At 70.0% G+C, this 57,671-nt stretch carries 47 protein-coding genes and 1 tRNA gene (1 of these 48 cut by a window edge); 30 read left to right on the top strand and 18 right to left on the bottom strand.

The window, feature by feature from the left end:
• The 3 genes from AB0N66_RS06965 to AB0N66_RS06955 all read left to right on the top strand — a co-directional run.
• Positions 1–264, top strand: partial view of a RidA family protein gene (locus AB0N66_RS06965; protein WP_365429784.1) — the 3' portion only. Its footprint begins 225 nt before the window's first position; 264 of the gene's 489 nt are visible here — the last part of the coding sequence; its start codon lies beyond the left edge, outside the window; its stop codon occupies positions 262–264.
• Positions 265–449: 185 nt separating this feature from the next.
• Positions 450–1,319 (top strand): NUDIX hydrolase, encoded by an 870-nt coding sequence (locus AB0N66_RS06960; protein WP_365429782.1) that lies wholly within the window; start codon positions 450–452, stop codon positions 1,317–1,319.
• Positions 1,316–2,146, top strand: coding sequence for an MBL fold metallo-hydrolase (locus tag AB0N66_RS06955; protein ID WP_365429780.1), 831 nt, complete (start codon positions 1,316–1,318; stop codon positions 2,144–2,146). Before AB0N66_RS06960 ends, AB0N66_RS06955 begins: the two co-directional genes overlap by 4 nt.
• Before the next feature lie 4 nt (positions 2,147–2,150).
• Here the strand turns inward: AB0N66_RS06955 and AB0N66_RS06950 are convergent, their stop codons facing one another.
• The 4 genes from AB0N66_RS06950 to AB0N66_RS06935 form a co-directional block, all read right to left on the bottom strand.
• Positions 2,151–2,966 carry a nucleotidyltransferase domain-containing protein gene (locus tag AB0N66_RS06950; RefSeq protein ID WP_365429778.1) on the bottom strand — a complete coding sequence of 272 codons (816 nt, stop codon included), beginning with the start codon at positions 2,964–2,966 and terminating at the stop codon, positions 2,151–2,153.
• Positions 2,967–3,003: 37 nt separating this feature from the next.
• Positions 3,004–3,156, bottom strand: coding sequence for a hypothetical protein (locus AB0N66_RS06945; RefSeq protein ID WP_365429776.1), 153 nt, complete (start codon positions 3,154–3,156; stop codon positions 3,004–3,006).
• A gap of 23 nt (positions 3,157–3,179) precedes the next feature.
• Positions 3,180–4,004: a hypothetical protein gene (locus AB0N66_RS06940; protein ID WP_365429774.1), complete on the bottom strand. Its 825-nt coding sequence runs from the start codon at positions 4,002–4,004 to the stop codon at positions 3,180–3,182.
• Positions 4,005–4,258: 254 nt separating this feature from the next.
• Positions 4,259–4,933, bottom strand: a complete 675-nt coding sequence (locus AB0N66_RS06935) for a Crp/Fnr family transcriptional regulator (RefSeq protein WP_016642758.1) — start codon at positions 4,931–4,933, stop codon at positions 4,259–4,261.
• A 252-nt stretch (positions 4,934–5,185) separates the two neighbouring features.
• Between AB0N66_RS06935 and nth the strand changes: the two genes are divergently transcribed.
• The 3 genes from nth to AB0N66_RS06920 all read left to right on the top strand — a co-directional run bounded on the left by nth (position 5,186) and on the right by AB0N66_RS06920 (position 8,775).
• Complete coding sequence (gene nth, locus AB0N66_RS06930) at positions 5,186–6,373, top strand: endonuclease III (RefSeq protein ID WP_365429772.1); 1,188 nt, start codon at positions 5,186–5,188, stop codon at positions 6,371–6,373.
• Between the two features lie 356 nt (positions 6,374–6,729).
• Positions 6,730–7,455: a CoA pyrophosphatase gene (locus tag AB0N66_RS06925; protein ID WP_365429770.1), complete on the top strand. Its 726-nt coding sequence runs from the start codon at positions 6,730–6,732 to the stop codon at positions 7,453–7,455.
• A 120-nt stretch (positions 7,456–7,575) separates the two neighbouring features.
• Positions 7,576–8,775 carry a MarP family serine protease gene (locus AB0N66_RS06920; RefSeq protein WP_365429768.1) on the top strand — a complete coding sequence of 400 codons (1,200 nt, stop codon included), beginning with the start codon at positions 7,576–7,578 and terminating at the stop codon, positions 8,773–8,775.
• 173 nt (positions 8,776–8,948) lie between these two features.
• Here AB0N66_RS06920 and AB0N66_RS06915 read toward each other — a convergent pair whose 3' ends face one another.
• The 6 genes from AB0N66_RS06915 to AB0N66_RS06890 form a co-directional block, all read right to left on the bottom strand.
• The gene (locus AB0N66_RS06915) at positions 8,949–9,128 is read right to left on the bottom strand and encodes a hypothetical protein (protein ID WP_365429766.1); all 180 of its coding nucleotides are present in this window, start codon (positions 9,126–9,128) and stop codon (positions 8,949–8,951) included.
• A 140-nt stretch (positions 9,129–9,268) separates the two neighbouring features.
• Positions 9,269–10,219: an alpha/beta hydrolase gene (locus AB0N66_RS06910; RefSeq protein ID WP_365429764.1), complete on the bottom strand. Its 951-nt coding sequence runs from the start codon at positions 10,217–10,219 to the stop codon at positions 9,269–9,271.
• Positions 10,216–10,704: a phage holin family protein gene (locus AB0N66_RS06905; RefSeq protein WP_365429762.1), complete on the bottom strand. Its 489-nt coding sequence runs from the start codon at positions 10,702–10,704 to the stop codon at positions 10,216–10,218. The genes AB0N66_RS06910 and AB0N66_RS06905 overlap by 4 nt, the downstream gene beginning before the upstream one ends.
• 41 nt (positions 10,705–10,745) lie before the next feature.
• Positions 10,746–12,149, bottom strand: coding sequence for a Na+/H+ antiporter NhaA (gene nhaA, locus AB0N66_RS06900; protein ID WP_365429760.1), 1,404 nt, complete (start codon positions 12,147–12,149; stop codon positions 10,746–10,748).
• 234 nt (positions 12,150–12,383) lie between these two features.
• Positions 12,384–14,384: an acetate--CoA ligase gene (gene acs / locus AB0N66_RS06895; RefSeq protein WP_365429758.1), complete on the bottom strand. Its 2,001-nt coding sequence runs from the start codon at positions 14,382–14,384 to the stop codon at positions 12,384–12,386.
• 201 nt (positions 14,385–14,585) lie between these two features.
• On the bottom strand, positions 14,586–16,991 hold the full coding sequence (locus tag AB0N66_RS06890; protein ID WP_365429756.1) for a SulP family inorganic anion transporter: 2,406 nt from the start codon (positions 16,989–16,991) through the stop codon (positions 14,586–14,588).
• Positions 16,992–17,329: 338 nt separating this feature from the next.
• Here AB0N66_RS06890 and AB0N66_RS06885 point away from each other — a divergent pair, with 338 nt between their 5' ends.
• Positions 17,330–18,601 (top strand): hypothetical protein, encoded by a 1,272-nt coding sequence (locus AB0N66_RS06885; RefSeq protein WP_365429754.1) that lies wholly within the window; start codon positions 17,330–17,332, stop codon positions 18,599–18,601.
• Between the two features lie 30 nt (positions 18,602–18,631).
• Here AB0N66_RS06885 and AB0N66_RS06880 read toward each other — a convergent pair whose 3' ends face one another.
• Positions 18,632–19,612 (bottom strand): ATP-binding protein, encoded by a 981-nt coding sequence (locus AB0N66_RS06880; protein WP_365429752.1) that lies wholly within the window; start codon positions 19,610–19,612, stop codon positions 18,632–18,634.
• Between the two features lie 101 nt (positions 19,613–19,713).
• On the opposite strand from AB0N66_RS06880, the gene AB0N66_RS06875 reads away from it, so the two are divergent.
• Complete coding sequence (locus AB0N66_RS06875; RefSeq protein ID WP_365429750.1) at positions 19,714–20,538, top strand: oxidoreductase; 825 nt, start codon at positions 19,714–19,716, stop codon at positions 20,536–20,538.
• Positions 20,539–20,970: 432 nt separating this feature from the next.
• On the opposite strand, the gene AB0N66_RS06870 is transcribed toward AB0N66_RS06875, so the two are convergent.
• Positions 20,971–21,804 (bottom strand): HAD family hydrolase, encoded by an 834-nt coding sequence (locus AB0N66_RS06870; RefSeq protein WP_365429748.1) that lies wholly within the window; start codon positions 21,802–21,804, stop codon positions 20,971–20,973.
• Between the two features lie 577 nt (positions 21,805–22,381).
• Between AB0N66_RS06870 and ssd the strand changes: the two genes are divergently transcribed.
• From ssd to AB0N66_RS06835, 7 genes are all read left to right on the top strand, one after another.
• Complete coding sequence (gene ssd / locus AB0N66_RS06865) at positions 22,382–23,476, top strand: septum site-determining protein Ssd (RefSeq protein WP_365429746.1); 1,095 nt, start codon at positions 22,382–22,384, stop codon at positions 23,474–23,476.
• Entirely contained in the window at positions 23,473–24,681 is a 1,209-nt protein-coding gene (locus AB0N66_RS06860; protein ID WP_365429745.1) for a TadA family conjugal transfer-associated ATPase, read from the top strand. The genes ssd and AB0N66_RS06860 overlap by 4 nt, the downstream gene beginning before the upstream one ends.
• Positions 24,682–24,720: 39 nt before the next feature.
• Positions 24,721–25,596, top strand: coding sequence for a type II secretion system F family protein (locus tag AB0N66_RS06855; RefSeq protein ID WP_365429743.1), 876 nt, complete (start codon positions 24,721–24,723; stop codon positions 25,594–25,596).
• Positions 25,593–26,375, top strand: a complete 783-nt coding sequence (locus tag AB0N66_RS06850; protein ID WP_365429741.1) for a type II secretion system F family protein — start codon at positions 25,593–25,595, stop codon at positions 26,373–26,375. Before AB0N66_RS06855 ends, AB0N66_RS06850 begins: the two co-directional genes overlap by 4 nt.
• 89 nt (positions 26,376–26,464) lie before the next feature.
• The gene (locus AB0N66_RS06845; RefSeq protein ID WP_365429739.1) at positions 26,465–26,674 is read left to right on the top strand and encodes a DUF4244 domain-containing protein; all 210 of its coding nucleotides are present in this window, start codon (positions 26,465–26,467) and stop codon (positions 26,672–26,674) included.
• Positions 26,661–27,107: a TadE family type IV pilus minor pilin gene (locus tag AB0N66_RS06840; protein WP_365429737.1), complete on the top strand. Its 447-nt coding sequence runs from the start codon at positions 26,661–26,663 to the stop codon at positions 27,105–27,107. Before AB0N66_RS06845 ends, AB0N66_RS06840 begins: the two co-directional genes overlap by 14 nt.
• A 107-nt stretch (positions 27,108–27,214) precedes the next feature.
• Positions 27,215–27,655 (top strand): Rv3654c family TadE-like protein, encoded by a 441-nt coding sequence (locus AB0N66_RS06835; protein ID WP_365429735.1) that lies wholly within the window; start codon positions 27,215–27,217, stop codon positions 27,653–27,655.
• A 4-nt stretch (positions 27,656–27,659) separates the two neighbouring features.
• On the opposite strand, the gene AB0N66_RS06830 is transcribed toward AB0N66_RS06835, so the two are convergent.
• Positions 27,660–28,823 carry a 4-hydroxybenzoate 3-monooxygenase gene (locus AB0N66_RS06830; protein ID WP_365430230.1) on the bottom strand — a complete coding sequence of 388 codons (1,164 nt, stop codon included), beginning with the start codon at positions 28,821–28,823 and terminating at the stop codon, positions 27,660–27,662.
• A 198-nt stretch (positions 28,824–29,021) separates the two neighbouring features.
• Positions 29,022–31,475, bottom strand: a complete 2,454-nt coding sequence (locus AB0N66_RS06825) for a DEAD/DEAH box helicase (RefSeq protein WP_365429733.1) — start codon at positions 31,473–31,475, stop codon at positions 29,022–29,024.
• An 80-nt stretch (positions 31,476–31,555) separates the two neighbouring features.
• Between AB0N66_RS06825 and bldG the strand changes: the two genes are divergently transcribed.
• From bldG to AB0N66_RS06765, 12 genes are all read left to right on the top strand, one after another.
• Positions 31,556–31,909, top strand: coding sequence for an anti-sigma factor antagonist BldG (bldG, locus tag AB0N66_RS06820; RefSeq protein ID WP_266457251.1), 354 nt, complete (start codon positions 31,556–31,558; stop codon positions 31,907–31,909).
• A gap of 128 nt (positions 31,910–32,037) precedes the next feature.
• Positions 32,038–32,475 (top strand): ATP-binding protein, encoded by a 438-nt coding sequence (locus AB0N66_RS06815; RefSeq protein WP_365429731.1) that lies wholly within the window; start codon positions 32,038–32,040, stop codon positions 32,473–32,475.
• 319 nt (positions 32,476–32,794) lie between these two features.
• Positions 32,795–35,200, top strand: coding sequence for a sodium-translocating pyrophosphatase (locus AB0N66_RS06810; protein ID WP_365429729.1), 2,406 nt, complete (start codon positions 32,795–32,797; stop codon positions 35,198–35,200).
• 248 nt (positions 35,201–35,448) lie between these two features.
• Positions 35,449–36,045, top strand: coding sequence for a small secreted protein (locus AB0N66_RS06805; RefSeq protein ID WP_365429727.1), 597 nt, complete (start codon positions 35,449–35,451; stop codon positions 36,043–36,045).
• A gap of 317 nt (positions 36,046–36,362) precedes the next feature.
• Positions 36,363–37,880 carry a methyltransferase gene (locus AB0N66_RS06800; RefSeq protein ID WP_365429725.1) on the top strand — a complete coding sequence of 506 codons (1,518 nt, stop codon included), beginning with the start codon at positions 36,363–36,365 and terminating at the stop codon, positions 37,878–37,880.
• A 336-nt stretch (positions 37,881–38,216) separates the two neighbouring features.
• Positions 38,217–38,414 (top strand): hypothetical protein, encoded by a 198-nt coding sequence (locus AB0N66_RS06795; protein ID WP_365429723.1) that lies wholly within the window; start codon positions 38,217–38,219, stop codon positions 38,412–38,414.
• 236 nt (positions 38,415–38,650) lie between these two features.
• Positions 38,651–41,464 carry a type I DNA topoisomerase gene (topA, locus tag AB0N66_RS06790; protein WP_365429721.1) on the top strand — a complete coding sequence of 938 codons (2,814 nt, stop codon included), beginning with the start codon at positions 38,651–38,653 and terminating at the stop codon, positions 41,462–41,464.
• Positions 41,465–41,606: 142 nt separating this feature from the next.
• Positions 41,607–45,044, top strand: coding sequence for a dTMP kinase (gene tmk, locus AB0N66_RS06785; RefSeq protein WP_365429719.1), 3,438 nt, complete (start codon positions 41,607–41,609; stop codon positions 45,042–45,044).
• Between the two features lie 105 nt (positions 45,045–45,149).
• Positions 45,150–46,355 (top strand): DNA polymerase III subunit delta', encoded by a 1,206-nt coding sequence (locus tag AB0N66_RS06780; RefSeq protein WP_365429717.1) that lies wholly within the window; start codon positions 45,150–45,152, stop codon positions 46,353–46,355.
• 181 nt (positions 46,356–46,536) lie between these two features.
• Positions 46,537–48,165 (top strand): alpha/beta hydrolase, encoded by a 1,629-nt coding sequence (locus AB0N66_RS06775; RefSeq protein WP_365429715.1) that lies wholly within the window; start codon positions 46,537–46,539, stop codon positions 48,163–48,165.
• Positions 48,166–48,271: 106 nt separating this feature from the next.
• Positions 48,272–48,345, top strand: a tRNA-Thr gene (locus tag AB0N66_RS06770).
• A 976-nt stretch (positions 48,346–49,321) separates the two neighbouring features.
• Complete coding sequence (locus tag AB0N66_RS06765) at positions 49,322–50,044, top strand: NPP1 family protein (protein ID WP_365430228.1); 723 nt, start codon at positions 49,322–49,324, stop codon at positions 50,042–50,044.
• A gap of 546 nt (positions 50,045–50,590) precedes the next feature.
• Here the strand turns inward: AB0N66_RS06765 and AB0N66_RS06760 are convergent.
• Together AB0N66_RS06760 and AB0N66_RS06755 are read right to left on the bottom strand one after the other, a co-directional pair.
• Positions 50,591–50,953 (bottom strand): DoxX family protein, encoded by a 363-nt coding sequence (locus AB0N66_RS06760; RefSeq protein WP_365429713.1) that lies wholly within the window; start codon positions 50,951–50,953, stop codon positions 50,591–50,593.
• Between the two features lie 164 nt (positions 50,954–51,117).
• On the bottom strand, positions 51,118–51,612 hold the full coding sequence (locus tag AB0N66_RS06755; RefSeq protein WP_365429711.1) for a cupin domain-containing protein: 495 nt from the start codon (positions 51,610–51,612) through the stop codon (positions 51,118–51,120).
• A 95-nt stretch (positions 51,613–51,707) separates the two neighbouring features.
• Here AB0N66_RS06755 and AB0N66_RS06750 point away from each other — a divergent pair, with 95 nt between their 5' ends.
• Together AB0N66_RS06750 and AB0N66_RS06745 are read left to right on the top strand one after the other, a co-directional pair.
• The gene (locus AB0N66_RS06750) at positions 51,708–52,544 is read left to right on the top strand and encodes a LysR substrate-binding domain-containing protein (protein ID WP_365430226.1); all 837 of its coding nucleotides are present in this window, start codon (positions 51,708–51,710) and stop codon (positions 52,542–52,544) included.
• A 348-nt stretch (positions 52,545–52,892) separates the two neighbouring features.
• Complete coding sequence (locus tag AB0N66_RS06745; RefSeq protein ID WP_365429709.1) at positions 52,893–54,914, top strand: NB-ARC domain-containing protein; 2,022 nt, start codon at positions 52,893–52,895, stop codon at positions 54,912–54,914.
• Positions 54,915–54,936: 22 nt separating this feature from the next.
• On the opposite strand, the gene AB0N66_RS06740 is transcribed toward AB0N66_RS06745, so the two are convergent.
• Complete coding sequence (locus AB0N66_RS06740) at positions 54,937–56,778, bottom strand: translation initiation factor 2 (RefSeq protein WP_365429707.1); 1,842 nt, start codon at positions 56,776–56,778, stop codon at positions 54,937–54,939.
• A gap of 104 nt (positions 56,779–56,882) precedes the next feature.
• Here AB0N66_RS06740 and AB0N66_RS06735 point away from each other — a divergent pair, with 104 nt between their 5' ends.
• Complete coding sequence (locus AB0N66_RS06735) at positions 56,883–57,338, top strand: hypothetical protein (RefSeq protein WP_365429705.1); 456 nt, start codon at positions 56,883–56,885, stop codon at positions 57,336–57,338.
• Between the two features lie 106 nt (positions 57,339–57,444).
• Here AB0N66_RS06735 and AB0N66_RS06730 read toward each other — a convergent pair whose 3' ends face one another.
• On the bottom strand, positions 57,445–57,627 hold the full coding sequence (locus AB0N66_RS06730) for a helix-turn-helix transcriptional regulator (protein ID WP_365430224.1): 183 nt from the start codon (positions 57,625–57,627) through the stop codon (positions 57,445–57,447).
• Positions 57,628–57,671 lie beyond the last annotated feature (44 nt).

The raw sequence follows: 57,671 nt of genomic DNA, 5'->3' as shown, positions 1-57,671 counted from the left end.
CTCGCCGCGGTCAAGTCCGTCGCGGGAGACCTGGACCGCGTCGCGCGTGTCGTGAAGGTCGTCGGTTTCGTCGCCTCGGCCTCCGACTTCACGGGCCAGCCGGCCGTCCTCAACGGCGCCAGTGAACTCCTCGGCGCGGTTCTCGGCGACAAGGGCGTCCACGCCCGCAGCGCGGTCGGCGTGGCGGTCCTCCCGCTGGACGCGCCGGTCGAGGTCGAGATCCAGGTGGAGCTCGTCAGCGCGTCCGGAGCTGGAGGGTTCTAGCCCGTCCGGCGTTTGAGGACGAGCGCGTTCAGCGCGATGCGGGGGTCTGGGGGCGGAGCCCTCAGGTACGGGACGGGTAGGGGCGGAGGGGGCGAAAAACTCTTGGTCCCGCCCCTCACCGCCGGGCAGCGGATCCCAAGAGGCGGCCACTCGAACATCCGCCCGGCACGAGATAGCCTCCGCCCATGGCGAATGGGCAGTGGTTCCCACCGGAGTGGCCCGACCGGATCCGCGCGCTCGCTGAGGGCACGCTGACGCCGGTGACCCCCAGGCGCGCGGCCACCGTGATGCTGCTCAAGGACAACCCCCGCAGCCCTGTGGTGTACATGCTGCGCAGAAGCGCCTCCATGGCCTTCGCCGGAGGCGCGTACGCGTATCCGGGCGGCGGCGTCGACCCGCGCGACGACGAGCAGCACATCCGCTGGGCGGGCCCCACGCGCGCGTGGTGGGCGGAAAGGCTCGGCGGCGACGAGACCTTCGCCCAGGCAATCGTCTGCGCGGCGGTCCGTGAGACGTACGAGGAGGCGGGCGTCCTCCTTGCCGGCCCCACCCCGGACACGGTCATCAGCGACACCACAGGCGACGACTGGGAGGCTGACCGCGCGGCTCTGGTCGCCCGCGACTTCTCCTTCGCCGAGTTCCTGGACCGCAGGGGACTCGTCCTCAGGTCGGACCTCCTGGGCGCCTGGGCGCGTTGGATCACGCCGGAGTTCGAAACCCGCCGCTACGACACGTGGTTCTTCGTGGCCGCCCTCCCGGAGGGGCAGCGCACCCGCAACGCCTCCACGGAGGCCGACCGCACGGTATGGATCCACCCGGCGGACGCGGCAGCCTCGTACGACAAAGGCGAGCTGCTCATGATGCCGCCCACCGTCGCGACCCTGCGCCGGCTCACCGCCTACGACACCGCCGCCGAAGCCCTCGCCGCCGCACCCGACCGCGATCTGACCCCCGTCCTGGCCAAGGCCCGCCTGGAGAACGGCGACGTGGTCCTTTCCTGGCCCGGCCACGACGAGTTCACCAAGCACATCCCGACCGGTGGGGCCCCCGCATGACCGACGCAGCCGCCCTCCCCGGCCAGCCACGCGGCGGGGTGCTCTCCGGCCCCGCCACCACGCGAGCCGTCAACGTCCTGGCCCCCAACGCGTCCGCGATGACCCTGGACGGCACCAACACCTGGATCCTGTCCGAGCCGGACTCCGAACTTGCGGTGGTGATCGACCCGGGCCCCATGGACGACGTACATCTGCGCAATGTCATCGATACGGCGGAGAAGGCGGGCAAGCGGATCGCGCTGACCCTGCTCACGCACGGGCACCCCGACCATGCCGAGGGCGCCGTGCTGTTCGCCGGGCTGACGGGGACGAAGGTGCGGGCGCTGGATCCGGCGCTGCGGCTCGGGGACCAGGGTCTTGGCGCGGGGGACGTGATCACCACCGGCGGCCTGGAGCTGCGTGTCGTGTCCACCCCCGGTCACACGTCCGACTCGCTGTGCTTCCATCTCCCGGCCGATCAGGCGGTCCTGACCGGGGACACCGTCCTGGGCCGTGGTACGACCCTGGTGGCCCATCCTGACGGCCGTCTGGGCGACTATCTGGACTCTCTGCGACGCCTGAGGTCCCTGACGGTGGACGACGGCGTCCACACCGTCCTGCCGGGCCACGGGCCCGTCCTCGAAGACGCCCAGGGCGCAGTCGAGTTCTACCTCGCCCACCGGGCCCACCGTCTCGCCCAGATCGAGACGGCGGTCGAGAACGGCTACCGGTCGTCGTCCGAGGTCGTCGCGCACGTGTACGCGGACGTGGACCGCTCCCTGTGGCCCGCGGCCGAGCTGTCGGTACGCGCCCAGCTGGACTACCTGCGCGAGCACGGGCTCATCTAGGGACCTACTCCTGGTCGGGCCTCGTGGCTTTGACGCCGTGCACGCGCGCGTACTCCTCGGCCAGCCACGGCCCGAGGTCGTCGACGTAGGACCGCAGGACGGCGAGGTCACCGCGGGGCTCGTATCCGAGGACGGCCGCCTCCCGCATCCGGTCGGCCCGCTCCGGGTAGTACGCGGCGAACGCCTCGGCCATCTCCCTCAGGTCGCTGGTCCAGCCGTTCCAGCGCGGCATGACGAGTGTGAACCCGGTCCGTACGAGATGGCGCGACATGAACCGCACGAGCGGACGCCGGGCCTCCTCCGTATCGGCGGCGTCGGCGATCCGCTCGCGCCAGCGCGTCAGGAACAGCGTGAGGTCGCCGTTCGTCTCGCGGGCGAGGAGCGAGTCGGGACGGTAGCGCGGCAGGAACTCGGCCAGATCCTCGCCCAGGAGACGCGTACAGAGGCACGCGACGAACCAGCCCAGGTCGTACGTCTCCAGGTCGCTCAGCAGCCGCGTACGGCTGACCAGGAGCGTTCCGGAGCCGTCGATCTGCGCGAACTCCTTGTCCAGCGCACCGTCGAGCGAGCGGGCGTCCGCACGGTCCTCCTCGGTGGGCTCCTCGCGCAGGACGAGGAGCAGATCGAGATCGCTGCGCCCCACGCGCGCGGTGCCGCGCGGAATCGACCCGTAGAGGTACGCGCTGTTGAGCCTCGCCCCGAAGACGTCGAGGAGCCGGTCCCGTGCCGTGGCGACCACGGGCCGGAACTCCCTCGGGATCAGTCCGAGAGCGCCCTCGGGCGCGATGTAGCCCTGGGTATCGAGCCCCTTGTTCCGCATGGCACCACTGTGCAGCCGACCACGGCAGGGGGTCATGTCATTTCCAGCGGAACACGCGTACGCGCCGGGTGGTGCGCGGTGCTGTGCAGACCACGGCGAGGCAGTCACCGGAGGCGACGGGGCGCGCCCGGAAGCTGTAGCCGGGCAGGGAGCGCTCGGCCACGACCCGGCCGTCCGCGGGATCGAGCACCGTCGCCCGGTCGCCGTATCCGTTCAGGACCAGGAGGTAGCCCCGGTGGGCCAGCGGGAAAATCGTGCCGCCGTACGTACTGGACCACGACCAGCGGAAGTCGCCCGTGGCGATGGAGAGCGCGGGAGGCTGCTTCCCGTGTGCTCCTGGTCGTCCGGCTGGGGCGAGAGGAGTTCGACGGCGAGCGTGTCGCCGACGATCACCGGGTGCCCACCGAAAGCCTCGTACAACGGGGGTACGTCGAACGGCGGCGGCCCCTTGTGCGGCAGCCGGGGCAGATCGATGGCCTGCTCCGTGTCCGCCGTCATCAGGTGGAGCCGGCGGGAAGCGGGATCTTCCGGCCCGACGATGGAGACGATGGACACGACGACTGGATCGGCCGCCAGGACGGAGGCGTCCCGCCGACCCTCGGGGAGCGGTCGCTCCCACTGGAGGGCTCCGGTGCGCGCGTCGACCAGCCGGATCGTGGTCTCCAAGTCCCCGACACGGGTATGGGCGGTCGCGATACGGCCGCCGCCGAGCGCCACCTCGCGCGCGTCCGCGGAGGCGGATCCCAGTTCGTCGGCGCGCTGCGCACGCGTCCGGACCGCCGAGCCCGTGCGGAGATCAAGGCCGGTGAGGTGGACGTGCCACGCGTCGCCGAGCCCATCGGTGACGGCTCCGTCGTGACTGCTGTCCCTGCCGTCGTGGCTGTCCCCGTCGTCGTGGTGCAGTACGACGGCCACGCCGTCCGCCGTGTCCTGCGAGATGTAGGCAATCACCTGGTCGCCGTCGCCGGGCGGCTGCCAGGTCCACAGGGGTTCACCGGTCGTCAACCCGTACGCCCGCACCCCGTCGACGCGAGCCATCGCGAGGATCCCGTCCACCGCCCAGGTGCCCAGCGGTGCGCCCGGGTCGTCCTTCTCCCGCCAGCTTCTCCACGGCTGCTGCGCCGCCGCCGGGTTTCGCCGACTGCCCCGCCCAGACCGACTCCGGCGCCCTGTCCTCGTACATACCCGCCCCTTGCCGCTTGGGTCCCCACCCGGCGATACAAGAAGGGCCCCACCATGCGGCAGGGCCCTTCAGTAAGAAGTCGTACGGCAGACGTATTGGAGACGTACGGCTAGCGTGACCGCTTCGCGAGTCGCTCCACGTCCAGCAGGATCACGGCACGTGCCTCCAGACGGAGCCAGCCGCGGCCCGCGAAGTCGGCGAGGGCCTTGTTGACCGTCTCGCGGGACGCGCCGACCAGCTGGGCCAGCTCCTCCTGCGTGAGGTCGTGCACGACGTGGATGCCCTCTTCGGACTGCACGCCGAAGCGCCGCGAGAGGTCCAGGAGCGCGCGGGCCACGCGGCCGGGCACGTCCGAGAAGACCAGGTCGGACATCTGGTCGTTGGTCTTGCGCAGGCGCCGGGCGACGGCGCGCAGCAGGGCGGCGGCCACCTCGGGCCGCGCGTTCAGCCAGGGCTGGAGGTCGCCGTGGCCGAGGCCCAGCAGCTTGACCTCGGTCAGCGCGCTGGCCGTGGCCGTGCGCGGACCGGGGTCGAACAGCGACAGCTCGCCGATCAGCTCACCGGGGCCCAGGACGGCCAGCATGTTCTCGCGGCCGTCGGGGGAGGTGCGGTGGAGCTTCACCTTGCCCTCGGTGACCACATAGAGGCGGTCCCCGGGGTCACCCTCATGGAAGAGAGCGTCACCGCGCGCGAGGGTCACCTCACTCATGGAGGCGCGGAGCTCCGCGGCCTGCTCGTCATCGAGCGCCGCGAAGAGCGGGGCGCGCCGCAGAACGTCGTCCACGAGTTCTCTCCTTGTCGACCTGCTCAGGGGATCTTGCTCCCCCTTGGTACCAGGGGACCGAGTTCCCCATCTTGCCGGACGGTCCAAACAGTGTGATCAGTCACAAGTCTGCCGCACTGGAGTCCCGGGCAGTGCGGCAGGGGGCCAATTGGGGGCTGATCTCCAGGGTCCGGGGCGGATGTCAGTACCGGGCTTTAGGCTGGCCGGGTGTCCAAAACGCCGGTGAGAGCACAGGCCAAGGGGGCTGGGCGGGTGGTTGTACGTCGTGATTCCGCCGTGGGCGAACAGCCCACGGACGGTACCAAGAAAACGACAAAGGGAGCAAAGCGGGCGCAGGCGAAGGCGACGGCCGACGCGCCCGCCAAGAAGCCCGCCCAAAAGGCGACGGCAGCCGCCAAGAAGGCGACGCCCGCAAAAGCGACCCCTAAGAAGGCGACGATTACGACCAGCAAGCCGGCATCGGCCAAGAAGGCGACGATTACGGCCAACACGCCCACTCCCGCCAAAAAGGGGACGGTTGCGAGCAAGAAGCCCGCCCCCGCAAAAAAGGCGTCCCCCGCCAAAAAGGCGACGGCGGCCAAAAAGGCGACGGCGGCCAAAAAGGCGACGGCGGCCGCCAAAAAGGCAACCCCCGCCAAGCTCCCGCAGAAGGCCCCCGCGCCAGACACCGCTCTCGTCCGCCGAGCCCGCCGCATCAACCGCGAACTCGCCGAGGTGTATCCGTACGCCCACCCGGAGCTGGACTTCGAGAACCCCTTCCAACTGGTCGTAGCCACCGTCCTGTCGGCGCAGACGACCGACCTGAGGGTGAATCAGACGACTCCGGCGCTCTTCGCCAAGTACCCGACCCCCGAGGACCTGGCCGCGGCCAACCCGGAGGAGGTCGAGGAGATCCTGCGCCCGACGGGGTTCTTCCGGGCCAAGACCAAGTCGGTGATAGGGCTCTCCAAGGCCCTGCGGGACGATTTCGGGGGCGAGGTTCCCGGCCGTCTCGAAGACCTCGTCAAGCTCCCCGGAGTGGGCCGCAAGACCGCTTTCGTGGTGCTCGGCAACGCGTTCGGGCGCCCCGGCATCACCGTGGACACGCATTTCCAGCGCCTGGTGCGCCGTTGGCAGTGGACCGACGCGACGGAGCCCGACAAGATCGAGGGGGCCGTCGGCGCGCTCTTCCCGCAGAGCGACTGGACGATGCTCTCCCACCACGTGATCTTCCACGGCCGCCGCATCTGCCACGCCCGCAAGCCCGCCTGCGGCGCCTGCCCCATCGCGCCGCTCTGCCCGGCGTACGGAGAGGGCGAGACGGACCCGGAGAAGGCGAAGAAGCTCCTGAAGTACGAGAAGGGCGGCTTCCCCGGCCAGCGCCTCAACCCCCCGCAGTCCTACCTGGACGCGGGCGGCATCCCGGCACCTCCGCTGGGAACACCCCAGGGCACTGGATGACAGCCCCCGCCGACGACACGGCAGGCCGCCGGGCGACGGCCTCAGCGGCCGGGCACCTGGCAAGGCGTCGGACGATGGCGTCAGCGGCCGACGACACGCCAGCGCGCCGGGCGACGGCCCCGGCCGCCGACAGGGCGTCGAGCGACGGCCGCGGCGGTCAGGCGCAAGGCGGGCCGCCGGGCGACGGCCTCAGCGGCTCGACACACAGCAGCGCGCTGGCCGACGACGGCCCCAACCGCCGGGCACACGCCAGCGCACCGGCCGACGCCCCTCATCGGAGACCTCCCAAAGCACCGGACGGCGACGGAACGAACACGGCACCCGCAGGCGTTGGGAACAGCAGAACGGGGGTGGCGATGACGCACGCGAGCAACACGCAGGGCGGTCGCTTGGAGAGCGACGTGCCGGGCGGCGGCCCGGTGGCGCTGAGCAAGGACGGCCTGCCCGACTGGCTCGACCCGGTGGTGCGCGCCGCCGAGTCGGTGGAGCCGCTCCAGCTGAGCCGCTTCCTGCCGCCGAGTGACGGTGCGGGGCGCCAGTCCGCCGTGCTCATCCTGTTCGGCGAGGGCGAGCGCGGCCCCGAGCTGCTGCTCATGGAGCGCGCCACCTCCCTGCGATCCCACGCCGGACAGCCCTCCTTCCCCGGCGGAGCCCTCGACCCCGAGGACGGCGACCCGATGGCCGACGGGCCGCTGCGGGCCGCTCTCCGCGAGGCCGAGGAGGAGACCGGGCTCGACCCGAGCGGCGTCCAGCTCTTCGGCGTACTGCCCAAGCTCTACATCCCGGTGAGCAGCTTCGTCGTCACGCCCGTCCTTGGCTGGTGGCGTCGCCCGACGCCGGTCGGAGTGGTCGATCCGAACGAGACGGCGCGGGTCTTCACCGTCCCCGTGGCGGATCTCACGGACCCCGCCAACCGTGCGACCGCCGTGCACCCCCGCGGCCACCGAGGTCCGGCATTCCTGGTCGAATCCGCCCTCGTCTGGGGCTTCACGGCGGGCATCATCGACCGGATCCTGCACTACGCGGGCTGGGAGCTGCCCTGGGACCGCGAGAACCAGGTCCCGCTCGACTGGCGCGCATGACAGGGTGGCCCCCGTGCTGTGTCTTCCTGGGGGACGCCGCACCCGTCAGCGGCTGTGCCGCGGGTCAGCCCCCCAGCCGAGACGGAGTGACCGCAGAGTGATGAGGCGAGGCTAGAAGCAGTGAACGTGCTGGACATCCTGTTGCTGGTCGCCGCCGTGTGGTTCGCGATCGTGGGCTATCGCCAGGGCTTCGTCGTCGGCATCCTGTCCGTGATCGGCTTCCTGGGGGGCGGCCTGGTCGCCGTCTACCTGCTCCCGGTCATCTGGGGCGCGTTCACCGACGACGCCGAGGTGAACACGACCGCCGCCGTCGTCGCGGTCGTCGTCGTCATCGTCTGCGCCTCCGTGGGCCAGGCCCTCACCACCCACCTCGGCAACAAGCTGCGCCGGTACATCACTTGGTCCCCGGCCCGCGCCCTGGACGCGACGGGCGGCGCCCTCGTCAACGTCGTGGCGATGCTCCTGGTCGCCTGGCTGATCGGCTCGGCCCTGGCCGGTACGACGCTGCCGACGCTCGGCAAGGAGGTCCGCAGCTCCAAGGTGCTGCTCGGCGTGTCCCGCGCGCTGCCCAACCAGGCCGACACCTGGTTCGCCGACTTCTCCTCGGTCCTCGCGCAGAACGGCTTCCCACAGGTCTTCAGCCCGTTCGCCAACGAGCCCATCACCGAAGTCCAGCCGCCCGACCCGGCCCTCGCCAACAGCCCCGTCGCCGCCCGCGCCCAGAAGTCCATCGTCAAGGTGGTGGGCACCGCCCAGAGTTGCGGCAAGGTCCTCGAAGGCACCGGCTTCGTCTTCGGCGACCGCCGAGTGATGACCAACGCCCACGTGGTCGGCGGAGTCGACGAGCCCACCGTCCAGATCGGCGGTGAGGGCAGGAAGTACGACGCCACGGTTGTCCTCTACGACTGGGAGCGCGACATCGCCGTACTCGACGTACCGGACCTGGACGCGCCCGCCCTCCAGTTCACGACCGATGACGCGGTCACCGGCGACAGCGCGATCGTCGCCGGCTTCCCGGAGAACGGCGCGTACAACATCCAGCCCGCGCGTGTGCGCGCACGCATCAAGCCCAACGGCCCGGACATCTACCACCGGGGCACGGTGCGCCGCGACGTCTACTCGCTCTACGCGACCGTCCGCCAGGGCAACTCGGGCGGCCCGCTGCTCACACCCGAAGGCAAGGTGTACGGCGTGGTCTTCGCGAAGTCCCTCGACGACCCCAACACCGGTTACGCGCTCACCGCGGACGAGGTCCAGGAGGACATCACCAAGGGGCGCACCGCGAACCAGCAGGTGGACAGCGACAGCTGCGCGCTCTGACACGGGCCCGCTTGCCGTGGTCCGGGCCGCAGCGCGCGAGGCGTGTCGCTGGCCCAGCCGCGAAGCGTGTCGCTGGTACAGCCGCGTCGCACACCGACGGTCCAGCCACGAGGCTCATCGACGGTCCAACCACGAGGCTCATCCACGGACCGGCCGCGAGGCGTGTCGGTGGTTCAGCCGCGAGGATGGCGCAGCCGTACCGAGACCCAGCGGGCCCGGCGGCGCAGAATACGTGGGATCCCCACCCGGAGGTCCGTGCCCGGTAGCGGCGGGGTGCTCCTCTGATGGGAGCTCAGGCCCGCGGCCGAGCGGCGAGTGCGTGCTACGTCACTGAAGTCGTGCGTCCAGCCCATACCCCGACGTCTGCCCCCGCCCCAAGGTCGATAACCACCCCCTGGGCCCCCAATTGGCCTATGCGTAAGGCACTTGGCTGTTCGTGGGACTGGCGTTCCCGTCCGGATACCGAACGTCCGAGCGCCCTCCCCGGACGACCTCACCTGTCAGGCTCGGGATCCTTCAACCAGTTGACCAACTCGGTCGAAAACGCCACCGGATCCTCCTCGTGCGGAAAGTGTCCGAGCCCGTCGAACAGCCGCCACCGGTAGGGCGCTTCGACGTACTCGCCGGAGCCCGCGGCACTGCGCGTGCGCATCACCGGGTCGAGCGAGCCGTGCAGATGCAGCGTCGGCACCCGAACCGGCCGCTTCATGCGCCGGTTGAACTGGATTCCGTCCGGGCGGGCCATGGACCGCACCATCCACCGGTACGGCTCGACCGCGCAGTGCGCCGTGGAGGGGATGCACATGGCACGGCGGTACGTTTCCACGGCCTCGTCGCCCGGCAGTTGCGGCCCCGACCAGTCCCGTACCAGTCGGCCGACCAAGGCGCCGTCGTCCGCGACGAGTTGCCGCTCGGGAACCCACGGCCGCTGGAACCCCCAGATGTATGAACTCGCGGACGTCTGCTTGACGTCGGAGAGCATGGCGTTGCGCCAGCGCCGGGGATGTGGCATCGAGGAGACCGCGAGCCGGCGTACGAGCTTGGGGCGCATCACGGCCGCCGTCCACGCCAGATACCCGCCCAGGTCATGCCCGACCAGCGCGGCGTCGGGTTCGCCGAGGGAACGTACGACCCCGGTGATGTCGAGCGCGAGGTTGGCGGGGTCGTAGCCGCGCGGCGTGCGGTCGCTGCCGCCGACGCCCCGCAGGTCCATGGCCACGGCGCGGAAACCGGCGTCGGCGAGCGCCACCAGCTGATGGCGCCAGGTCCACCAGAACTGCGGGAAACCGTGCAGCAGCAGGACGAGTGGCCCGTCGCCCATCTCGGCGATGTGAAAGCGCGCGCCGTTCGCGGCGACGTCCCGGTGGGTCAGTCCCTGTCCGCCGGGGATGTCGAGGCGTACGACCGAAGTGGGTTGCGCCGAAGGTGTGGCGGGGTCCGTCATGAGGACGAGCGTGCCACAGCCTCGATGGCCTCGGGCACACGATCCTGTGCGGGCAGCTCGCGGGGGTGCGGCTTGGCGTTCTGCAGGACGCCCGCCGTCTCCTTCACCGAGGCCGCCACCTTCTGCGGGCCCTTGCTCTTCTTGGCCTTCTTCGCGAAGACCACGCCGATCAGGGCGAGCCCGACGGCAAGGAGCACGTTCGCCGCGAAGGAGAGCAGGAAGCAGAGCGCGAGGTTCCAGTGGCTCCAGGTCCGGATGCCGTACGCCAGGGCGAAGCTCAGCATCGGCAGGGAGAAGATCAGTACCGCGCCGGCCACCGCGAACGCGCCACCGCTGATCGCCCCGCGTTTCACGTCCTGCTTGAGCTGCGCCTTCGCCAGCGCGATCTCGTCGTGCACCAGCGAGGACATCTCGGTCGTCGCCGAGGCGAACAGTTGGCCGATGCTGCGTTCGGCGCCGACCGGACTGCCGTCGGGTGCACTCATTGCGATCTCCCTCTCCTGCATGTTTGTACGGTCGTGTCAGATCATGCCGGACCGTCGCTCCCCTCGCTTGCCCCGCCCGTCACTTCGGCAAGCCTTCGGTGCTCGGCGGCCTTGCGCTCGTAGATCTCGGCCATCCGCAAGTGGTAGGCCGGGTTGTCCTGCTCGTAGATGTCGGGGATGCCGTCGAGGTCCTCGTCGCGTTCCTCGGCCTCGACCAGCCTGCGGTACTTGACGTTACGTATTTTCAGCAGCGTTCCGGCGCACACGGCCGCGATGAGGGAGCCGACGAGGACGGCGGCCTTGACCTCGTCGGTGAGCACCGGGTCGCCGTCGAAGGCGAGTTCGCCGATCAGCAGCGATACGGTGAAACCGATCCCGGCGAGGGAGGCGACGGCGAAGACGTCAGGCCAGACCAGGTCGTCACTGAGCGAGGCTCTCGTGAACCGGGCCGTCAGCCAGGTCCCGCCGAAGATGCCGACCACCTTGCCGACGACGAGCCCGAGGACGACACCGAGCGTCTCGGGCCGCTGGAACACATCCCCCAGGACGCCTCCCGAGACCGCCACCCCGGCACTGAACAGCGCGAACAGTGGCACCGCGAGCCCGGCCGACAAAGGTCGTACAAGATGTTCGACGTGCTCGCCGGGGGAGTGCGGCTCGCCCTCGTGCCGGGTGCAGCGCAGCATCAGTCCCATCGCGACACCGGCGATGGTGGCGTGGATGCCGCTGTTGTACATCAGCCCCCAGATGACGAGCGCGAGCGGAACGTACACGTACCAGCCGCGTACGCCCTTGCGCAGCAGCAGCCAGAAGACGCCGAGGCCGACGACCGCGCCGGCGAGGGCGGCGAAGTTCAGTTCGGCGGTGAAGAAGACCGCGATGATCAGGATCGCGAAGAGGTCGTCGACGACGGCGAGCGTGAGCAGGAAGGCGCGCAAGGCCGACGGCAGGGACGTACCGATGACCGCGAGGACGGCGAGCGCGAACGCGATGTCCGTGGCGGTGGGCACCGCCCAGCCGTCGAGAGAGCCGCCCCCCAGCACGTTCGTGAGGGTGTAGACGAGCGCCGGAACCGCCATCCCGCACACCGCGGCGGCGACCGGCAGCAGTGCCGCCTTCGGGTCCCGCAGATCCCCGGCCACCAGCTCGCGCTTGAGTTCGATACCGGCGACGAAGAAGAACACGGCGAGCAGTCCGTCGGCCGCCCAGTGCTGGAGGGAGAGGTTCAGCCCGAGTGCGCCGGGGCCGACGTGGAAGTCGAGGACGGTCCGGTAACTGTCCTTGATCGGCGTGTTCGCCCAGATGAGCGCCGCGATCGCGGCCACGAGCAGCAGGACGCCGCCGACGGTCTCGGCGCGCAGCGCGTTCGCCACGAAGTTCCGCTCGGGCAGCGAAAGTCGGCCGAGGAACTTGCGGGTGTCGGTGGGGGGCGCGGGGGCGGGCACGAGGAGACCTCCGGTCGGGCGGGCAGGACGAAGCACATGCCGACCAGACTTCCCGGCGCACCTTGAGGATCTTGTCGCGTCGTTGACGCAGTACTTAGCTTACCTAAGGTGCGGCGGGACCTATCCGGTGATCTTCACGGTAGGGGGAAACGGGGGGATCGGCGCGTCTGCTGCCGGGGGACCTGGGTGTGGGGGCGTACGGCGCCCCCACACCTATGAGGGCGAATGGGCGACTCAGTCCTCGCTGGGCGCTGCAGGCAGCTTCTCCTGGATCAGGTCCATCACCGTCGAGTCCGTGAGCGTGGTGACGTCACCGAGCTCCCGGTTCTCCGCGACGTCACGCAACAGGCGCCGCATGATCTTGCCGGAGCGGGTCTTCGGCAGCTCGGCCACCGGCAGCACCCGCTTGGGCTTGGCGATCGGCCCGAGCACGGAGCCCACGTGATTACGAAGGCTCGCCACCAGCCCCTCGTCCTCGGCGGAAGCGGTCCCGCGAAGGATCACGAAGGCCACGATCGCCTGCCCGGTCGTCTCGTCCGCCGCGCCCACGACCGCCGCCTCGGCGACGGACGGGTGCGAGACGAGCGCCGACTCGACCTCGGTCGTCGAGATGTTGTGCCCGGACACGAGCATCACGTCGTCCACGCGACCGAGGAGCCAGATGTCCCCGTCGTCGTCCTTCTTGGCGCCGTCACCGGCGAAGTACTTGCCCTCGAACCGTGACCAGTACGTGTCGAGGAACCGCTGGTCGTCCCGCCAAATGGTCCGCAGCATCGACGGCCACGGCTCGGTGAGCACGAGGTAGCCGCCACCCCCGTTGGGCACTTCCTGCGCCTCGTCGTCGACGACGGTCGCCGAGATACCCGGCAACGCTCGTTGCGCGGACCCCGGCTTGGTCTCCGTCACGCCCGGCAGCGGCGAGATCATCATCGCGCCGGTCTCGGTCTGCCACCAGGTGTCCACGATCGGTGTCCGGTCGGCCCCGATGTGCTTCCGGTACCACATCCATGCCTCGGGGTTGATCGGCTCACCGACCGACCCGAGCACCCGCAGCGACGACAGATCGAACTTCGCGGGGATGTCGTCGCCCCACTTCATGAACGTACGAATGGCCGTCGGCGCCGTGTACAGGATCGTCACCCCGTACTTCTGCACGATCTCCCAGAACCGCCCCTGGTGCGGGGTGTCCGGCGTCCCTTCGTAGATCACCTGCGTCGCGCCGTTCGAAAGCGGTCCGTATGTGATGTACGAGTGCCCGGTGACCCAGCCGATGTCGGCCGTGCACCAGTAGACGTCGGTCTCCGGCTTGAGGTCGAAGACGGCGTGATGGGTGTACGAGACCTGCGTGAGATAGCCGCCCGAGGTGTGCAGGATGCCCTTCGGCTTCCCGGTCGTCCCGGACGTGTAGAGGATGAACAGCGGGTGCTCGGCCTCGAACGCCTCCGGCGTGTGCTCGGCGGACTGCCGCTCGACGATCTCGTGCCACCACACGTCGCGGCCCTCGGTCCAGGCGACCTCCTGCCCGGTACGGCGCACCACCAGCACTTTGTCGACCCCGTCGACCCGGCTGACCGCGTCGTCGACGGCGGGCTTGAGCGCGGACGGCTTGCCGCGCCGGTAGCCACCGTCGGAGGTGATGACCAGCTTGGCGTCCGCGTCCTGGATGCGGGTCGCGATCGCCTCCGCGGAGAACCCGCCGAAGACAACCGAGTGCGCGGCGCCGATCCGGGCGCACGCGAGCATCGCGACGACGGCCTCGGGGATCATCGGCAGGTATACGGCGACCCGGTCGCCCTTCTCGACTCCCAGCTCGGTCAGCGCGTTGGCGGCCTTGCTGACCTCGTCCTTCAGCTCGGCATAGGTGATGGCCCGGCTGTCCCCGGGCTCACCCTCGAAGTGAATGGCGACCCGGTCGCCATGGCCCGCTTCCACATGCCGGTCCACGCAGTTGTACGCGACATTCAGCTTGCCGTCCTTGAACCATTTGGCGAACGGCGGATTCGACCAGTCCAGCGTCTCGGTCGGCTCGGTGGCCCAGGTCAGCCGGCGGGCCTGCTCGGCCCAGAAGCCGAGCCTGTCAGCCTTGGCCTGCTCATACGCCTCCGCCGTGACGTTGGCGTTCGCCGCCAGGTCGGCGGGCGGCGCGAACCTGCGCTCTTCCTTCAGCAGGTTGGCCAGGCTTTCGTTGCTCACGACATCTCCCTTTCCCAGGGTGTCCGTTGTGTCCCAGGCCACAGCTCATCAGACCCGGGGGCCCGATGACAAGGGCCGACCCGAAATTGGTTTAGACCTATCGAGGTCGACAGAGCCGGCGGCCGGGGCACTCTTCAGAGGGACCACTCTGGGGCACGTACACCTCGGGTGTCGGGTTCACCCGACACGAGGGACAAGGTCACGCGTGACTGTGCAACACGTCACGCGTGACCGCGGGACAGCTCACGCGGGATAACGCAGATCCTCCGCCGCTCCCACGTGATCGAACAGCTCGGCCCCCTCGCGGTCGGTCAGCAGATACGCCTGCGCCTCGCCCACGTGGAAATACATCCCGTGCAGTTCGAGCGCGCCCTCCCGCAGGGCCCGCGCCACGGACTCGTACGCCCGCAGGTGCTCCAACTGCTGCACCACGTTGGTCAGACAGAGCTGTTCCACCGCGTCGGCGGGCGCCCGCCCGGCCAGCCGCGCCCACGGCCGGTCCTTGGCGGCCATCCGCTCCAGGCTCGGCAGCCCGTGCCGCAACCACCGCTTGAGCGGGGTCATCGCCCCTCCGGGCTCCGCGTTCATCAGGGCCTGCATCGCACCGCACCCGGAATGCCCGCACACCGTGATGGACCGCACCTTCAGCACGTCCACCGCGTACTCGATCGCCGCGGCCACCGAGTCGTCCCCACTTTCCTCCCCGGGCAACGGCACGAGGTTGCCCACGTTCCGTACGACGAAGAGGTCGCCCGGACCACTGGAGGTGATCATCGACGTGACGAGCCGCGAGTCGGCACAGGTCAGGAACAGCTGCGCCGGTCGCTGTCCTTCCCGGGCCAGCCGCGCCAGCTCGCCCCGCACCAGGGGTGCGGTGTTGCGCTGGAACGCGCTGATGCCACGCGCCAGTTGGTGCCCGCTCCGACCGCTCGCCCCGGAGGGTCCGGTGGGGTCGGTGGAGTCCTCCGGTTCAGCAGATTCACCCGGTCCACCAGGTCGGCTTCCCGGAGGTGCGGAACGCGGGCTCGCGGACGGCTCGCAGTGGTGGTTGCGCCAGGGTGTCCAGGGCCGGCAGCGACAGTGGGCGGAGCCCGTGGGCTCGGTGATCCGGCTGCCCGTCCGTCCGGTCAGCTCGACCGTGCCGCCCTGCGCGGTGTGCGAGTTCTGCCAGTCCTGCAACGCCTCGTAAGCCGCGTGATCCATGAAGGAGCTGTCCAACTCCACGAACGCGTCGGCCCCGTGGGGCACTTGATGCAGGGCCCGGCTGAGCCGTGGCACCGCGAGAAACGTCAACTGCCCTCGTACGTGTACGTAATGGGTTCCCTCCCTCTCCTCATACGTAATGCGGGTGCGGGCGAGGCGGTGCATGGCGACCGCGATCCCCACGGCGACGCCGAGGACGACGCCTTCCAGGACGCCGAGGAACACGACGCCGATGGTGGTGACCGCGTACACCAGCACCTCACGGTGGCGGGTGACCGTGCGGATGTGGTGCAGGGACACCATCTGGATGCCGACGGCCATCACCAGGGCGGCGAGCGATGCGAGCGGGATCAGCTCCAGGATCGGGACCATCAGCAGCGCGGCAACTACTACGAAAACGCCGTGCAGCATCGTGGAGTTCCGGCTCACGGCGCCGGCTTGGACATTCGCGGAACTCCGTACGGCGACCCCGGCGACCGGCAGCCCGCCGAGCGCGCCGGAGACGATGTTGGCGGCGCCCTGCCCGAGCAGCTCCCGGTCGAGGTCGGAGCGGCCCACCCGCGCCCGCAACTCGGGTCGCCCCGCCACCAGCTTGTCCACAGCCACGGCACCGAGCAGCGACTGCACACTGCACACGAGCGTGACGGTGAGGACGGAGGCCGCTACCCCCAGCACCGGTCCCTCGGGCAGCCCGGCCAGCGCGTGGCTGCTCCAGGACGGCAGGTCGACCTTGGGCAGGGTCAGCCCGGCGAGCGAGGCGGTCACGGTGGCCCCGGCGACGGCGATGAGCGCTGCCGGGATCCTGCGCAGCAGCTTTCCCACCCGCCCGGGGATCCGCGGCCAGGCGAGGAGCAGCGCCAGAGTCAGCGCGCTCATCGACACCGCTGCGGGATGGACGTTCGCCAACTGGTCCGGCAGTGCGCGGATGTTGTCCAGGACGGAGCTCTGCGGGATGCCGCCCAGCACGATGTGCAGCTGGGCGACGGCGATGGTCACGCCGATACCGGCGAGCATGCCGTGCACGATCGCGGGGCTGACGGCCAGCGCTGTACGGGCCACCCGCATTTGGGCCAGGCCCATTTGGGTGATGCCGGCGAGGACGGTGATGGCGCAGGTCGTACGCCATCCGTAGAGGTGGATGAGCTCGGCGGTGACGACCGTGAGCCCGGCGGCGGGCCCGCTCACCTGGAGTGGCGAGCCGCCGAGCCGTCCGGCGACGAGTCCGCCGACGGCGGCAGCCACGAGGCCGGCCTGGAGCGGCGCGCCGGTGGCGAGGGCGATGCCGAGGGACAGGGGCAGGGCGATCAGGAAGACCGCGATCGAGGCCGACAGATCGGCGCCCGCGATGCGGAATCGGCGGGGCGGAGTCGGCGGGGGGCTGTGGGACTGGTGGATGCGCTTGGGCCGAGTCGAGTCGGCGGCGCGGGTGGGGACGCAGGCAGACATGGTTCCCGTCTCCTCCGGGGCAGCGCGGTCGCGGAACAGGTGGTCCCCCGCCGGTGAGGTGGGGGGCGGATCGCGGCCGTGGGTCACGGCGTGCAGCGGCGGGATTTTCAACGCTCGGTAAACAGATCGTAATGCAGAGTAAAGGCTTCGTGCGGAAAATAGTGGCAAATGGGGCATTAGTTCACCCCCGGGAGTGAACCAGGCAATTGATCGGCTTGTCGTACTTATTCAACCTCGGCCTCGTGCGACCTTGACGGCACTGTCGGCGCATAGCCGTGCATAACCCCAGAAAACGCTCATCAGCGTTGCCGAGACTGAAGGAAGAAGGCGGGCGGAAGATGGCCGTCACCCAGAGGATCGCCGCGGGCGTAGCACTCGCCGCGGCCTGCGCCACGGCGCTCGCCGGTTGCGCGCTCGACACGACCGGTTCCAAGGAAGGCGCGCACGGCGCGAAGAAAGCGGCGGGGGCCCCGGCGCCCAAGAGCGCGGTCCGCCTGATCGGCGACGGTTCCACTTCGTACACCGGCGCGCAGCCGCATCTGCCACGACAGGAGCGGCTGAAGCCCGGGCAGAAGCCCCCGCAGTTCGTGGTCTTCTCGTGGGACGGCGCCGGCGAGGACAGCCAGAAGCTCTTCTCGCACTTCCGGAAGATCTCCAAGGCCAACAAGGCCACGATGACGTACTTCCTGAGCGGCGTGTACATGCTGCCGGAGGACAAGCGTGACCTCTACAAGCCGCCGCAGCACTCGCCGGGCAGCTCGGAGATCGGCTTCAACGACGAAGCGGGCATCGAGGAAACCGTGAAGCAGCTGCGCGGTGCGTGGCTGGAGGGCAACGAGATCGGCACGCACTTCAACGGTCACTTCTGCGGTACCGAAGGCGGGGTCGGTAACTGGTCGGTCGCGGACTGGAAGGACGAGATCGCCCAGGCGAAGTCGTTCGTGAAGTCCTGGAAGACCAACACGGGCATGAAGAAGGCGTCTCCGCTGCCCTTCGACTACGACAAGGAACTCGTCGGCGCCCGCACGCCGTGCCTGGAAGGGCAGAAGAACTTCATGAAGGCGGCCCATCAACTGGGCTTCCGTTACGACACCAGCGGCGTCAACGACCAGGTCTGGCCCAAGAAGAAGGAGGGCCTCTGGGACCTGTCGATGCAGCTCGTGCCCTTCCCCGGGCACTCCTACGAGCAGCTGACCATGGACTACAACTTCATGGTCAACCAGTCCGGCACCACGACCCAGGGCGACCCCGACAAGCACGAGTACTGGGGCGACCAGATGCGTGACGGCCTCCTCAAGGGCTTCAACCGCGCCTACGACGGCAACCGTGCGCCCCTGATCATCGGCAACCACTTCGAGTCCTGGAACGGCGGCACCTACATGCGTGCCATCGACGAGGTCATCGAGCGCGTCTGCACCAAGTCCGACGTGCGCTGCGTCTCCTTCCGGCAGCTCGCCGACTGGCTCGACGTCCAGGACCCGGCCGCCCTGGACAAGCTCCGCGGCCTCAAGGTCGGCGAGACCCCGAAGCAGGGCTGGGCGTCCCTCCTCTCGGGCCGCCCAGCCCCGGCCCCGAAGGGCGTCCCCGGGGCGCCGGCGGTCAAGCCGTAGCGGTGGTTCCGGTCCCCTGCGGGCCGTTGCTCAAGCCGTAGCCACCAGTCCCTCATCGAGTACGAAGCCGGGGTCGACCTGCGCCGCCAGGTCCGCCCCGGTTCTCTCGTTGCCCCAAGTGCGGGCGTTCTTCAGGTGGAAGTGGACCATCTGGCGCGTGTAGCGCTCCCAGTCGCGTAGTTCGTACGTGGCGTCCGCGGCGCTCTGGAGAGTGTGCAGGGAGCGACGGTTGGCGTCCTCCAGGAGCTCGAACCGGGGCGAGCGGCCTTTCTCCATGGAGCGCACCCAGTCCGAATGCCCGACCGTGACAAGGAGGTCGTCACCGACTTCGGTGCGGAGGAAGTCGATGTCGTCCTGGCCCTGCACCTTGTTGCCGACGACCTTCAGGTCGACGCCGAAGTCGCGGGCGTACTCCTTGTACTGCCGATAGACGGAGATGCCCTTCCGGGTCGGCTCGGCGACGAGGAACGTGATGTCGAACCGGGTGAACATGCCGGACGCGAAGGAGTCCGAGCCCGCCGTCATGTCGACGACGATGTACTCGCTCTGGCCATCGACGAGATGGTTCAGGCAGAGCTCCACTGCACCGGTCTTGGAGTGGTAGCAGGCCACTCCCAAATCGGCCTCGGTAAACGGGCCGGTGACCATCAAACGGATGGCGCGGCCGTCGAGTTCCACCCGCCGCGCGCAGGCGTCGTACACCGGATTGTCCTCGTGCACCCGCAGCAGTCGCGACCCCTCGCCGGGCGGGGTTGTCTTGATCATCGTCTCGGCGGACGTGATGCGGGCGTTGGTGCCGCGGAGGTATTCCTTGATCAGCGGGAGCTGCTCGCCCATGGCGGGCAGCTCGGCGGCGACCGCCTCATCGAGGCCCAGCGCGGCTCCCAGATGCTGGTTGATGTCGGCGTCCACCGCGACGACCGGCGCCCCGGAGGCCGCGAGGTGGCGGACGAAGAGCGAGGACAGCGTGGTCTTGCCGCTGCCGCCCTTCCCAACGAAAGCAATTTTCATGTTCACGAAGAGTAGTCGGATGATTGCCCTGGGTGCACTGCTCGCGTGAAGAAGACCACTCCATCGTGGGGCGCGGCACCGGGTTGCGTAATGTCGTACTCATGAGTACGACAGGCGCGACCGCCGATCCGCTCGCGGCCCTGGGCTCGCTGCCCGGGGTGGCGGACTCCGTGGAGTCCGTGCGCAAGGCCGTGGACCGGGTCTACGGGCACCGGATCATGCGTCGCCGCAGCAACGAGATCACGTCCGAGGTGGCGCTGCGTGGCGCACGCGGATCCGCGGCACTGTCCGGCGCCGACTGGGGCCTCGAAGAGGTGCGCCGCCGCACCGACTTCAGCGCGGACCAAGAGGGCCGCACGGTCGGTGCCGCCCTTCGGCTGACCGCCGAAGCGGGCCAACTCCTGTCCATCTGGCGGCAGTCGCCCCTTCGCGTACTGGCCCGGCTGCATCTGGTGGCGGCCGCGGACAAGGGTGACGAGGTCGGCCGTCCGCGCCAGAACGGCGAACCGGTGGACGAGCCGCTCGTCGAGTTGCCGCTGCCGGACGCCGGTGAGGTCGCCGGCCGACTCGAAGGCCTCTCGCGGCTGATCATCGCGGGCGGCTCGGCCCCCGCCCTGGTGACGGCGGCGGTGGTCCACGGCGAACTCCTCGCCCTACGTCCCTTCGCTTCGTGCAACGGCCTGGTCGCGCGCGCGGCCGAGCGCATTGTCCTGATCGGCAGCGGCCTCGACCCGAAGTCCGTCTGTCCGGCCGAGGTCGGACACGGCGAACTGGGCCGCGCCGCCTATGTGGCGGCATTGGATGGCTATGCCTCCGGTACTCCGGAGGGGATGGCGGCATGGATCGCCCACTGCGGCAAGGCGGTCGAACTGGGGGCCAGGGAGTCGACGGCCGTCTGTGAGGCGCTTCAGCGCGGGGCGGCGTAGGACTCGTAAGTCATGAAAAAGCCCTCTATGAAGAGGGCGGAAAACTCCCTGAACAGGGTTGCGGCGGTACGAGTTCTCGTACCGCCGCTGGCATGTTCACCTGGTTACCAAGCGTCCTCGAATGTTGCCCATCAGGCCGGGAACTGTGGCCCGTTTCCTGGTGCGGCTGGCCCGTAATCGACGGGTCGACGTCGCGTGGGTGCCCGGTGTTCATGCTCGGTCCGTGGGGCCTGGTTGCGTTTAAAGGTGATCCTCTCGGATGTCCTTGGTCTCGCGGGCCGTTAAACCCTTTGTACTCCAGGTCCTGACGAAGCGGAACCCCCGGATGCACTTCTTTACTTTTAGTTTCAAACGGGTTCGAATCGGGCGGGAGTGTGCTGCCCGCGCACGCGTGACGTGATGCGATCACGGATCACGTCGTCCGTGGCGCGATCACGCCACCGTCGCGCGCCGTCGGCTCGCGTACCAGACGAGTCCAGCCGTGGCCGCCGCCGCTCCTATCGCGGCCACCGCGACGAGTGCCGGACGGGGCGGTACGGACAGCGTGGGCAGTCGCTGTTTCAGCCGGACCGGACGGTTGAAGTCCAGGATCGGCCAGGAGCGTGCGAGGGCCTCGCGCCGCAGTGTGCGGTCCGGATTCACCGCGTGCGGATGGCCGACGGACTCCAGCATCGGCAGGTCGGTCGCCGAGTCGCTGTAGGCGTAGCACCGTGAGAGGTCGTATCCCTCGGACTCGGCCAGTTCCCTGACCGCCTCGGCCTTCGTGGGCCCATAGGCGTAGTACTCCACCTCTCCGGTGAAGCAGCCGTCCTCGCCCACGACCATGCGGGTCGCCACCACGCGGTCGGCGCCGAGCAGTTCGCCGATCGGCTCGACCACCTCCGCACCGGACGTGGACACGATCACGACGTCGCGTCCGGCGGTGTGGTGTTCCTCGATGAGGGAAGCGGCCTCGTCGTAGATGATCGGGTCGATCAGGTCGTGCAGGGTCTCGGCGACGATCTCTTTGACCTGTTGGACGTTCCAGCCGCGGCACATCGCGGACAGGTACTTGCGCATCCGCTCCATCTGGTCGTGGTCGGCGCCGCCCGCCAGGAACACGAACTGGGCATATGCGGTACGCAAGGCAGCCCTGCGGTTGATCAGGCCGCCTTGGTAGAACGACTTGCTGAACGTGAGCGTGCTCGACTTCGCAATGACCGTCTTGTCCAGATCAAAGAAGGCTGCTGTTCGAGGCAAGGAGTGGTTTTCCACGAGGCTGAGCATAGGCGCCCACCATTCGGCGTAAGGTGAGGCGTGTGGGTTTGCCTGAGAGGCCTCTCGGGTACACCATGGAAGTCACGGATCGTTCGCGACCGTGCTAACCCGGTCTGGCTCCTCCCCCCCCCCCCGAGTCGGACCGTGGGGACGACCCCCGCTCTCCCCCCCGGCGGGGGTCGTCGCATGTCCGGATGCGTTTTCTCCTCCCTTGCGCGGCCCTCAAACCTTGTTGTCGCGGCTATGGCCGCCCCTTTCGCATGCCCTTGATTCGTCACTGTGCGTAGCTGTGGGGCTGCTCTGTGGAAGTCGCGCAGGCCTCACCGGTATGAGTGAAGGCGATATTCACAGCCTCTGAGTTGTCCACAGAAATCGACCAAGATCCACACGATTTCCAGGATCGCTGCACCGTGATTCCAGCGCGCTCCGCTCGCGGCAAGTTCATGGCCGGTTCGGTTTGTTGGGCGTGTTTGGCCGGTTCGTATCGGCAGTTCATATGGAGGCCGGTTGCCGGTCTCCACACGAGCGGGAATCAGCGGGGCCGCAGAGGGCCCCGCGAAGGAAGCAGCGAAGGGGGCTGGAGATCGTGGCGGGAGCCATCACAGACAACCGGCCGCCCGCCGCCGAGGGGCGGCAGGGCGGACCGTTGATCGTCACGGAGGACGCCGTACTACTGGACGACCTGCTGCGCCTGTGCGCCGCGGCGGGCGCCAGGCCAGAGGTCCATCACGGGGTGCCGGAGCGCAGGGGCAGCTGGGAGACAGCACCTCTGGTGCTGGTCGGCGACGACGCGGCGCGGCGGGTGCGTGGGGCCGCGCGCAGACGCGGAGTGGTGCTGGTAGGCCGGGATCAGGACGACTCCGGCGTCTGGCGGCGCGCTGTCGAGATCGGCGCCGATCACGTCCTGATGCTGCCCGATGGCGAGCAATGGCTGGTCGACCGCATCGCCGACGTGGCTGAAGGAGTCGGCCGGCCCGCGCTCACCGTCGGCGTCCTCGGCGGATGTGGCGGGGCCGGAGCGTCCACGCTGGCCTGCGCGCTCGCCGTCACCTCGGCGCGCGAGGGACGCCGCACCCTGCTGGTGGACGCGGATCCGCTGGGTGGCGGACTCGATGTACTCCTGGGCGGAGAGGCTGCCGAAGGCCTGCGCTGGCCGGCTTTCGCCGCCTCGCGCGGCCGGGTCGGCGGCGGCGCCCTGGAGGAGTCCCTGCCCGAACTGCACGCGCTGCGGGTCCTGAGCTGGGATCGCGGCGACTCCGTCGCCATTCCGCCACAGGCCGTACGGGCGGTCCTGGCCGCAGCCAGACGGCGCGGCGGCGCGGTGGTGGTCGACCTGCCACGCCGCATCGACGAAGGCGTCGCCGAGGCCCTCGCCCAGCTCGACCTCGGGCTGCTGGTGGTCCCCGCCGATCTGCGCGCCATCGCGGCGGCCGGACGCGTCGCGTCCTCGGTCGGCATGGTCCTGCGCGATCTCCGGGTCGCGGTGCGCGGACCGTATGCCCCCGGCCTCGACGACCGAGAGGTGGCACGGCTGCTCGGGCTGCCACTGGCGGGCGAAGTACCCGCCGAACCAGTGCTGTTGGACAGCGGTGTGCCCCCTGGGGGATCGGCGCGAGGGCCACTCGCCCGGTTCTGCGCGGCCTTCTGGCAGCGGGTTCCGGTGGAAGGCGGGGGCGTATGAGCTGGGACGCCGGTACGGGGATGGACTGCGGCGCCGGTCTCGGCGGGAGCACGGGCCTGCTGGACGGCGTACGGCAGTGGCTCGCGGAGAGCGGCTCCGAACCCACCCCCGCGCGCGTGGCGCAGGCGCTGCGCGAGCAGGGGCGGGTGCTCGGGGACGCCGAAGTCCTCGGTGCGGCCGAGCAACTGCGCTCCGAACTGGTCGGCAGCGGCCCGCTGGAACCGCTGCTCGCCGATCCGTCGGTCACCGACGTACTGGTGTCGGCGCCGGACCGGGTGTGGGTGGACCGGGGCGGCGGCCTGGAGCTGACGGCCGTCTCGTTCGCGGACGCGGCGGCGGTACGACGTCTCGCTCAGCGCCTCGCGGCCGTGGCCGGGCGAAGGCTGGACGACGCCCGGCCGTGGGTCGACGCCCGGCTTCCGGACGGCACACGCCTGCATGCGGTACTGCCGCCGGTCGCCGTCGGCTCGACCTGTCTGTCCCTCCGGGTCGTACGGCCACGCGCGTTCACGCTCGACGAGTTGGTGGCGGCCGGGACGGTACCGCCCGGCGGGGACAGGGTGTTGAGAGCGCTGCTGGACGCCCGGTTGTCGTTCCTGGTCAGCGGGGGGACCGGGAGTGGCAAGACCTCGCTGCTGAGCGCCCTGTTGGGGCTGGTCGGCCCCGGGGAGCGGATCGTTCTCGCCGAGGACTCGGCGGAGCTACGGCCCGACCATCCCCATGTGGTGCGCCTGGAGGGGCGGCCCGCCAACCAGGAGGGCGTCGGGCTCGTCGCACTCCAGGACCTGGTCCGGCAGGCCCTGCGGATGAGACCGGACCGGCTGGTCGTCGGCGAGGTGCGCGGGCCGGAGGTCGTGTCCCTGCTGGCTGCGCTGAACACCGGCCATGAGGGCGGCTGCGGAACGGTGCACGCGAACGCGGCGGCGCAGGTGCCGGCCCGCCTGGAGGCGCTGGGCACGGCCGCCGGGCTCGACCGGGCCGCGCTGCACAGCCAGTTGGCGGCGGCGTTGTCGGTGGTCCTGCATCTCGTACGGGATCGGGCCGGGCGGCGGCGGATCGCCGAGGTGCATGTGCTGGAGCGGGACCCGTCGGGGCTGGTGGTGACGGTGCCCGCGCTGCGGTGGGGCGCGGAGGCCTTCGTGTACGAGCGGGGGTGGGGGCGGCTGGAGGGGCTGCTTCGGGACGGGAGCGAGGGGCGGCAGTGAGGACTCGCGGTCGGGACGGGAACGGGAACGGGGAGTGGGATGGCGATCGGTGAGATGTCCGGGATGTCGTTCGGGGCGGCCATGGCGTGTGCCGGGGCGGCGGCCTGGTTGATGGGCGGGTGGGACTCGGGGGCGCGCAGGGCGCGGTTGCTGGTCGCGGGCGGCGGAGTGGTGGGGTCCGATCCGCCGCCTTGGGAGAAAGCGCTCATCGGATGGCGGCGGCTGCGAGGGCGGTTGCGGGTCGAAGGGTGGTCACTGGTCGCCGGGCTTGCGATCGCGTTGATCGGTACATCCGTGGTGCCGCTGATTCTGGGGGTGGCCGCAGTGCCGCTGCTCGGGAGGGTGCGGCGGGCCGCGGAGGCTCGGCGGGAGCTGGAGCGGCGGGGGGATGCGGTGATCGGCCTGTGCGGGGCGCTCGCCGGGGAGGTGCGGGCCGGGAAGCAGCCGGGTGAGGCCCTGCTCCGGGCGGCGCGTGATTCGCCAGGGCTCGGTGAGGCGCAGGCGGTGGTGTTGGCGGCGGCGCGGTTCGGCGGGGATGTGCCGGGCGCGCTCACCGACGCCGCACGGCAGCCGGGGGCTGACGGACTGGTGGGGCTTGCCGCGTGCTGGCGCGTGGCCGTGGACCGGGGCGCGGGGCTTGCCGCGGGGCTCGACCGGCTGGAGGGGGCGTTGCGTGCCGAGAGAGACCAAAGAGCTGATCTACGGGCCCAGTTGGCCGGATCACGATCCACGGCGGTGATGCTCGCGGGACTGCCGGTGCTGGGGCTCCTGCTCGGTACCGCCTTGGGCGCCGATCCGCTGCATGTGCTGCTGCATACCGGCCCGGGCTTGGCCTGTCTGCTGATCGGCGGGGTGTTGGAGGGCGTGGGCCTGTGGTGGGCCCTGCGCATCGTGCGAGGAGCGGAGGCCGCATGAGCGCGGAAGTTGTCCACAGGCTGGGGGTGGCCGTGTGTGGAGTGCTGGCGTTCGGATGGCTGGCGCGGTCGCTCTGGGCGGCGCGACGCGAACGGAGGGTGCGTCGGAGGCTGGCTGAGTTGCTTGCCCTGGAGACGGCGTCAAGTGGGCGGAGCTTCGACTTGGCGGGGGTGGGGCAGCGGTGGCTGCCCGTGGTGGGGGCCGTGTGTGCCGGCTGGGTGCTGGTCGGGGGCTTCGCCGGGGGCCTGGTGGGTCTGGCGGTCGGGTTCGGGGTCTGGCGGTGGCGGCAGCGGCGGGGACCTGGCCCGGCGGAGGAGTACGACAGGGCGCGCGCGGCGCGACAACTTCCGCTTGCCGCTGATCTGTTGGCAGCGTGCGTCGCGGCAGGTGCAGGCCCCGTGGTGGCCGCTCAGGCCGTGGGCGAGGCGCTGGGGGGACCTGTGGGGGAGCGGCTCGCACGAGGTGCGGCCGAGGTGCGCCTCGGCAGTGAACCGGTTGCGGCGTGGCGGAAGTTGGCGTCGATACCGGGTGCCGGGCCGCTGGCGCGGCTCTTGGAGCGCGCGGGCGAGTCGGGCGTACCGGCGGCCGTGCCCGTCGGGCGTCTTGCCGCCGAGGCTCGCGCCGAGTGGGGGCGCACCGCCACGGCGCGGGCGCGTCGGGCGGCCGTCATGGTCACCGCGCCGGTGGGGCTGTGCTTTCTGCCCGCCTTCCTCGCGATCGGCGTGCTGCCTGTGGTGATCGGGCTGGCGGGCGGGCTGTTGGGCGGGGGTGATGGATGACGGGTGGCCGGTGGCCGGTGACGGGTGGCGGTGTGCGGTGTGCGGTGAACGACAAGTGATCAATTGGCTTGGACCTTACGGGGGTTGAGATGAGCAAGGCAGTACGAGTACAGGTGCGGATGCGGGCATGGCTTCGTGGGCTGGTGCGGAGGGATGAGGGGATGGTCACCTCCGAGTACGCGGTGGGAATCATCGCGGCGGTCGCCTTCGCGGCCGCGCTCTACAAGGTGCTGACGAGTGGGCAGGTCAGCGCGGAGCTGCAGGGGATCGTGGAGCGGGCGCTCAATGTCCAGATGTGAACGGCGGGTGGGGGTGGGACGGATTGCGTCGGTGGTCAGGGGGCCGGCTCGGGCTGGAAGGGGAGTCCGCGGTCCGCTCGGCCGCCGGGACCGGGGATTCGTGACCGCCGAGGCGGCCGTGGTGCTGCCCGCGTTGGTGCTCGTCGCGATGGCGCTGGTCTGGGCCCTGCTGGCCGCCTCCGCACAGATCCAGTGCCAGGACGCGGCGAGGGCGGGCGCCCGCGCGGCGGCCCGCCAGGACTCGCCCGACGCGGTCCTGACGACGACGCGCCGCGCGGCACCGCGGGGCGCGCGGGTCGAGGTGAGCCGGGAGGGCGACCTGGTCCGGGTGACGGTCACGGCGAGCGCCCCGGGTCCCGACGCGCTGACCCTGGAGCTGAGCGACGAGGCGGTGGCTCTGGCGGAGGAGACGGTGGGGGTGAGCGGGGGGTGACGGGAGGTGGTTGGACCGCAGTCTTGGGGCGGCGGTGCGCGGGGCTCAGGTCGACTTGGTGGAGCGGACGCGTCAGACGGATCCACCCGTCGGGCACGGCAGGCAGGTTGGCCGCATCGTGCAGGTCCGGCATACCGGCTGGGCCGGACAGAGGGTCGGCGACCGTCTGGTCAGTCGGGGTGATCGCCGTGCTGTGCGTGGTGTTCGGGGTGGTGCTGGCCATGGGTCAGGTCGTCCTCATCCGTCACCGGGCGGCGGGAGCAGCCGACTTGGCGGCGCTCGCGGCGGCGGACCACTGGATGGACGGCGCAACGGCCGCCTGCGACGAGGCGGACCGAGTGGCACGGGCCCAGCACGCGCGACTTGTCCGGTGCGCGGTCGGCGGCGAGATCTCGGACGTCACGGCGGCGTCGGGCCGGGGGCCGTTCGCGGCGGAGGTGAGATCGAGGGCGGGGCCTGCGGGACCGGTGGGGCCTGCGGGGCAGGTGGGATCAGCGGGACCCACACAGGATGTACGCGGGGCGGAGCTGGGCAGGGTGACGGGCTGACGGGCTATACGCCGACGTAGTACTCGGCGAACCAGTCCTGGTGGCTGCGCGAGGTGCGCAGCGAGGAGAGGCGGGAGCGGCGCAGGGAGTTGTGGAACAGCGACTCGCCGACCGCGCCGGACGGGCCGTGCAGCAGCGCGATCATCCAGTGCGAGAACTCCTGCGCACGCCAGATGTGCGTCAGACACCGCGCCGAGTAGGCGTCGAGGCCCTCGGGATTCCCGGCGGTCAGGTCGTCGGTCATGGCGTCGGCCAGGACCGCCGCTTTGAGGACCGCGAGATTGGCGCCCTTAGCGGCGGACGGGCTGATCAGACCGGCGGCGTCGCCCACGAGGAACAGCGCGCCGTGGCGCAGCGGTTCGAGCACGTCGGACTCCAGGTGGACGACGGAACGCTGCACGACGCGTCCGCGGCGCAGCGGGCCGTACTCCCGGGCCCGCATCCGCAGCTCCAGCTCGTCCCAGATCCGCTCCTCGGACCAGGAGTCGGCCGGGGTGCCGCGCTCGCACTGCAGGTAGTAGCGCGTGACCTCGCTGGTGCGGGCCATGTGCCCGGCGAACCCGCGCTCGTGCACCGCGTAGCCGACGGCGTCCAGACTGGGCGGCGCCCCGGCGAGCAGCCCCAGCCAGGTCACACCGTGATCGCGGTGGTGGCGGACCGTGCCGGCCGGCAGTGAACGCCGGGCCACGCCGTGCCGCCCGTCGCAGCCGGCCACGTACCGCGCCCGCCACAGGCCGGGCCGCCCGTCGGCCTCGCGCACGGCCACCTCGGGCCGCTCCCTGTCGGCGTCGCGCACGGCCACGGCCTCGAAGCCGAAACGAATCTGCCCGCCACGTTCCGGGAACCGTGTCAACAGGTCGGTCACCAGGTCCTGTTGGGGGTAGACGGTGTGCCGCTCCCCCTGCCCGAGCTCGCTGTAGTCCAGCCGGAACCGGCCGTCCTCGGTACGGAACTCGCAGGTGCTGTGGATCTGCCCGTGCCGTTGCCGCCCCTCGGCGAGACCGTGCCGATTCAGGATCCGCACGGTGTCGGCGGCCAGGAACCCGGCCCGTGCCCGCGTCTGCACATGCGTGCGCTCGGCCCGCTCCAGGACGACGCAGTCGATCCCCCGGTCCACAAGGATGTTGCCGAGCACGAGCCCGGCCGGCCCCGCCCCGAGGACGACCACATCGGTCACGTGCTCGGCCGGTCGCCGCCGAATCTTCCCGTCTGTGACGGGACCAGATGGTAAGTGGCTGAAAATCGATGGTCGTACCGAAATCACCTGAATGCCTGACCGGAACGCCAAAGAGATCACCACGCCGGACAGGCCCCGGGCCCTGTCACCGTCCACAACCTCCCCGGACGGAGCACCTAGCCGGAGCACCTAGCCCTCCGGCGCCTCCCGCAGCAGCTCCGTGAGCAATCGCACAGCGCCCCGTTTGTGCAGGGGGTCGTTGCCGTTGCCGCACTTGGGGGACTGGATGCAGGACGGGCAGCCTGCGTCGCACTCGCAGGAGGCGATGGCCTGGCGGGTGGCGGTGAGCCAGGCGCGGGCGGTGTGGAAGGCGCGCTCCGCGAAGCCCGCGCCGCCGGGGTGGCCGTCGTACACGAAGACCGTGGGCAGCAGGGTGTCCGGGTGCAGCGGGACGGAGACGCCGCCGATGTCCCAGCGGTCGCAGGTGGCGAAGAGCGGCAGCATGCCGATGGAGGCGTGCTCGGCGGCGTGCAGGGCGCCGCCGAGGATCTCCGGGTTGATCCGGGCCGCGTCCAACTGGTCCTCGGTGACCGTCCACCACACGGCACGCGTACGGAGCGTACGAGGGGGGAGGTCGAGCTTCGTCTCGCCCAGGACCTCGCCGGTGATGACACGTCGACGCAGGAAGGAGACGACCTGGTTGGTGACTTCGACGGAGCCGAAACACAACCGGCCCTGGCCCCAGGGGACTTCGGTGTCCGTCTCCAGGACGGAGATGGCGGTCGTGTCGCGGGCCACCGTCGAATACGGCGGGTTGGCCTCTTCGACCAGGGCGACGGAGTCCTCCAGGTCCAGCTTGCGCACCAGGTAGGTACGGCCTTGGTGCAGGTGGACCGCGCCCTCGTGGACCGTCGTGTGCGAGGCGCCGGCGTCGACCGTGCCGAGCAGCCGGCCCGTTCCGGCCTCGACGATCTGTATGGGCGTGCCGCCCTCTCCGCGGATGTCGGCCAGGTCCGCGGCCCGTTCCCGGCGGGTCCAGTGCCAGGCCTTCGTGCGGCGGCGCAGCAGCTTCGCGGCCTCCAGCTGGGGCAGCAGTCCGGCGGCCGCCGGGCCGAAGAGTTTCAAGTCGTCGTCCGTGAGCGGGATCTCGGCGGCGGCCGCGCACAGGTGCGGGGCGAGGACGTACGGGTTGTCCGGGTCGAGGACGGTGGACTCCACCGGCTGGTCGAAGAGGGCCTCGGGGTGGTGGACGAGGAAGGTGTCCAGCGGGTCGTCGCGGGCGACGAGGATCGCCAGCGCGCCCTGCCCGGAGCGCCCGGCGCGGCCCGCCTGCTGCCACAGGGAGGCCCGGGTGCCCGGGTAGCCCGCGATGACGACCGCGTCGAGGCCGGAGATGTCGATGCCGAGTTCGAGGGCGGTGGTGGCGGCGAGGCCGAGGAGTTCGCCGGAGTGGAGGGCGCGTTCGAGGGCGCGGCGTTCCTCCGGGAGGTAGCCGCCGCGGTAGGCGGCCACGCGCCGGGCCAGTGAGCGGTCGATCTCGGCGAGGCGTTCCTGGGCGATCACCGCGATCAGCTCGGCCCCGCGTCGGGAGCGTACGAAGGCGATCGAGCGCATGCCCTGAATGGTGAGGTCGGTGAGGAGGTCGGCGGTCTCGGCGGTGGCGGTGCGGCGGACGGGGGCGCCCTTCTCGCCGTGCAAGTCGGTGAGAGGGGGTTCCCAGAGGGCGAAGACCAGTTCGCCGCGTGGGGAGGCGTCGTCGGCGACCTCGACCACCGGAAGGCCGGTCAGGCGGCGTGCGGCGACCGAGGGCTCGGCGGCGGTCGCGGAGGCCAGCAGGAAGACGGGAGAGGCGCCGTAGTGGGCGCACAGGCGGCGCAGGCGGCGCAGGACCTGGGCGACATGGGAGCCGAAGACACCGCGGTAGGTGTGGCACTCGTCGATGACGACGTAGCGCAGGGCACGGAGGAAGGAGGACCAGCGGGGGTGGGAGGGCAATATGCCGCGGTGCAGCATGTCGGGGTTGGTCAGGACGTAGTTGGCGTACTGACGTACCCACTCGCGTTCCTCGAAGGGGGTGTCCCCGTCGTACACGGCCGGGCGTACGGCGTTCCCCAGAGGTTGTGAAAGTTCCTTCACAGATCGGCGCTGATCTGCGGCGAGGGCTTTGGTCGGGGCGAGGTAGAGGGCGGTCGCGCCGCGGCCGTTCGGGGCCTCGGAGCCGTCCAGGAGGGCCGACATGACTGGGGCGAGGTAGGCCAGGGACTTGCCGGAGGCCGTGCCTGTGGCGACGATCACCGATTCGCCGTCCAGGGCGTGTTCGGCGGCCAGTGCCTGGTGGGCCCAGGGGTGTTCGATGCCCGCGGCCTGCACCGCGGCGATGACCTCCGAGCGGATCCGGTCGGGCCAGACGGCATGGCGGCCCGCACGAGGGGGCAAGTGCTCCGTATGAGTGATGCGCGAAGCCCGGCTCGGCCCCGAGGCGAGACGGTCCAGGACCGTGCTCGGCGAGGGGCGGGAAGCGGTGTCCGTCGAGGGTCGATCGGATCGGTGATTCTTGGCCATCGGCATCGAGTGTGTCACTGGCATGACGGACAATGGGGCCAAGGCGTCGTGCACGCCTGCCGGTAAGTGATTGAATGCCATCGCGGCTGGCGAACCGTCCCGGGGGCTCTGCCGAGGTGTCCCGTGGGGCGACCGCTCGATAGCAAGGTGCTGGAGGATTCGTGGACCTGTCTCTGTCGACTCGCAGTGTGTCCGGCCCTAACGGCGACCGTACGGTCGTCGAGGTCGGTGGCGAAATCGATGTATATACCGCGCCCAAGCTGCGCGAGCAGCTGGTCGAGCTGGTGAACGACGGCAGTTTCCACCTCGTCGTCGACATGGAGGGCGTGGACTTCCTCGACTCCACCGGGCTCGGCGTCCTGGTGGGCGGCCTGAAGCGTGTGCGCGCCCACGAGGGCTCGCTGCGCCTGGTCTGCAACCAGGAGCGCATTCTGAAGATCTTCCGTATCACCGGCCTCACCAAGGTGTTCCCGATCCACACCTCGGTCGAGGAAGCGGTGAACGCCACCGACTGACCCGTCCCTGGGCCGCGAGCCGAAGGACGGCAGAAGTCGCGCGCCCACGACGGCAGAAGCAACAGACGGGGGGACCGGGTCTTGGCGGCCCGGCCCTCCGAAAGCACGCCCGTAGCTGAGGGGGATGCATGGCCACCGTTGAGCTCCGCTTCAGCGCGCTGCCCGAGCACGTCAGGACCGCCCGACTGGTGGCGGCAGCGGTGGCGCGCAGGGCCGGAGTGGACGAGGCCGTACTCGACGAGGTCAGACTCGCTGTCGGTGAGGCCTGCACCCGAGCCGTCGGGCTGCACCAGAGCAGCGGCATCTCGGCGCCGGTGCGGGTGCTGCTGATCGAGGAGGAGAAGCAGTTCTCCATCGAGGTCGGCGACGAAGCGCCGCGCACGGCTCCCGGCGAGTCGGTGCCCGGCGCATCCCACGGCGACTCCGACGCGGAGACCGAGGAGGACGAGATGGGGCTCGCTGTCATCAGCGGCCTCGTCGACGACGTCGAGGTCACCGCCGGGGAGAACGGCGGACTGATCAGGATGAGCTGGCCGACCACGCCGCCGGCCACGCTCGCTCCCTGAGTACGTCCCCCGTAGCCCCTCGTAACCGCGCAAGTAACCAAAAGGGCCCTGCTCAGCAGGGCCCTTTTGCATGCCCAGGTGCCACTGCCGTCTCGTTACGTGCCTTTTCGTGAATTGATTCACGATCAATGGCGCGATTATTTGATCAAGCGTCAACGGTTTTGGGGCATTACCTCTTTTGGGGTCCATGGACACCCTGCGATCATTTGCTGAAGAGCATGTGAAGGCTAATTCCGTTTACCGCCCACTGTTTTGATCAGGTTCCGGTACCTACAATCCGTCCACATCTTGAGCTCGGTCCAAGCGTCAAGGAGGACGAATGGCGGGGCTTTCTACCCCTCAGAGGTTTGACCAGTCCACAACCTTCGCAGCCGCAGTACTGACCGACGACAACCGTCTCATCGTGATGGTCATCGGGGTCGTCGCGCTCGCGGCGCTCGTGGTCGCCGGGGTCCTGGTACGCCAGGTGCTCGCGGCGGGCGAGGGCACCGACAGCATGAAGGAGATCGCAAGGGCCATCCAGGAGGGCGCGAATGCCTACCTGGGACGGCAGATGCGCACCCTCGCGGTATTCGCCGCCGTGGTGTTCTTCCTGCTCATGCTGCTTCCTGCGGACGACTGGAATCAGCGTGCCGGACGGTCGATCTTCTTCTTGATCGGCGCGGCGTTCTCGGCGACCACCGGTTATATCGGTATGTGGCTCGCCGTACGAAGCAATGTCCGCGTGGCCGCCGCGGCAAGGGAAGCGACTCCGGCGGAGGGTGAGCCGGAAAAGGATCTCACCGCCGTCTCGCACAAAGCGATGAAGATCGCTTTTCGCACGGGTGGCGTTGTCGGCATGTTCACGGTGGGGCTCGGTCTGCTGGGTGCCTCCTGTGTGGTGCTGGTGTACGCGGCCGACGCACCGAAGGTCCTGGAGGGCTTCGGCCTCGGTGCCGCGCTGATCGCGATGTTCATGCGTGTCGGCGGCGGCATCTTCACCAAGGCCGCCGACGTCGGCGCCGACCTGGTCGGCAAGGTCGAGAAGGGCATTCCGGAGGACGATCCGCGTAATGCCGCGACCATCGCCGACAATGTGGGCGACAACGTCGGCGACTGTGCCGGTATGGCCGCGGACCTCTTCGAGTCGTACGCCGTGACGCTGGTCGCCGCGCTGATCCTCGGCAAGGCGGCGTTCGGCGACGCCGGGCTCGCGTTCCCGCTGATCGTGCCGGCGATCGGCGTACTCACCGCGATGGTCGGCATCTTCGCGGTGGCGCCCCGGCGCTCCGACCGCAGCGGCATGTCCGCGATCAACCGCGGGTTCTTCATCTCCGCGGTGATCTCGCTCGTGCTGGTGGCCGTGGCCGTGTACGTCTACCTCCCGGGCAAGTACGCCGACCTCGACGGCGTCACGGACGTCGCGATCTCGGCCAAGGACGGCGACCCGCGGATCCTCGCGGTCATCGCCGTCGCGATCGGCATCGTCATGGCCGCGCTGATCCAGCAGCTGACCGGCTACTTCACCGAGACCACCCGCCGTCCCGTACGGGACATCGGCAAGAGCTCGCTCACCGGCGCGGCCACCGTCGTCCTCGCCGGTATCTCCATCGGTCTCGAATCGGCCGTCTACACCGCCCTGCTGATCGGCCTCGGCGTGTACGGGGCCTTCCTGCTCGGCGGTACGTCGATCATGCTGGCGCTCTTCGCCGTGGCCCTGGCCGGCACCGGTCTGCTCACCACGGTCGGCGTGATCGTGGCGATGGACACCTTCGGGCCCGTCTCCGACAACGCGCAGGGCATCGCCGAGATGTCCGGTGACGTCGAGGGCGCGGGCGCACAGGTGCTCACCGACCTGGACGCCGTGGGCAACACCACCAAGGCCATCACCAAGGGCATCGCCATCGCCACCGCCGTACTCGCGGCCTCGGCGCTCTTCGGCTCGTACCGCGACGCGATCCTCACGGCCGCGAACGAAGTCGGCGAGAAGGTCTCGGGACCGGGCGCGCCGATGAACCTGATGATGGACATCTCGCAGCCCAACAACCTGGTGGGTCTCATCGCGGGCGCCGCGGTCGTCTTCCTCTTCTCGGGGCTGGCGATCAACGCGGTCTCGCGGTCCGCCGGGGCCGTGGTCTACGAGGTGCGGCGGCAGTTCCGCGAGCACCCCGGGATCATGGACTACACCGAGAAACCCGAGTACGGGCGCGTCGTCGACATCTGCACCAAGGACGCGCTGCGCGAACTCGCCACGCCCGGTCTGCTCGCCGTACTCACGCCGATCGCGATCGGGTTCACGCTCGGGGTCGGCGCGCTCGGCTCGTTCCTGGCGGGGGCGATCGGCACCGGCACGCTGATGGCGGTCTTCCTCGCGAACTCGGGCGGTGCCTGGGACAACGCGAAGAAGCTGGTCGAGGACGGTCACCATGGCGGCAAGGGCAGCGAGGCCCATGCCGCGACGGTGATCGGCGACACGGTCGGCGACCCCTTCAAGGACACCGCGGGACCCGCGATCAACCCGCTGCTGAAGGTGATGAACCTGGTGGCGCTGCTCATCGCGCCGGCGGTCGTCAAGTTCTCGTACGGCGACGACAAGAGCGTGGGTATGCGCGTGCTGATCGCGGTGCTCTCGTTCCTTGTCATCATCGTTGCGGTGTACATCTCCAAGCGGCGCGGGATCGCCGTTGGTGACGAAGACGACGCGGAAAGGGTGACCAAGTCGGCTGATCCCGCAGCGGTGTCGTAGCGGCGTCGTAGGGAGTCCGGCGGTGCCTGGCCTCGCACCTGGTCAGGGTCCCAAAGGGTTCCCATGGGTTCCACGCAATGGGCGGGCGGATGGCGCGTGCACACGTGCCGTCCGCCCGCCTTGTGTGTGTTCACACCGTCTCCGTGAGCCTTCTCTCGCTTGGTGCAAATGGCTTTAAAAAGTATTCAAGCGGACATTCGACGTGCGAGTGTCGCGCGCATGCCGTGTATGTTCCGGGGCCGAGAGCCATGGAAGGGACCAATCCGGTGAACAAGAAGCTCGCGGCCGCACTGTCCGGCGGTGCGGTACTGGTACTGGCGCTGTCGGGATGCAGCAGCGACGACGGCAACGACAAGCTGAACTCCTGGGCCAAGCAGGTCTGTGACGCGGTGCAGCCGCAGATCCAGAAGATCGCGGCGGCCAACGCCCAGATCCAGCAGGAGACCTCGGACGACAGCACACCGGAAGAGGTGCAGAAGGCCGACTCCACGGGCTTCCAGGACATCTCCGACGCCTACAAGACGATGGCGACCGGTATCGAGAACGTCGGGCCCCCGGACGTCGACGACGGCAAGAAGAAGCAGGAGGACGCGGTCAAGGAGCTCAACGGCCTCTCCACCTCCTACGCCGACCTGGTGAAGCAGTCGGACGCCCTCGACACCAAGGACCAGGCGAAGTTCGCGGACGGACTCAGCGGGGTCGCCGAGCAGTTGGGCGAGCTGAGCAAGAGCGGGAACGACGCCCTGAAGAAGCTCGAAGAGGGAGACGTCGGCAAGGCGATGGCGACGCAGGAGAGCTGCAAGTCCGCCTCCTCGTCCGCCGCGCCTTCTTCGACCCAGGGCTGATTCGGGCGATGCCGATTCTCCTGGGCTGATGCGGACGAAGCCGATTCTCCTGGGCTGATCCCAGGAGGGCGATCGTTCGGGCCGATCCCGGGAGGGCGATCGTTCGTCAACCGAAAGAGGGCCCGGTACGCACGCGTGCCGGGCCTTCGGCGTGCCCTGCGCGGCTCCGGCCGGCCACAGGCTTACGCGGGGTCGGCTCTGGCTGTCCAGAGGCCTACGGGGAGTCGGCACGGACTTGTCCACAGGTGGACGTGGCGGTCGGCGGGGCTGTCCACAGGCGCACGCGCCCGTCGGCGAGAGCGGACACAATGGGGGACGTGAGCCACACCAGCCTGTCAACCTTGCCCTCGTCCGACCGTACCGACGTCGCAGCCCGGTTGCGCGACGCCCTGCTCGGGGCGGCCTTCACCGCCGATGGCCTGCTCGATCTGCTCGGCGCCCCCGCGTACGCGGCGCTGGCACGCAGTGAGACCGTGCCCGCGCTCCGGGCCACCCGGGGGGACACGCCACTGGAGACGCTCGTACGGCTCTTCCTGCTGCAACAGCCCGTGCCCCGCGCGCGCGTGGCGGACGTTCTGCCGGTCGGGGACTGCGTGGAGAGCGGCTGGCTGACGCAGGTGGGCGGGGACGAGGTCGCCGCGACCGTGGACATCCGGCCCTATGGCGGATCCGACGGGCAGGACTGGTTCATCGTGTCCGACCTGGGGTGTGCCGTCGGGGGTGCGGGCGGCATCGGCAGCCGGGACGAAGGCGTCGTGCTCGGCGTGGGCGGCGCCTCCACGACCCTCGCGGGCATCACCGTCCGTACGCCGGTGGAGTCGGCCCTCGACCTCGGCACCGGCTCCGGGATCCAGGCCCTGCACGCCGCCCAGCACGCCACACGCGTGACCGCGACCGACGTCAACCCGCGCGCGCTGCACATCACCGCGCTGACCCTCGCCCTCTCCGGCGCCCTCGCCGCCGACCTGCGGGAGGGTTCCCTCTTCGAGCCGGTCGCCGACGAGACGTACGACCTGATCGTCTCGAACCCGCCCTTCGTGATCTCGCCGGGCGCCCGGCTCACCTACCGCGACGGCGGAATGGGCGGGGACGATCTGTGCCGGACGCTCGTTCAGGAGGCGGGGGAGCGCCTCAGGGACGGGGGGTACGCGCAATTTCTGGCCAACTGGCAGCACGTGGAGGGCGAGGAGTGGCAGGACCGGCTCCGGTCTTGGGTGCCGCGCGGCTGTGACGCGTGGATCGTGCAGCGCGAGGTCCAGGACGTCACGCAGTACGCCGAGTTGTGGCTGCGCGACGCGGGCGACCACCGGGTGGATCCCGCCGAGTACCAGGCGCGGTACGACGCCTGGCTGGACGAGTTCGAGGCGCGCAAGGTGAAGGCGGTCGGCTTCGGGTGGATCACGCTGCGCAGAGCGGCGGCCGCCCAGCCCTCGATCACGGTCGAGGAGTGGCCGCATCCCGTCGAACAGCCCCTCGGCGAGGCCGTACGTGCGCACTTCGACCGCGTCGACTACCTGCGGGCGCACGACGACGCCGCCCTGCTCGCCGAGCACTTCAGGCTCGCGGTCGAGGTCGTCCAGGAGCAGGTCGGGCTGCCCGGCGCCGAGGACCCGGAGCACGTGGTGCTGCGTCAGAACCGCGGAATGCGCCGGGCCACGAAGGTCGACACGGTCGGCGCGGGTTTCGCCGGTGTGTGCGACGGCACACTGAGCGCCGGCCGGATCCTGGACGCCATCGCCCAACTGGTCGGCGAGGATCCGGTGTTGCTGCGGGACCGGACACCCGCGCAGATCAGGCTGCTGGTGGAGCAGGGGTTCCTTGAGCCTGCGGGGTGACGGCGTTCCGGTGGCATGGTGCCTGGGGTGTATCCGTACGGCTGGGTGCGTACGGATACACCGGGAAGCCGGAAGCCGGAAGCCGGAAGCCGGAAGCCGGAAGCCGGAAGCACCGGAAGCCGGAAGCCGGAAGCACCGGAATCCCGAAGCCCGGAGCCAACAAGCCGGAAGCAACAAGTTCGAGACGAGTTGGTGCGGCGGCCCGTGCCGAACTCGTGGCGCGGTCGGACGGGCTCATGGGGTGTCGGCCGCCCCGTGTTCACCGGGGGTTCGTGTGCTCGCCGCTGGGGCCTGTCAGCGTCCCGACCCTGAAGACTCGGGCGGAAGGACAGAACCGTGGAAAGCGGACCGGCGATCTTCGCGGGGGCGGTGTTCGCGCTGTTCGGAGGCGGACTGCTGGCCTGGACCGCGACCAGGCTGCGTCGCGGCGAGCCCGTCGCCGTCGGTGTGAACCGCGTCGCATCGGCGACGCTCGCGAGCGTCGCCGCAGTGGGGGCATTGGTGCTCGCGATCTGGTGCATCACGCGCGCGTGAAGGCGACGACTTGGGTAACTGGGAGGTCACACTCCGGATAGAGCCGAAACGGCTGGTCGACACTCCGGGCGGCAGGAATGGCGGTAGTCGGGTTACCGTTCGAGTGGCCGTTGCGGGCTTTTCCCGTTTGACACGGGGGCGGGATGTACCGTCACACTCCGCAGCGTCAGCACCATCCGACCCCCGGGAGCAAGGCCTGGGGAGATCCCCCGCGTCGACCGGAGAGAAGAGCGAAGTTGTCCCCGACCAGCGACACCGCACACGGCGGCCGCCGACTCGTCATCGTCGAGTCGCCTGCCAAGGCGAAGACGATCAAGGGCTATCTCGGCCCCGGCTATGTCGTCGAAGCGAGCGTCGGGCACATCCGTGACCTTCCCAACGGCGCTGCGGAAGTGCCCGAGGAGTACACCGGCGAGGTGCGCCGCCTCGGCGTGGACGTCGACAACGACTTCCAGCCGATCTACGTGGTCAACGCTGACAAGAAGGCCCAGGTCAAGAAGCTCAAGGACCTGCTGAAGGACTCCGACGAACTCTTCCTCGCCACCGATGAGGACCGCGAGGGCGAGGCCATCGCGTGGCACCTCCTTGAGGTCCTGAAGCCCAAGGTTCCCGTCCACCGGATGGTCTTCCACGAGATCACCAAGGACGCGATCCGCGCCGCGGTCGCCAACCCGCGCGAGCTCAATCAGCGCATGGTCGACGCCCAGGAGACCCGCCGCATCCTCGACCGTCTCTACGGCTACGAGGTCTCGCCGGTCCTGTGGAAGAAGGTCATGCCGCGTCTGTCGGCGGGCCGCGTGCAGTCCGTGGCGACCCGCCTCGTCGTCGAGCGGGAGCGCGAGCGCATCGCCTTCCGCTCCGCCGAGTACTGGGACCTGACGGGCACGTTCGGCACCGGCCGCACCGGGGACGCGTCCGACCCCTCGCAGCTGGTCGCCCGTCTCTCGGCCGTCGACGGCAAGCGCGTCGCCCAGGGCCGCGACTTCGACTCGCTCGGCCAGATCAAGGGCGCCAACACGCTCCACCTGGACGAGACGAACGCCCGCGCGCTCGCCGCCGCCCTGGAGAACACGGACTTCGCGGTCCGCTCGGTCGAGTCCAAGCCGTACCGCCGCTCGCCCTACGCCCCGTTCCGTACGACGACGCTGCAGCAGGAGGCCTCGCGCAAGCTCGGCTTCGGCGCGAAGGCCACCATGCAGGTGGCGCAGAAGCTGTACGAGAACGGCTTCATCACCTACATGCGTACGGACTCCACGACCCTGTCGGACACAGCGATCTCCGCCGCTCGTACGCAGGTCACGCAGCTCTACGGTGCCAACTACCTGCCGGACAAGCCGCGGACGTACGCCGGGAAGGTCAAGAACGCGCAGGAGGCGCACGAGGCGATTCGCCCCTCGGGTGATCGTTTCCGCACCCCGGCCGAGACGGGCCTGACGGGCGACCAGTTCAGGCTGTACGAGCTGATCTGGAAGCGGACCGTCGCCTCCCAGATGAAGGACGCGGTCGGTAACTCCGTCACCGTCAAGATCGCGGGCACGTCCGCCGACGGCCGCGACGCCGAGTTCAGCGCGTCCGGCAAGACGATCACCTTCCACGGCTTCCTGAAGGCGTACGTCGAGGGCGCGGACGACCCGAACGCCGAACTGGACGACCGCGAGAGCCGACTGCCGCAGGTGGCCGAGGGCGACCCGCTGTCCGCCGAGGAGATCACGGTCGACGGGCACGCGACCAAGCCCCCGGCCCGCTACACCGAGGCCAGCCTGGTCAAGGAGCTCGAAGAGCGCGAGATCGGCCGCCCGTCGACGTACGCGTCGATCATCGGGACCATCCTCGACCGCGGCTACGTCTTCAAGAAGGGCACGGCCCTCGTGCCGTCCTTCCTGAGCTTCGCCGTGGTCAACCTGCTGGAGAAGCACTTCGGGCGGCTCGTCGACTACGACTTCACCGCCAAGATGGAGGACGACCTCGACCGCATCGCGCGGGGCGAGGCGCAGTCCATTCCGTGGCTGCGGCGGTTCTACTTCGGCGCGGGCGACGTAAGGGGTGCCGCGGACGCCGGGAACGGCGACGGCGACCACCTCGGCGGCCTCAAGGAACTCGTCACCGACCTGGGCGCCATCGACGCCCGCGAGGTGTCGTCCTTCCCGGTCGGCAACGACATCATGCTGCGCGTCGGGCGCTACGGCCCCTACGCCGAGCGCGGCGAGAAGGACTCCGAGAACCACCAGCGCGCGGACGTCCCCGAGGATCTGCCCCCGGACGAGCTGACGGTCGAGCTCGCCGAGGAGCTGCTCGCCAAGCCGAGCGGCGACTTCGAACTCGGCGCCGACCCGGTGACGGGCCACCAGATCATCGCCCGCGACGGCCGCTACGGCCCGTACGTCACCGAGGTGCTCCCCGAGGGCACCCCGAAGACGGGCAAGAACGCCGTCAAGCCGCGTACGGCGTCGCTGTTCAAGTCGATGTCGCTCGACACGGTGACGCTGGACGACGCGCTGAAGCTGATGTCGCTGCCGCGTGTGGTGGGCAAGGACGCCGAGGGCGTGGAGATCACCGCGCAGAACGGGCGCTACGGGCCGTACCTGAAGAAGGGCACGGACTCGCGGTCCCTCACCGCCGAGGACCAGCTCTTCAACATCACCCTCGAAGAGGCGCTGGAGATCTACTCCCAGCCCAAGCAGCGCGGGCGGGCGGCCGCCAAGCCGCCGCTGAAGGAGCTGGGCGCGGACCCGGTCAGCGGGCAGCCCGTCGTCGTCAAGGACGGCCGTTTCGGGCCGTACGTGACCGATGGCGAGACCAACGCGACCCTGCGGTCCGACGACAGTGTCGAGGAGATCACCCCGGAGCGCGGGTTCGAGCTGCTCGCCGAGAAGCGCGCCAAGTCGCCGGCCAAGAAGACCGCGAAGAAGGCTCCCGCCAAGAAAACGGCCACCAAGAAGGCCCCTGCCAAGAAAACCGCTGCCAAGAAGACGACGACTTCGAAGACGGCTGCCAAGAAGGCACCGGCCAAGAAGACCGCCGCCAAGAAGACGGCGACTTCGGAGGGATAGCAGGTGGCGGGAGCCTGGTGCCCTCCTGGCAACCGACCTTCGTGTGCCTGACGCGTGTGCGCCCCTACACCTTTCGGTGTGGGGGCGTGCGTATGTTCGGCCACCCCTTCGGGGAGTCAGTGGGTCCGGATAGGCTGTCAGGATGACGCGAGCCGAGCAGCCAACGGCCCACAATCCGGCCCCCGACGACGCCCTGGTCGCAGATTCCCGCGAGCGCGCCGTGCGCGCTCTGCTGCGCCAGCCACAGCTGAAACGGCTGTGGAGCGCCCAGCTCGTGGGCGGTGTCGGTGACGCCCTGGCCCTGCTGGTCCTGGTCGTCCTGGCCCTGCAGGCGGCGATCTCCGAGGGTTCCTTCGGCGGTGGCTACCGCGGAGTCGCCCTCGCGGTGGCGGCTGTATTCGGGGCACGGGTTCTCGCGACGCTGCTCTTCGGAGCCGTACTCCTGGGTCCGCTCACCTCGTTGACGTCCCAGGAGGGGCTGCTCGACCGGCGCTGGACCATGGTCGGGGCGGACGGTCTGCGGGCCGCGCTCCTGATCGTCGCGCCCCTGTGGATCGACTGGACGCCGGACGACGCGCTCGCCGCCATCCTCGTCGTCGCCTTCGTGACCGGTGTCGCCGAGCGATTCTGGACGGTGTGCCGGGAGAGCGCGGCGCCGGCGCTGCTGCCCGCGCCGCCACTGGAGGGCGCCACGGTGCGCCCGCTGCCGGACCACCTGGACGCGCTGCGGCGCCTGTCGCTGCGTACGGGATTCCTGGCGGTGCCGATCGCGGCCGCCACGCTCGTCCTCGTGTCCCTCGTCAACAACCTGCTGGGCACCGGGATCGACTGGTTCGGCCAGCACCAGGCGGCGCTGGCCTCGTACGTCGCCGCGGGGCTGTTCGCCGCCTCGCTGTCGGTGCTCACGTTCCTCGAACTGCCCGACGCACGCACCCCGCGCGCGCGGTCGCCGCTGGAGGGCCTGCGCCGCCCCAAGACGGGCGCGGTCGTCGACACGGGCCGTACGGGCGCGATTCCGCTGCTGGTCCTGGCCTGCGCCGCCGTCGCCGCGGCAATCTCGGCCGCCGTCGCCGTCTCCGTGCTGCACGCCAAGGACCTGGGCGGCGGACCGGTGACGTACGGGCTGCTGGTGCTGGCGCTGACCGGCGGTGTCGTCATCGGCATCCGGGCGGCCTCTTCCGTGTTGCCGACGCTGTCGCGGCGGAGGCTGCTCGCGCTGGCGATCGCCTTCACCGGCGTCGCGCTGCTGGCCGCCGGGCTGGTCCCGGATGTCACCAGCGTGCTGCTGATCGTCGGCCTCGCGGGCATCGGCGCGGGCGTCGCGGCCAACACCGGGCACGCGCTGCTCGACCAGGAGTCCGAGGACTACCGGCGGGCACGGGCGACCGAACACCTGCACGCTGTCGTACGTCTGTTCGTGGCGCTCGGCGCGTTGGTGGCACCCCTGGTGGCCGCCGCGATCGGTCCGCACCGCCTGGAGAGCGGCAAGTTCGTGTTCGCGCACGGGGGCGCCGCTTTCACGCTGATGCTGGTCGGCGCGCTGCTGCTGCCGGTCGCCGCCCTGGTGCTCTCCAAGGCCGACGACCGCTCCGGGGTGCCGTTGCGGCACGATCTGCGGGACGCGCTGCGGGGCGGCGACGATCCGGTGCAGGCACCGGCCCTCTCCGGGTTCTTCATCGCCCTGGAGGGCGGTGACGGGGCCGGGAAGTCGACCCAGGCGGAGGCGCTCGCCGAGTGGATCCGCGCCAAGGGCCACGAGGTCGTGGTGACCCGGGAGCCGGGCGCCACGCCGGTGGGCAAGCGGCTGCGGTCGATCCTGCTGGATGTGTCGTCGGCCGGTCTTTCGAACCGGGCGGAGGCACTGCTGTACGCCGCCGACCGCGCGGAACACGTCGATACGGTGGTGCGACCCGCGTTGGAGCGGGGCGCCGTCGTCATCTCGGACCGGTACATCGACTCCTCGGTGGCGTACCAGGGAGCGGGCCGTGATCTGTCGCCGACCGAGATCGCGCGGATCTCACGGTGGGCCACGGACGGGCTGGTACCGCATCTGACGGTGCTGCTGGATGTCTCTCCGGATGCGGCGCGTGAGCGGTTCACGGAGGCGCCGGACCGACTGGAGTCGGAGCCGGCCGAGTTCCACGCGCGCGTGCGCTCCGGTTTCCTGACGCTGGCCGCCGCCGACCCGGGGCGGTACCTCGTCGTCGACGCCGCGCAGGAGCCGGAGGCGGTCACCACCGTCGTCCGGCACCGGCTCGACACGCTGCTGCCCCTCTCCGAAGCCGAGGTGAAGGCCCAGGAAGAGGCCCGCAAGGCGGCCGAGGAAGAGGCCCGGCGGAAGGCCGAGGAGGAGGCCGCACGCAAGGCCGAGGAGGAGCGCCAGGAGCGCGAGCGCCAGGAGCAGCTCGCCCGGTTGCGCGCGGAGGAAGAGGAGCGCAAGCAGCGGGAGCTGGAGGAGGCTCAGCGGCGCGAGGCCGAGCGCCAGGCGGAGGAGGCCCGGCAGCGTGCCGAGGAGGCCCGCCGCCGGGCCGAGGAGGAGCGGGCCCGCAAGCTCGCGGAGGAGCAGGCACGGGCCGTCGAGCAGGAGCGTCTGCGCAAGCTGGCCGCCGAGGAGGCGCGACTGCGCGCCGAGGCGGAGGAGCGCCGCCTGGAGAAGCAGCGGAAGGCCGAGGAGGCGTTGCTGCGGGCGGAGGAGGCTCGGAGGGGGGCTGCGGAGGCGGCTGCTTCGGCGGCGGCAGCGGCTGCGGCTTCGGCAGCAGCTGAGGCTGAGGCTGTGGCTGTGGCTTCTCGTGCGGCTGAGGACTCCCGGCCCGCTGATGGTTCCGGGTCGGCTTCTGCTCCGTCATCGTCTGCCTCGTCATCGCCTTCTGCCGACAATGAGACGACCGTGGCTACGCCGGTCGTGGCGCCGTCGGGTGGATCGGCTGGGGCCGTGGACGACACGGCGGTGCTGCGGCCTGTGCGGGCTGATGAGGGTCGTCCGGGTGGTGCGCGGTCCGGCTCCGGGGCGGGTGGCCGTTCCGGGGCCCGGTCCGACGCCGAGGAGACGGCCAAGTTGCCGAAGCCGCCCGTTCCTGAAAGGGATGCGGAGAAGACGGCTGTGCTGCGTCCGGTCGCTCCGGGTGCGGCGGATGAGACCGCTGTGCTGCCTCCGGTTCGGGACGCGGGTGCGGCGGATGAGACGGCTGTGTTGCCTCCGGTCACTTCAGGTGGGGCTGACGAGACGGCTGTGCTGCCTCCGGTTCGGGACGCGGGTGCGGCGGATGAGACGGCTGTGTTGCCCCCGGTTCGGGATGCGGGTGCGGGCGGCAGTTCCACGGGTGATCCTGGGGATCGGGTGCCCCCGGGCTACTTCCGTGACGAGCGCCAGGCGCAGCCGTCCGACGATTCCACGGACCGTACGCGCGAACTGCCCCAGGTCGACGCCGAGGGCACCCCGCGTCGACGCCCTCGCCCCGACTGGGCGGAGGAGACGCCGCTCGACGATCTCCCGACGCTTGCGGACGAACTGCTGGGCCCGCGTGACCATGAGGACGACGACTGGGACGAGGAGCGGGGCAAGGGCGGCCGCCGCCGCTGAAATCCGGCGGTCGCCGCCGCTCGTCCTCGGCCCGGGGACGCGTTGTCAGTGGCGACCCGCACAATGGACGCGGTAGGGCGAAGTACGACGGAAGGGCGGTGCCCCATGCCCGTGTGGGACGACCTGGTGGGCCAGGAGAAGGTGAGCGAGCAGCTCGCCGCCGCTGCCCGCGACGCCGACACCCTCGTCACGGCGATCGCCTCGGGCACCCCGCCGCCCGAGGCGTCCAAGATGACGCACGCCTGGCTGTTCACGGGCCCGCCCGGCTCGGGCCGCTCCACGGCGGCGCGGGCGTTCGCGGCCGCGCTCCAGTGCGTGAGCCCCGACCGCGCACTGGGCGGAATCCCCGGCTGCGGCTTCTGCGACGGCTGCCACACCAGCCTGATCGGCACCCACGCCGACGTGCAGATCGTCCGCACCGACATGCTCTCCATCGGCGTGAAGGAGACCCGCGACCTGGTCCGGCGCGCCCAGTTGTCCCCGGCGACCGGCCGCTGGCAGGTCATCGTCCTGGAGGATGCCGACCGCCTCACGGAGGGCGCGGGCAACGTCCTGCTGAAGGCCGTGGAGGAACCCGCCCCTCGTACGGTCTGGCTCCTTTGCGCCCCCTCCATCGAGGACGTCCTGCCCACCATCCGCTCCCGCTGCCGCCTCCTCATCCTGCGCACCCCGCCCGTGGACGCGGTCGCCGACATCCTTGTACGCCGTGACGGCATCGAGCCCGGCGTGGCGGCGGTGGCCGCCCGCGCGACGCAGGGCCACATCGGGCGGGCCCGTCGCCTCGCCACGGATCCTCGCGCCCGCGAACGGCGGGCCGCCGTCCTCAAGCTCCCGCTCCGGATCGACGACATCGGCGGCTGCCTCAAGGCGGCCCAGGAGCTGATCGACACGGCGTCCGAGGACGCCAAGCAGCTCGCCGAGGAAGTCGACGTCAAGGAGACCGAGGAGATGAAGACGGCCCTCGGCGCGGTCCAGGGCGGCCGCATGCCCCGCGGTACCGCGGGTGTCATGAAGGAGCTGGAGGACAACCAGAAGCGCCGAAGAACGCGGACGCAGCGCGACGCACTGGACCTGGCCCTGATCGACCTCACCGGGTTCTACCGCGACGTCCTCGCCCTCCAGTTCGGCTCCCGTTTGGCCCTCGCCAACACGGAGGCCGAGGACACCCTGGAGCGGCTGGCCCGCGGCAGCTCACCGGAGGCGACCCTGCGCCGCATCGACGCGATCGCCGGCTGCCGCGACGCCCTCGACCGCAATGTGGCCCCGCTGCTCGCGGTGGAGGCGATGACGATGGCGTTGCGGGCGGGCTGACGGCGTCCGGGCTTTCAGGGCTCCAGGTCATCGTTCCTCCGCGCGCTACCGCTGAGGTCGGCGAGGTCCGGGTAGCCGGTGATGCCCGCCTGGCCTGCGTGACTGGTTGACCGCGTCACTCGTACGAGGCGCATCAGCAACTGATGGTGATCAATTGATCGCGCAAGGTTACGCTCGCGAGATGTACATCAGGCGCACTCCTCGGCCGGCCCGGTCCGGCCGGTCGATCAGTTCCCCTACGACGTCCGGCACGCCGTCCCGGACCCTCCGCGTGAGCGGCGTGCTGCTGGCCGCCACCGCGCTGCTCGTCTCGGCCTGTTCCTCGGGGAGTTCGACCACGGCGTCGACAGCGGACGCGGTGCTGGACGCGCTGCCCAGTTCCACGCCGTCGACGCTGGCGCCGTACTACGGGCAGAAGCTGACGTGGCGTACCTGCGGTGTGCCCGGATTCGAGTGCGCCACGATGAAGGCGCCCCTCGACTACGCCAAGCCGGCTTCGGGCGACATCAGGCTGGCTGTCTCCCGGAAGAAGGCCACGGGCCCGGGGAAGCGTCTCGGTTCGCTGCTGGTCAACCCGGGCGGGCCGGGCGGCTCGGCGGTCGGCTATCTCCAGGCGTACGCCGGTATCGGCTACCCGGCGGAGGTCCGCGCCCGCTACGACATGGTCGCCGTCGACCCGCGAGGCGTGGCCCGGAGCGAGCCGGTGGAGTGTCTCACCGGCCGTGAGATGGACACGTACACGCAAACGGACAGCACACCCGACGACGAGAAGGAGACGGACCAACTGGTCGACGCCTACAAGCAGTTCGCCGAGGGGTGCGGGCAGCGCTCGGCCGATCTGCTGAGGCATGTCTCCACGGTGGAGACGGCTCGCGACATGGACATGCTGCGGGCCGTGCTGGGCGACAAGAAGCTGACGTACGTCGGGGCGTCGTACGGAACGTTCCTCGGGGCGACGTATGCCGGGCTCTTTCCCGACCGGGTGGGCCGGCTGGTCCTGGACGGCGCGATGGATCCGTCGCTCAGCGCCCGCAAGCTGACCGAGGGGCAGACGGCGGGGTTCGAGACGGCTTTTCAGTCGTTCGCGAAGGACTGCGTACGTCAGAGCGACTGCCCGCTGGGCGGTGTGGGTACCAGCGCGGACCAGGTCGGCAAGAACCTCAAGGCCTTCTTCCAGCAGCTCGACGCGAACCCGATCCCGGCGGGTGACGCGGACGGCCGCGAGCTCGGCGAGGCGCTCGCGACGACGGGTGTGATCGCGGCGATGTACGACGAGTCGGCCTGGCCGCAGCTGCGCGAGGCTCTCACCTCGGCGATGAAGGAGAAGGACGGCGCGGGTCTGCTCTCCCTCTCCGACAGCTACTACGAGCGCGACGCCGACGGCAGGTACACGAACCTGATGTACTCCAACGCTGCCGTGAACTGCCTCGATCTCCCTTCCGCCTTCTCCCGCCCCGACCAGGTGGAGAAGGCTCTCCCCTCCTTCGAGGAGGCGTCCCCCGTCTTCGGGGAGGGTCTGGCCTGGGCCTCCCTGAACTGTGCGTACTGGCCGGTGAAACCGACCGGCGAACCCCACCGCATCGAGGCGAAGGGCGCCGCCCCGATCCTCGTGGTCGGCACCACCCGGGACCCCGCGACCCCGTACCCCTGGGCCCAGGGCCTCGCCTCCCAGCTCTCCTCCGCCACCCTCCTCACCTACGTCGGAGACGGCCACACCGCCTACGGCCGCGGCAGCGAATGCATCGACTCCACGATCGATCGTTACCTCCTCCAGGGCACCCCCTCTGCCAAGGGAAAGCGCTGCTCGTAGCCCTGCCGCACGCCCTGGGGGCGACCTCCTGGGACGTGTTCTGAGCACCCTCGGAAACTGTGTAGACTTACCGGCGTTGCTGATCGCACCATGGTGTGAACGGCGCGCCGCCTTAGCTCAGATGGCCAGAGCAACGCACTCGTAATGCGTAGGTCTCGGGTTCGAATCCCGAAGGCGGCTCTGTAGAAGCCCCAGGATTCTCACTCGCCGTGACCTGGGGCTTTTGCTTGTTCATTGCGCACCGTGCGGCCGGTGAGCGGGGGCGCTGCTGTCCGCCCGATTGGGGTTCGATGCCGGGCTCGATCATCAGCGTGCCCGCGGTGTGCCGGCCGTCGTGCATCGCGCGCGTCCCGTAGTCCGGCCGCCGCGAGGATGTCCTTGTACTCGTCCCGGTCCTGCCGGGGATCGATGGGTCGCCCGTTCTGCCGGCAGAACACCAGGCCGTTCTCCTCCCAGAGTTGGCCGGCCGCCAGGCGCTCGCCCAGCTGCTCCGACTCAGACAGGCAGACAGACAGGCAGACAGGCAGACGGCAGGGCGGGGTCGGCGGGAAGGTTGGCCTCAGTCCGTTCTCTTTCCGATTGCCGTCAATTGCTCATCCATGGGACATTGAATTCTCACAGGATGGCAGCTTCGCTCTATGCTTCCACGCAATGTCGGTGAGCGGTGCCTGTGTATTCTCTTTGAGGGTTGAGCCGTTGGAGCGCCGCCTTGCCAACCCACTCCGCTTGGTCCGTCCTCGAACCGCCGGATCATGTGTGACCTGGTCATATGCGATGAGCTTCGCACGTATCGTCGCTTCCGATTCGGGAATATCCGTAATGGCGTATTCGGGGAATTAATTTACCCGGAAATTTCTCTTGCCCTCGGCATCCGCTCGGGGTACTTTAACGCCGCACCAAGTGGATGACGTGCTCATGGTGAATGAAAAGGACCCCTCCGATACGGCAGGTGTTTCTCTTTTCTTCGCACGGAATCCATTGATCTTGACGCAAGGTATCCCGGGCGAGGGGCCTTGCTCACCCCGCTGATGTTGAGGAGCCCGGTGTGCGTTACAAGCTGTCATCGACGGTGAACCCCGAGCAGGATCCAGGGGAAGCCGCGCCCCGCCCCGAGCGCCGGGGACGGTCGCTCCGCCGGTCCGCGATCGCGACCGTCATGGGCGCCGCCGCCCTGGTCCTGGTCGTACCGGGCACCGCGAGTGCTAACGTCCTCACGGCTCTGCCGCAGAACGCCGACGGTCTGGAGCAGACGTTCGCCCCGGCCTACGACTTCGACGCCGACGGCTGCTACTCCACCGCTGCCATCGGCGCCGACGGCAGCATCAACACGGGCCTGTCGCTCGGCGGGGCCGTGAACGGCAACTGCCACGACATGGCCCAGCTCAACAACGACAACACGTACTCCCGCGAGAAGTGCAACAACGGTTGGTGCGCGGTCATGTACGCCAGCTACTTCGAGAAGGACCAGGACGTCGACGTGCTGCCCATCGGGCACACCCATGACTGGGAGCACGTCGTGGTCTGGACCTACAACAACGCTGTCCAATACGTGGCGGTGTCGCAGCACGACACCTACCAACTCCTCCCCGCTTCCTCGATCCTCTTCGACGGAACGCACCCGAAGATCGTCTACCACAAGGACTCGATCGGGTCCCACGACTTCCGCTTCGCCAACACCGGTGACGAGCCGCCGGAGAACGCCACCGGCGGCTGGTTCTACCCGCGGTTGGTCGGCTGGAACGGCTACCCGGCCGGCTACCGCGACAAGCTGATCAGCGCCAACTTCGGTGACGCCACGCTGAAGATCGACGACGGCGACTTCCAGTACAACCTCTCCCTGACCGAGCCCGCCGGCATCCCGTTCGACCCCAACGCGTAGCCGGAGCAAGCGCTCCGAACTTCCCCGATACTTCCCCGATCATTCCCTCGACCCGCCCCCCGTGGGACCCGTCCGAACGACGGACACTGTTGGTGGATCCGCGAGGGCCTTCGTGACTACGGCCGCACGGCCCCGTTGGGGTTGTGCAGGCCGTCGTCGTGTTTCTGGGCGTGCTTGGCCCGGTGTTCGCTACGGTGCTGCGGTCGGCCAGGGACGCAAGGGTCACCGTCCGCTCCTCGGGACGGCGCGGACACACCCTGGTGGTCCGGGGCCGCGGCCGCTCGCGTCACCCGATTTCGATCGCTGTCCTTGGCTGCTACAGCCCGGTGAACGGTCCCGGCTGATCTGCCGCGGGCGCCTCGACAGCCTGCCGGACGGCCTCCGGCGTACGGGAGTTCATCTCCCGTCGTCCACGAGTGGCGACGGGAGATGTATGCGTCACCCGGCGGCACACGGCTGGCGGCGTGTTCGATGTTCAGGGGGAATGACCGCGGCCGTGGGGCGGCCGGCGCGCAGTCGCATCCGCCGGTCGGGAACTGTCTTCGATCACAGCCAGGTGGTGGCCGGCCAGATGATCACGGTCGCGGTTGCGAGGAGCCCGACGTTGAGTGTGATCTGACGGTCCTCGCCGGTCAGGTGGACGGAGATCGCACCGATCTGCAGGAGCACGAACCCGATGGCCGCGGCCAGTGCGAGCCAGGGTGCGATGCCGGACAGGGGTGGCAGGATCAGCCCGGTCGCGCCGAGTATCTCGATCGTCCCCAGCGCCCTGACGGCGGGCAGGGGTACGCGATCGACCCAGGCCATCATCGGGCGGAGTTGATCTCGGCCACGGACGACCTTCAACGCGCCCGCGTAGAGGTAGAAGAGGGCGAGCAGTCCGGCGACGATCCAATACGCGATGTTCATGAGTCCCGTTCACGGTCACCGCTTGCAGGTGACCTGTCGATTCCCGGGGCAACCCCTGGAGAAGGCCCGAGCCAGTGTCTGAACGACCCGGAAGTTGAAAGGTGGGAGCGCCCCGGCCGCGCTGGTCAGATGGAGGACAGCCGGGCGGTGGCATCCCGTCGGCTTCAGGTGAAGTCGGCGGCGGGTTCGGTCGCGTAGCGGCTCATCGCGTGGGCGCCGGCCTGTGGCGTCAGTGGCCGGCCGCCGTCCATCACGGCTTGGAGGTCCCGGAAGTACTGCACGTACAGGTCGGGGGTGAAGGTGCTGAGCATGACGGCGGGTTGGTCGGTGACGTTGGCGAAGGTGTGTGGGGCACCGGGCGGGACCATCACGAGCGCGCCCGCTGTGACGTCGTAGCCCTTGTGCCCGACGGTGAACCGGACCGTGCCGGAGACGACGTAGAAGCCCTCGTCGTGCTGGGCGTGACGGTGCTGCGGCGGTCCGGGGGTGTGCGGGGCGAGGACGGACTCGGTGATCGCGAGGCGGTGCCCGGTGTGGCTGCCGTCTTCGAGGACGCGCATCCGCGTGGTGCCCATGACGATCGTCTCGCCGTCGTCGGGACCGACCACCGATACGGCGGGGTCGGCCTGCGATGCGCTGCTGTTCGCTTCTTCGGTCATGCTCCGAGTGCACCGCCAGGGCCCCGCGACTGTCCAAGACCCCTTCCGCGACGCCGATACCTTTTACGTATCGTTGCAGCGTGGAGCTACGTACCCTGCGCTACTTCGTGATGGTCGCCGAGGAACTCCACTTCGGCCGGGCCGCCACTCGACTGCACATGAGCCAGCCGCCGTTGAGTCGGGCGATCAAGCAGCTGGAGACCGAGCTCGGTGCCCTGCTGTTCGCCCGCTCGTCTGTCGGCGTCACGCTCACCTCGGTGGGCGCAGTGCTGCTCGATGAGGCGCGGGCCTTGCTCGACCAGGCCGACCGCCTCCGCGTACGCGTGAGCGCGGCGGCCGGCGTCGCGACCCTCACCGTCGGCATCCTGGGCGACAGCACTGACCCGGGAGCGACCAGGCTGGCCGCTGCTTACCGCCGAAGCCACCCCGGCATCGACATCCGCATCCGCGACACCGACCTGACCGACCCGACCTGCGGGCTGCGCGCCGGACTGGTGGACGTCGCCCTGACTCGGGCGCCGTTCGACGAGACCGCCCTGACGGTGCGTGAGCTGCGTACCGATCCGGTGGGCGTGGTTCTGCGCGCGGACGATGCGCTGGCCAGCCGCGGGCGGCTGCAACTGGCCGACCTGGGCGACCGCCGTTGGTTCCAGTTTCCGCGGGGAACCGACCCGATCTGGCAGTCGTACTGGAACGGCGGCGAGCCACGCGAGGGCCCGGTGGTGCGCGTCGTCCAGGAATGCCTGCAGGCCGTGCTGTGGAACGGCACGGTCGGCGTGGCCCCGCTCGGGCACGACCTGCCCGCAGAGCTGACCGTGGTGCCGCTGATCGACATGGCGCCAAGCCGAGTGGTGGCGGTGTGGAACGAGGGTGACACCAACCCGTTGATCCGGTCGTTCATCGAGATCGCGACAGCCGCGTACCGTCACTGAGTACCGGGCAAACGGTGCTGCCGCAGCTCGTGAACGTCTCGAACGCGGCGGCCGACGGCTTCCGCGACGCCGTTGGTGTGGCACTCGCACGCGCCCAGGCCGCCGGGGGCCGCCCGCCCGGACATCACCTTCGACGAGGTGTCCCTGCTGCTGCGGGCACTTGCCCACATGGCGACGCCTGACGAGGGTGAGGTTTTCGACCGGGCCGTGGGAGTTGCTTGCCGCCCGTGTTGAGGGTGCGGGGCTTTCGGGTCTCCGGGGACGCCGGACACCAGGCGGTGAAAGTCTCTAGAGTGCATGATCGTCGGGCAGTGCGGGCAGGGCACTGTGGATGATCGAGGGGGCAGTGTGAGGGTCGAACTTCCGCCGGAGCCGCTGAACTTCGTCAACCGCGACGCCGAGCAGGAACGTGCCGTGCGCGCCGTGACGGAATGGCGTAGTCGTTCCCGCCCACCGGTCCTGGTGCTGCGCGCGCCGACAGGGCTGGGGAAGACGGAGCTGGCCAACCGGATAGCCCGCACTCTGCGCGACAGTTTCCCTTTCCCCGATGGTGTGTTGTCCGTCGACCTCGACGACTTCCGGGTGGACGGCAGGCTGGACCCCGGTGATGTGCTCTCCCGGTTGCTGAACTCCCTCGACGTGGAGCCGGACAAGGTGGAGGCCCAGTACGCGGCCCGGTGCACGCAGTACTGGAACAGGACATCCGAGGCGAAACTGATCCTCTTGCTGGACAATGCGCGCTACACCTCGGAGGTTGTCCCCCTGCTTCCGGCGTCGGGCGGCAGCGTGGTGGTCGTCACGAGCCAGGGTCCGCTCCACGAGTTCGAAGCCGGCGCCGTGGAGGATGTGCCGCTGTCGCCGTTGGACGAGCGGGCGGCGACAGAGCTGTTGGAGCGGATCGTCCGTGACAACCGGCTGGCAGCCGACCCGGAGGCGGCGCGGGCGGTGGTCCGGTTGTGCGAGGGTCTGCCCGCGGCGCTGCATGTGGCGGCCCAGTGGGTGCGCGCGCACCAGTTGCGTCCGCTCTCCCGTCTTCTCGCCGATCTCCGGGCGGAGTTGGACGAGAAGGGCGTGTCCGGCGTGGAGCCGTTCTGGGACGCGGCCTACGCCGGTCTGTCCCGTCCGGCGGCCCTGCTCTACCGGTTGCTTCCGCACCATCCCGGCGGGACGTTCACGCTCCATTCCGCCACTGCGCTCTCGGGACTGGGGCCGGAGGTCTGCCAGGACGCCCTGGAGGAGCTGCACACGGCCGGGTTACTGGACCTGCGTCTGCTGTCGATGACGGAAGCCGGTCAGATGAGGCTGCTCGGACCGCTGCGCGCACACGCCCTACGCCGCTCCCGCCGGGAGGTGACGGACGGGGAGGTGGCCGAGGCACAGGTCAGGCTGCTGCGTTGGTTCGTGCGGCAGGCTCAGCTGGCCGACCGGTTCACCGCCGGCCGCCGGCTGACCGTCGTGGACATTCTCGACCCGGTTCCCGGTGTGCCGGACGTTCCGCTGGAGGATCCGGAAGCGGCCGTGGACGACGAAGCCAGGGCTGAACGCTCCGGACATGCGGCCCACTGGCTGTACGAGGAACGTCATGTGGTGTTCGCGTGTTCGCGCCTGGCTCACGCCCGTGGGATGGACCCCGAGGTCGTGGCCCTGTCCGAGGCCGTGTGGACGCATGCGCTGGATCACCCCCACCAGTCCGAGGTCGTCGAGGCCTTCCGGCGCGCCGTCGACTCGGCGGTCCGGCACGGAGGGAACGCGGGATGGCTGGTGCGCACGCGCTGCCAACTGGCAAGGCCCCTGTGGGAGTCGGGAGAGCTGGACGAGGCCGGGGTCCAGATCGACAGCGCGATGTCCGCCGTTGAGCTGCTGGGCGGCTCCGAACGGGACCGCAAGCTCGCCGCGTCGGCCGTCGAGCACCGCGGCATGCTCAAGGCCGCGCGGGGTGAGTGGAGTTCTGCCCTGGACGACTTCACCGGCTCCCGTGGCCTGCACCGGGCGATCCCCAACCCGTACGGCATCCTGCTTCAGACCTATCGGATGGGCGAGGCGAGCGCGAAGGTGGGTGACCTGGAGAGCGCGCAGCAGCTGTTGTCCGAGGCCCACTCCGGGTTCGTGGCGATGAAGAACCGCGAAAGGCTGGTCGGACGCACGGCGTTCGCCCTCGCCGGCGTCCTTCACCAGCTCGGCCGGCCGGACGAGGCCCGCGTGCTGTACGAGGAGTCGCTCGGGCGGGCAGGCAGGCGGCGCTCCGGCTTCGATCTGGCCCGCGTCCACGACGCGCTCGCGGACCTGGACACTGCCGAGGGGCGCCTGACGGAGGCCGAGGCACACCGTACGACGGCCCGGACCCTCCGGCGGCGCAACGGCCTGGTCTAGGGAGTGGTCCAAACGACACCCCCTAGACCACCTGCGTTGCTTCGGTGTCCGTGGCCTGACGGAGGGTGATACGGAAAGTCCGTTCTCCGACAAGGCAGTTCAGCACGGTGTGGCTGTCCGGCACGGTGCGGCTGTCCGGCACGGTGCGGCTATCCGGGGCGGGCCGGGGGGAGACCAGCCGGGCGTGTACGGCAGACAGCGAGACGGCCGGGTCGATCCGTACGATCCGGCCCTCTTCGGAGCGCGGTTCGACCTGGACGGCGTACGGCTGCTCGTGACCGCGCACTCTGAGCAGGCACGCGCCGGACGGCAGCAGCGCCGCGGCGGAACGGCAGCCCGGGTAGGTGGACAGGGCGTGCCGGGTCCAGCCGTCGGCTGTCCAGGCCAGGTCGACGGGGGCGGCGGACGCCTGGAGTGGGCGACGGTACAACAGGCCTGCGGAGCGGGCGAATTGTTCGCCGGCGGCGCCGTGCTCCACGGCCAGGTGGTGGCCGGGCAGCCCGGTGCCGGCCGGGTGCCGGGTGACCCGGATGCCGGCTGCGCTGGTCTCCACGTGGACGTCGAACGCCGCGGGGACACGGGTGGCGGGCGCGGGCAGGGGCAGCGGCCGGGGGGTGACGTCGTGGGCGGGGGGTGCGAGACCGAGCAGCGCGTACACCTCGGTGCGCAGGCGGTTCACGGCATCACCGGGGGGCGCGAACGCGGCCTGGGCGGCGGCCTGTCCGAAGCCCGGCGGGTACGCCCGTAGCGCGTCGGCGATATCCTCGGCGCTCCCCAACTGCGGTATCCGGTGCAGCAGTTCGCCCATCGGGCTGTTGGGGATCAGTTCGCCGCCGCCTCGGTAAACGCTCACGACGGGGCGGTCCTGGGCGGCGCAGTAGTACAGGGCGGCAGATCCGTGGTCGGTCACCAGGGCGTCGGCGGCTATCAGGACGGAGGCCCACTCCTCGTGCGGATCCGGCAGGATCATTCCCGCGTCGAGGGCGGGCGCCAGGCGTTCGGTCAGCTCGTACGTCCCGAGCAGGTCGCGCTCATTGGGATGGACCACGAGAGCCAACTGGTACTCATCATGGGGTAGTTGGCTCGCGAGTAGGGCGGGCAGTCCGGGGTGCTGCCGGATGAGGGACTCGGGCCCCCAGGTGGAGGCCAGGACCAGCAGCTTGCGGGCCCCGGTGCCCAACGCGGCCCGGTAGCGGTCGCGTAGCGGCGTCGAGGCAAGGACGCGTTCCAGAGTGAGATCGCCGATCACCTTCGCCTGCCGGGCGGCCCGCGGGTTCGTGGCGGCCAGCCTGGCGACCTGATCGGGGTGGGCAAGGGCGTGCAGCGCTATCGGAGCGTCGTGGTGGCCGGTCCTTCGCAGATACGCCGGGTCCAGCCCGGATGCCGAGTCGGCCGAACCCTCGCCGGGGATCGCCTTGTTGAAGCCGGCGCCGTGCGGCAGGAGGACGTGCGGGCCGCGCAGCAGCCCCAGGTCACCCTTCGGACTCGCGGCCACGACCAGGTCGTACGTACGACCGCACGCTTCGCTCCACGGCACCGTACGGCCTCCAAGGACGTCGATCGCGGAGAGAGCGTCGGTTCCGAAGTCGGAGCCGGGGACGAGAGTGAAGAGGCGGGTGATCCGGTCGTCACCAGAAAAAATGGGGAGAACGTCGAGCAGGCGATACAGGGCCACCGCCGACCTGGCCGCGAACAGCACCGCTCGCCCGTCGCCCGTCGCCCGTCGCCCGTCGCCCGTCGCCCGTCGCCCGTCGCCCGTCGCCCGTCGCCCGTCGCCGTAACTATGCAGTTTACCTGGAAGCGGCGGGCGGAAACAGCTGTTTCCGCAGGTCGGGGTAGGTTCGTTCGCGTCGTCGGGCGACATGATCCGATCCTATCGCGTGCTGTTCGAAGGTCGCCGAGAGTGATCCACACCGCACATTCGGCAAGGGCGGTGTGGCATGGCGTGGGGATCGCGAGGATGGCGGCATGAGTGACTGGGGAATCGCACTGATCGCCGCGGGATCGGCGATCGCGGGCAGCGTGGTGACCGGCTGGTACGGGCGCGGTGCAGGCATCCGGCAGGCCGCTGCGGCACGGCACGCGGGAGACCGTCAGGCGGACGCGCTGCTCGAATCGGTTCGCATGACGCTTCGCGGTGAGTCCGACCACCGCGAGCTCGCCCTCCGTCGCCAGACCTACGCGGAGTTCCTCGGAGCCGCAGAGGCCAGGATCCTCACCGAGCGAAACGGCCGGGGCCAGGCCGACGACGACGTTCTACTGCAACGCGCCTTGGGCGGGGTGCTCCTGGAAGGTCCGCCGGATGCCGCCGCCGCGGCGCAGCACCTCATCGACTGTCTGCGCCGCCATGAGAAGCCTGACGAACTCAAGCGCGCGAAGCTGGCCTTCGTCTCGGTGGCGCAGGAGTGCTGCCGGTCGCGGTGACCTTGCGCCATCTCCGCCGCGACTCGACGACGCGGAGGTGGCGCGGAGGTGGCGCGCTCACCCGACTCTGCTCGTGCTGGCACCTGAGCAGAGTCGGGTGAGCGCCTCAGAGGTTCAGCGTGACCGCGAGTCGGATCAGGTCGGCCATGGTGGAGAGGCCGCTCTTCTCGCGGATCCGTTGGAGGTAGGTGTCGATGGTGGCGGGGCTGATCCCCATCCGTCGCGCGGCCTGTCCGTATGTGCAGCCGCGGGCGATGTGCCCGAGCGTCTCCCGCTCACGCGGGGTCAGGCCGGACGCGAGGCTTCGGGTCGCAGTCGGTCCTTGCTCAGCGT

The sequence above is a fragment of the Streptomyces sp. NPDC093544 genome (genome assembly GCF_040683495.1).
In the GTDB taxonomy this organism is placed as follows: Bacteria; Actinomycetota; Actinomycetes; order Streptomycetales; family Streptomycetaceae; genus Streptomyces.
The sequence above is the reverse complement of the archived record's forward strand: the minus strand, read 5'-3'. Positions and strand labels throughout refer to the sequence as shown.

Excerpts from the sequence above, each read along its gene's own strand:
- AB0N66_RS06960 (WP_365429782.1), top strand. The coding sequence starts at position 450 with ATGGCGAATGGGCAGTGGTTCCCACCGGAGTGGCCCGACCGGATCCGC.
- AB0N66_RS06955 (WP_365429780.1), top strand. The coding sequence starts at position 1,316 with ATGACCGACGCAGCCGCCCTCCCCGGCCAGCCACGCGGCGGGGTGCTC.
- AB0N66_RS06950 (WP_365429778.1), bottom strand. The coding sequence starts at position 2,966 with ATGCGGAACAAGGGGCTCGATACCCAGGGCTACATCGCGCCCGAGGGC.
- AB0N66_RS06940 (WP_365429774.1), bottom strand. The coding sequence starts at position 4,004 with ATGGCTCGCGTCGACGGGGTGCGGGCGTACGGGTTGACGACCGGTGAA.
- AB0N66_RS06925 (WP_365429770.1), top strand. The coding sequence starts at position 6,730 with ATGACGCACGCGAGCAACACGCAGGGCGGTCGCTTGGAGAGCGACGTG.
- AB0N66_RS06915 (WP_365429766.1), bottom strand. The coding sequence starts at position 9,128 with ATGGGCTGGACGCACGACTTCAGTGACGTAGCACGCACTCGCCGCTCG.
- AB0N66_RS06910 (WP_365429764.1), bottom strand. The coding sequence starts at position 10,219 with ATGACGGACCCCGCCACACCTTCGGCGCAACCCACTTCGGTCGTACGC.
- AB0N66_RS06905 (WP_365429762.1), bottom strand. The coding sequence starts at position 10,704 with ATGAGTGCACCCGACGGCAGTCCGGTCGGCGCCGAACGCAGCATCGGC.
- AB0N66_RS06890 (WP_365429756.1), bottom strand. The coding sequence starts at position 16,991 with ATGTCTGCCTGCGTCCCCACCCGCGCCGCCGACTCGACTCGGCCCAAG.
- AB0N66_RS06885 (WP_365429754.1), top strand. The coding sequence starts at position 17,330 with ATGGCCGTCACCCAGAGGATCGCCGCGGGCGTAGCACTCGCCGCGGCC.
- AB0N66_RS06880 (WP_365429752.1), bottom strand. The coding sequence starts at position 19,612 with ATGAAAATTGCTTTCGTTGGGAAGGGCGGCAGCGGCAAGACCACGCTG.
- AB0N66_RS06875 (WP_365429750.1), top strand. The coding sequence starts at position 19,714 with ATGAGTACGACAGGCGCGACCGCCGATCCGCTCGCGGCCCTGGGCTCG.
- AB0N66_RS06870 (WP_365429748.1), bottom strand. The coding sequence starts at position 21,804 with ATGCTCAGCCTCGTGGAAAACCACTCCTTGCCTCGAACAGCAGCCTTC.
- AB0N66_RS06860 (WP_365429745.1), top strand. The coding sequence starts at position 23,473 with ATGAGCTGGGACGCCGGTACGGGGATGGACTGCGGCGCCGGTCTCGGC.
- AB0N66_RS06855 (WP_365429743.1), top strand. The coding sequence starts at position 24,721 with ATGGCGATCGGTGAGATGTCCGGGATGTCGTTCGGGGCGGCCATGGCG.
- AB0N66_RS06850 (WP_365429741.1), top strand. The coding sequence starts at position 25,593 with ATGAGCGCGGAAGTTGTCCACAGGCTGGGGGTGGCCGTGTGTGGAGTG.
- AB0N66_RS06845 (WP_365429739.1), top strand. The coding sequence starts at position 26,465 with ATGAGCAAGGCAGTACGAGTACAGGTGCGGATGCGGGCATGGCTTCGT.
- AB0N66_RS06840 (WP_365429737.1), top strand. The coding sequence starts at position 26,661 with ATGTCCAGATGTGAACGGCGGGTGGGGGTGGGACGGATTGCGTCGGTG.
- AB0N66_RS06825 (WP_365429733.1), bottom strand. The coding sequence starts at position 31,475 with ATGGCATTCAATCACTTACCGGCAGGCGTGCACGACGCCTTGGCCCCA.
- AB0N66_RS06815 (WP_365429731.1), top strand. The coding sequence starts at position 32,038 with ATGGCCACCGTTGAGCTCCGCTTCAGCGCGCTGCCCGAGCACGTCAGG.
- AB0N66_RS06810 (WP_365429729.1), top strand. The coding sequence starts at position 32,795 with ATGGCGGGGCTTTCTACCCCTCAGAGGTTTGACCAGTCCACAACCTTC.
- AB0N66_RS06805 (WP_365429727.1), top strand. The coding sequence starts at position 35,449 with ATGGAAGGGACCAATCCGGTGAACAAGAAGCTCGCGGCCGCACTGTCC.
- tmk (WP_365429719.1), top strand. The coding sequence starts at position 41,607 with ATGACGCGAGCCGAGCAGCCAACGGCCCACAATCCGGCCCCCGACGAC.
- AB0N66_RS06780 (WP_365429717.1), top strand. The coding sequence starts at position 45,150 with ATGCCCGTGTGGGACGACCTGGTGGGCCAGGAGAAGGTGAGCGAGCAG.
- AB0N66_RS06775 (WP_365429715.1), top strand. The coding sequence starts at position 46,537 with ATGTACATCAGGCGCACTCCTCGGCCGGCCCGGTCCGGCCGGTCGATC.
- AB0N66_RS06765 (WP_365430228.1), top strand. The coding sequence starts at position 49,322 with ATGGGCGCCGCCGCCCTGGTCCTGGTCGTACCGGGCACCGCGAGTGCT.
- AB0N66_RS06760 (WP_365429713.1), bottom strand. The coding sequence starts at position 50,953 with ATGAACATCGCGTATTGGATCGTCGCCGGACTGCTCGCCCTCTTCTAC.
- AB0N66_RS06755 (WP_365429711.1), bottom strand. The coding sequence starts at position 51,612 with ATGACCGAAGAAGCGAACAGCAGCGCATCGCAGGCCGACCCCGCCGTA.
- AB0N66_RS06740 (WP_365429707.1), bottom strand. The coding sequence starts at position 56,778 with ATGTCGCCCGACGACGCGAACGAACCTACCCCGACCTGCGGAAACAGC.
- AB0N66_RS06735 (WP_365429705.1), top strand. The coding sequence starts at position 56,883 with ATGAGTGACTGGGGAATCGCACTGATCGCCGCGGGATCGGCGATCGCG.